This is a genomic window from Nocardia sputorum (assembly GCF_027924405.1).
Classification (GTDB): domain Bacteria; phylum Actinomycetota; class Actinomycetes; order Mycobacteriales; family Mycobacteriaceae; genus Nocardia; species Nocardia sputorum.
Map to the genome: position 1 here is coordinate 2,738,881 of NZ_AP026978.1, position 56,733 is coordinate 2,795,613.

55 protein-coding genes (2 of these 55 cut by a window edge) are annotated in these 56,733 nt (G+C 69.2%); 23 read left to right on the forward strand and 32 right to left on the reverse strand.

Annotated features, from left to right (window positions below):
* A protein-coding gene (locus tag QMG86_RS12580; protein ID WP_281879660.1) for a manganese catalase crosses the window boundary here: on the forward strand, window positions 1–897 show its 3' portion. It extends 15 nt beyond the left edge of the window; the window shows 897 of its 912 coding nt (coding positions 16–912); the start codon falls outside the window, past its left edge; it ends in the stop codon at window positions 895–897.
* Window positions 898–1,039: 142 nt separating this feature from the next.
* Entirely contained in the window at window positions 1,040–1,666 is a 627-nt protein-coding gene (locus QMG86_RS12585; protein ID WP_281879661.1) for a hypothetical protein, read from the forward strand.
* 109 nt (window positions 1,667–1,775) lie between these two features.
* On the opposite strand, the gene QMG86_RS12590 is transcribed toward QMG86_RS12585, so the two are convergent.
* Window positions 1,776–2,606, reverse strand: a complete 831-nt coding sequence (locus tag QMG86_RS12590; RefSeq protein ID WP_281879663.1) for a helix-turn-helix transcriptional regulator — start codon at window positions 2,604–2,606, stop codon at window positions 1,776–1,778.
* Here QMG86_RS12590 and QMG86_RS12595 point away from each other — a divergent pair.
* The 4 genes from QMG86_RS12595 to QMG86_RS12610 all read left to right on the forward strand — a co-directional run bounded on the left by QMG86_RS12595 (window position 2,593) and on the right by QMG86_RS12610 (window position 5,904).
* On the forward strand, window positions 2,593–3,105 hold the full coding sequence (locus tag QMG86_RS12595; RefSeq protein ID WP_281879664.1) for a DUF2231 domain-containing protein: 513 nt from the start codon (window positions 2,593–2,595) through the stop codon (window positions 3,103–3,105). The two genes, QMG86_RS12590 and QMG86_RS12595, sit on opposite strands and share 14 nt — an antisense overlap.
* Before the next feature lie 34 nt (window positions 3,106–3,139).
* Window positions 3,140–3,556: a hypothetical protein gene (locus QMG86_RS12600; RefSeq protein WP_281879666.1), complete on the forward strand. Its 417-nt coding sequence runs from the start codon at window positions 3,140–3,142 to the stop codon at window positions 3,554–3,556.
* 2 nt (window positions 3,557–3,558) lie between these two features.
* Window positions 3,559–4,155 (forward strand): GTP cyclohydrolase I FolE, encoded by a 597-nt coding sequence (folE, locus tag QMG86_RS12605; protein WP_281879667.1) that lies wholly within the window; start codon window positions 3,559–3,561, stop codon window positions 4,153–4,155.
* 108 nt (window positions 4,156–4,263) lie between these two features.
* On the forward strand, window positions 4,264–5,904 hold the full coding sequence (locus QMG86_RS12610; protein WP_281879669.1) for a RecQ family ATP-dependent DNA helicase: 1,641 nt from the start codon (window positions 4,264–4,266) through the stop codon (window positions 5,902–5,904).
* Between the two features lie 178 nt (window positions 5,905–6,082).
* Here QMG86_RS12610 and QMG86_RS12615 read toward each other — a convergent pair whose 3' ends face one another.
* Both QMG86_RS12615 and QMG86_RS12620 read right to left on the reverse strand, forming a co-directional pair.
* Window positions 6,083–6,511, reverse strand: coding sequence for an RICIN domain-containing protein (locus QMG86_RS12615; protein WP_281879670.1), 429 nt, complete (start codon window positions 6,509–6,511; stop codon window positions 6,083–6,085).
* Between the two features lie 311 nt (window positions 6,512–6,822).
* Window positions 6,823–7,800: an NAD-dependent epimerase/dehydratase family protein gene (locus QMG86_RS12620; protein ID WP_281879671.1), complete on the reverse strand. Its 978-nt coding sequence runs from the start codon at window positions 7,798–7,800 to the stop codon at window positions 6,823–6,825.
* Between the two features lie 479 nt (window positions 7,801–8,279).
* On the opposite strand from QMG86_RS12620, the gene QMG86_RS12625 reads away from it, so the two are divergent.
* Both QMG86_RS12625 and QMG86_RS12630 read left to right on the forward strand, forming a co-directional pair.
* Window positions 8,280–9,758, forward strand: coding sequence for a purine-cytosine permease family protein (locus tag QMG86_RS12625; protein WP_281879672.1), 1,479 nt, complete (start codon window positions 8,280–8,282; stop codon window positions 9,756–9,758).
* A gap of 314 nt (window positions 9,759–10,072) precedes the next feature.
* The gene (locus QMG86_RS12630; protein WP_281879673.1) at window positions 10,073–10,735 is read left to right on the forward strand and encodes a hypothetical protein; all 663 of its coding nucleotides are present in this window, start codon (window positions 10,073–10,075) and stop codon (window positions 10,733–10,735) included.
* 52 nt (window positions 10,736–10,787) lie between these two features.
* Here the strand turns inward: QMG86_RS12630 and QMG86_RS12635 are convergent, their stop codons facing one another.
* The 12 genes from QMG86_RS12635 to QMG86_RS12690 form a co-directional block, all read right to left on the reverse strand.
* Window positions 10,788–11,375, reverse strand: a complete 588-nt coding sequence (locus QMG86_RS12635; protein ID WP_281879674.1) for a hypothetical protein — start codon at window positions 11,373–11,375, stop codon at window positions 10,788–10,790.
* A gap of 205 nt (window positions 11,376–11,580) precedes the next feature.
* Entirely contained in the window at window positions 11,581–12,903 is a 1,323-nt protein-coding gene (locus QMG86_RS12640; protein ID WP_281879675.1) for a UDP-glucose dehydrogenase family protein, read from the reverse strand.
* A complete protein-coding gene (locus QMG86_RS12645; RefSeq protein WP_434085576.1) occupies window positions 12,896–13,846 on the reverse strand; it encodes a glycosyltransferase family 9 protein in 951 nt (316 codons plus the stop codon). The genes QMG86_RS12640 and QMG86_RS12645 overlap by 8 nt, the downstream gene beginning before the upstream one ends.
* Complete coding sequence (locus QMG86_RS12650; RefSeq protein WP_281879677.1) at window positions 13,837–14,526, reverse strand: SDR family oxidoreductase; 690 nt, start codon at window positions 14,524–14,526, stop codon at window positions 13,837–13,839. The genes QMG86_RS12645 and QMG86_RS12650 overlap by 10 nt, the downstream gene beginning before the upstream one ends.
* 21 nt (window positions 14,527–14,547) lie before the next feature.
* Window positions 14,548–15,930 (reverse strand): D-glycero-beta-D-manno-heptose 1-phosphate adenylyltransferase, encoded by a 1,383-nt coding sequence (gene rfaE2 / locus QMG86_RS12655; RefSeq protein ID WP_281879678.1) that lies wholly within the window; start codon window positions 15,928–15,930, stop codon window positions 14,548–14,550.
* Window positions 15,927–16,490 (reverse strand): D-sedoheptulose-7-phosphate isomerase, encoded by a 564-nt coding sequence (locus QMG86_RS12660; RefSeq protein WP_281879679.1) that lies wholly within the window; start codon window positions 16,488–16,490, stop codon window positions 15,927–15,929. The genes rfaE2 and QMG86_RS12660 overlap by 4 nt, the downstream gene beginning before the upstream one ends.
* Window positions 16,487–17,530 (reverse strand): glycosyltransferase family 9 protein, encoded by a 1,044-nt coding sequence (locus QMG86_RS12665; protein WP_281879680.1) that lies wholly within the window; start codon window positions 17,528–17,530, stop codon window positions 16,487–16,489. Before QMG86_RS12665 ends, QMG86_RS12660 begins: the two co-directional genes overlap by 4 nt.
* Complete coding sequence (locus tag QMG86_RS12670) at window positions 17,527–19,026, reverse strand: HAD-IIIA family hydrolase (protein WP_281879681.1); 1,500 nt, start codon at window positions 19,024–19,026, stop codon at window positions 17,527–17,529. Before QMG86_RS12670 ends, QMG86_RS12665 begins: the two co-directional genes overlap by 4 nt.
* The gene (locus QMG86_RS12675; RefSeq protein WP_281879682.1) at window positions 19,023–20,645 is read right to left on the reverse strand and encodes a carbamoyltransferase family protein; all 1,623 of its coding nucleotides are present in this window, start codon (window positions 20,643–20,645) and stop codon (window positions 19,023–19,025) included. Before QMG86_RS12675 ends, QMG86_RS12670 begins: the two co-directional genes overlap by 4 nt.
* A gap of 119 nt (window positions 20,646–20,764) precedes the next feature.
* Window positions 20,765–21,724, reverse strand: a complete 960-nt coding sequence (locus tag QMG86_RS12680) for a UDP-glucuronic acid decarboxylase family protein (protein WP_281879683.1) — start codon at window positions 21,722–21,724, stop codon at window positions 20,765–20,767.
* Between the two features lie 8 nt (window positions 21,725–21,732).
* Window positions 21,733–23,040 carry a glycosyltransferase gene (locus QMG86_RS12685; RefSeq protein ID WP_281879684.1) on the reverse strand — a complete coding sequence of 436 codons (1,308 nt, stop codon included), beginning with the start codon at window positions 23,038–23,040 and terminating at the stop codon, window positions 21,733–21,735.
* A gap of 31 nt (window positions 23,041–23,071) precedes the next feature.
* The gene (locus QMG86_RS12690) at window positions 23,072–24,049 is read right to left on the reverse strand and encodes a glycosyltransferase (protein ID WP_281879685.1); all 978 of its coding nucleotides are present in this window, start codon (window positions 24,047–24,049) and stop codon (window positions 23,072–23,074) included.
* 161 nt (window positions 24,050–24,210) lie between these two features.
* On the opposite strand from QMG86_RS12690, the gene QMG86_RS12695 reads away from it, so the two are divergent.
* From QMG86_RS12695 to QMG86_RS12705, 3 genes are all read left to right on the forward strand, one after another.
* Window positions 24,211–25,602, forward strand: coding sequence for an aldehyde dehydrogenase family protein (locus QMG86_RS12695; RefSeq protein WP_281879686.1), 1,392 nt, complete (start codon window positions 24,211–24,213; stop codon window positions 25,600–25,602).
* Window positions 25,603–25,906: 304 nt separating this feature from the next.
* Window positions 25,907–26,791, forward strand: coding sequence for a glycosyltransferase family 2 protein (locus QMG86_RS12700; RefSeq protein WP_281879687.1), 885 nt, complete (start codon window positions 25,907–25,909; stop codon window positions 26,789–26,791).
* A 4-nt stretch (window positions 26,792–26,795) separates the two neighbouring features.
* Window positions 26,796–27,692, forward strand: coding sequence for a glycosyltransferase family 2 protein (locus QMG86_RS12705; protein ID WP_281879688.1), 897 nt, complete (start codon window positions 26,796–26,798; stop codon window positions 27,690–27,692).
* Between the two features lie 200 nt (window positions 27,693–27,892).
* Here QMG86_RS12705 and QMG86_RS12710 read toward each other — a convergent pair whose 3' ends face one another.
* Window positions 27,893–28,546: a hypothetical protein gene (locus tag QMG86_RS12710; RefSeq protein WP_281879689.1), complete on the reverse strand. Its 654-nt coding sequence runs from the start codon at window positions 28,544–28,546 to the stop codon at window positions 27,893–27,895.
* Between the two features lie 559 nt (window positions 28,547–29,105).
* Between QMG86_RS12710 and QMG86_RS12715 the strand changes: the two genes are divergently transcribed.
* Both QMG86_RS12715 and QMG86_RS12720 read left to right on the forward strand, forming a co-directional pair.
* Entirely contained in the window at window positions 29,106–29,705 is a 600-nt protein-coding gene (locus QMG86_RS12715; RefSeq protein ID WP_281879690.1) for an SLATT domain-containing protein, read from the forward strand.
* Window positions 29,706–29,844: 139 nt separating this feature from the next.
* Window positions 29,845–31,092: a TIGR03618 family F420-dependent PPOX class oxidoreductase gene (locus QMG86_RS12720; protein WP_281879691.1), complete on the forward strand. Its 1,248-nt coding sequence runs from the start codon at window positions 29,845–29,847 to the stop codon at window positions 31,090–31,092.
* A gap of 136 nt (window positions 31,093–31,228) precedes the next feature.
* Here the strand turns inward: QMG86_RS12720 and QMG86_RS12725 are convergent, their stop codons facing one another.
* Window positions 31,229–32,518 carry an oxygenase MpaB family protein gene (locus tag QMG86_RS12725; RefSeq protein ID WP_281879692.1) on the reverse strand — a complete coding sequence of 430 codons (1,290 nt, stop codon included), beginning with the start codon at window positions 32,516–32,518 and terminating at the stop codon, window positions 31,229–31,231.
* 448 nt (window positions 32,519–32,966) lie between these two features.
* Here QMG86_RS12725 and QMG86_RS12730 point away from each other — a divergent pair, with 448 nt between their 5' ends.
* On the forward strand, window positions 32,967–33,638 hold the full coding sequence (locus tag QMG86_RS12730; RefSeq protein ID WP_281879694.1) for a TetR/AcrR family transcriptional regulator: 672 nt from the start codon (window positions 32,967–32,969) through the stop codon (window positions 33,636–33,638).
* Window positions 33,639–34,039: 401 nt separating this feature from the next.
* Window positions 34,040–34,483 carry a pyridoxamine 5'-phosphate oxidase family protein gene (locus QMG86_RS12735; RefSeq protein WP_281879696.1) on the forward strand — a complete coding sequence of 148 codons (444 nt, stop codon included), beginning with the start codon at window positions 34,040–34,042 and terminating at the stop codon, window positions 34,481–34,483.
* Here QMG86_RS12735 and QMG86_RS33550 read toward each other — a convergent pair.
* Complete coding sequence (locus QMG86_RS33550) at window positions 34,468–34,956, reverse strand: SDR family oxidoreductase (protein WP_350356405.1); 489 nt, start codon at window positions 34,954–34,956, stop codon at window positions 34,468–34,470. The genes QMG86_RS12735 and QMG86_RS33550 overlap by 16 nt on opposite strands.
* A gap of 202 nt (window positions 34,957–35,158) precedes the next feature.
* On the opposite strand from QMG86_RS33550, the gene QMG86_RS12740 reads away from it, so the two are divergent.
* The 3 genes from QMG86_RS12740 to QMG86_RS12750 all read left to right on the forward strand — a co-directional run bounded on the left by QMG86_RS12740 (window position 35,159) and on the right by QMG86_RS12750 (window position 38,147).
* Window positions 35,159–36,937: an acyl-CoA dehydrogenase family protein gene (locus tag QMG86_RS12740; RefSeq protein WP_350356382.1), complete on the forward strand. Its 1,779-nt coding sequence runs from the start codon at window positions 35,159–35,161 to the stop codon at window positions 36,935–36,937.
* 590 nt (window positions 36,938–37,527) lie between these two features.
* Window positions 37,528–37,965, forward strand: a complete 438-nt coding sequence (locus QMG86_RS12745) for an anti-sigma factor antagonist (protein WP_281879697.1) — start codon at window positions 37,528–37,530, stop codon at window positions 37,963–37,965.
* A 20-nt stretch (window positions 37,966–37,985) separates the two neighbouring features.
* Window positions 37,986–38,147: a hypothetical protein gene (locus QMG86_RS12750; protein WP_281879699.1), complete on the forward strand. Its 162-nt coding sequence runs from the start codon at window positions 37,986–37,988 to the stop codon at window positions 38,145–38,147.
* 22 nt (window positions 38,148–38,169) lie between these two features.
* Here QMG86_RS12750 and QMG86_RS12755 read toward each other — a convergent pair whose 3' ends face one another.
* Complete coding sequence (locus QMG86_RS12755) at window positions 38,170–38,691, reverse strand: MarR family winged helix-turn-helix transcriptional regulator (RefSeq protein WP_281879701.1); 522 nt, start codon at window positions 38,689–38,691, stop codon at window positions 38,170–38,172.
* A 58-nt stretch (window positions 38,692–38,749) separates the two neighbouring features.
* Between QMG86_RS12755 and QMG86_RS12760 the strand changes: the two genes are divergently transcribed.
* From QMG86_RS12760 to QMG86_RS12770, 3 genes are all read left to right on the forward strand, one after another.
* Window positions 38,750–39,475, forward strand: coding sequence for an SDR family NAD(P)-dependent oxidoreductase (locus QMG86_RS12760; protein WP_281879703.1), 726 nt, complete (start codon window positions 38,750–38,752; stop codon window positions 39,473–39,475).
* 432 nt (window positions 39,476–39,907) lie between these two features.
* Window positions 39,908–40,735 (forward strand): DUF1684 domain-containing protein, encoded by an 828-nt coding sequence (locus QMG86_RS12765; RefSeq protein ID WP_281879704.1) that lies wholly within the window; start codon window positions 39,908–39,910, stop codon window positions 40,733–40,735.
* The gene (locus QMG86_RS12770) at window positions 40,732–41,811 is read left to right on the forward strand and encodes an LLM class flavin-dependent oxidoreductase (protein WP_281879705.1); all 1,080 of its coding nucleotides are present in this window, start codon (window positions 40,732–40,734) and stop codon (window positions 41,809–41,811) included. Before QMG86_RS12765 ends, QMG86_RS12770 begins: the two co-directional genes overlap by 4 nt.
* 24 nt (window positions 41,812–41,835) lie before the next feature.
* On the opposite strand, the gene QMG86_RS12775 is transcribed toward QMG86_RS12770, so the two are convergent.
* Complete coding sequence (locus QMG86_RS12775) at window positions 41,836–42,903, reverse strand: alpha/beta hydrolase (RefSeq protein ID WP_434086175.1); 1,068 nt, start codon at window positions 42,901–42,903, stop codon at window positions 41,836–41,838.
* A gap of 265 nt (window positions 42,904–43,168) precedes the next feature.
* Between QMG86_RS12775 and QMG86_RS12780 the strand changes: the two genes are divergently transcribed.
* Entirely contained in the window at window positions 43,169–44,200 is a 1,032-nt protein-coding gene (locus QMG86_RS12780; protein ID WP_281879706.1) for an alpha/beta hydrolase, read from the forward strand.
* A gap of 43 nt (window positions 44,201–44,243) precedes the next feature.
* Here the strand turns inward: QMG86_RS12780 and QMG86_RS12785 are convergent, their stop codons facing one another.
* The 3 genes from QMG86_RS12785 to QMG86_RS12795 form a co-directional block, all read right to left on the reverse strand.
* Window positions 44,244–44,729, reverse strand: a complete 486-nt coding sequence (locus QMG86_RS12785) for a DUF2505 domain-containing protein (RefSeq protein ID WP_281879707.1) — start codon at window positions 44,727–44,729, stop codon at window positions 44,244–44,246.
* A 328-nt stretch (window positions 44,730–45,057) separates the two neighbouring features.
* A complete protein-coding gene (locus tag QMG86_RS12790) occupies window positions 45,058–46,593 on the reverse strand; it encodes a hypothetical protein (RefSeq protein ID WP_281879709.1) in 1,536 nt (511 codons plus the stop codon).
* 150 nt (window positions 46,594–46,743) lie between these two features.
* Window positions 46,744–47,730, reverse strand: coding sequence for an oxygenase MpaB family protein (locus QMG86_RS12795; protein ID WP_281879710.1), 987 nt, complete (start codon window positions 47,728–47,730; stop codon window positions 46,744–46,746).
* Between the two features lie 149 nt (window positions 47,731–47,879).
* Between QMG86_RS12795 and QMG86_RS12800 the strand changes: the two genes are divergently transcribed.
* Window positions 47,880–48,638 carry a TetR/AcrR family transcriptional regulator gene (locus QMG86_RS12800; RefSeq protein WP_281879711.1) on the forward strand — a complete coding sequence of 253 codons (759 nt, stop codon included), beginning with the start codon at window positions 47,880–47,882 and terminating at the stop codon, window positions 48,636–48,638.
* Window positions 48,639–48,649: 11 nt separating this feature from the next.
* Here QMG86_RS12800 and QMG86_RS12805 read toward each other — a convergent pair whose 3' ends face one another.
* The 9 genes in view from QMG86_RS12805 to QMG86_RS12845 are tightly spaced (at most 40 nt apart) and all read right to left on the reverse strand, a layout consistent with a single transcriptional unit that may run on beyond the window.
* Window positions 48,650–49,639: an oxygenase MpaB family protein gene (locus QMG86_RS12805; protein ID WP_281879713.1), complete on the reverse strand. Its 990-nt coding sequence runs from the start codon at window positions 49,637–49,639 to the stop codon at window positions 48,650–48,652.
* Window positions 49,640–49,679: 40 nt separating this feature from the next.
* A complete protein-coding gene (locus QMG86_RS12810; protein WP_281879714.1) occupies window positions 49,680–50,360 on the reverse strand; it encodes a hypothetical protein in 681 nt (226 codons plus the stop codon).
* Window positions 50,357–51,337, reverse strand: coding sequence for an MlaD family protein (locus tag QMG86_RS12815; protein ID WP_281879715.1), 981 nt, complete (start codon window positions 51,335–51,337; stop codon window positions 50,357–50,359). The genes QMG86_RS12810 and QMG86_RS12815 overlap by 4 nt, the downstream gene beginning before the upstream one ends.
* Complete coding sequence (locus QMG86_RS12820) at window positions 51,334–52,359, reverse strand: MlaD family protein (RefSeq protein ID WP_281879717.1); 1,026 nt, start codon at window positions 52,357–52,359, stop codon at window positions 51,334–51,336. The genes QMG86_RS12815 and QMG86_RS12820 overlap by 4 nt, the downstream gene beginning before the upstream one ends.
* On the reverse strand, window positions 52,356–53,450 hold the full coding sequence (locus QMG86_RS12825) for an MlaD family protein (protein WP_281879718.1): 1,095 nt from the start codon (window positions 53,448–53,450) through the stop codon (window positions 52,356–52,358). Before QMG86_RS12825 ends, QMG86_RS12820 begins: the two co-directional genes overlap by 4 nt.
* 2 nt (window positions 53,451–53,452) lie before the next feature.
* Window positions 53,453–54,472, reverse strand: coding sequence for an MlaD family protein (locus tag QMG86_RS12830; RefSeq protein WP_281879720.1), 1,020 nt, complete (start codon window positions 54,470–54,472; stop codon window positions 53,453–53,455).
* Entirely contained in the window at window positions 54,469–55,488 is a 1,020-nt protein-coding gene (locus tag QMG86_RS12835) for an MlaD family protein (RefSeq protein ID WP_281879721.1), read from the reverse strand. The genes QMG86_RS12830 and QMG86_RS12835 overlap by 4 nt, the downstream gene beginning before the upstream one ends.
* Window positions 55,485–56,510 (reverse strand): MlaD family protein, encoded by a 1,026-nt coding sequence (locus QMG86_RS12840; RefSeq protein WP_281879722.1) that lies wholly within the window; start codon window positions 56,508–56,510, stop codon window positions 55,485–55,487. The genes QMG86_RS12835 and QMG86_RS12840 overlap by 4 nt, the downstream gene beginning before the upstream one ends.
* Before the next feature lie 7 nt (window positions 56,511–56,517).
* Window positions 56,518–56,733: the 3' end of an ABC transporter permease gene (locus QMG86_RS12845; protein WP_281879723.1), read on the reverse strand. 669 nt of this gene lie beyond the right edge of the window; the window shows 216 of its 885 coding nt (coding positions 670–885); the start codon falls outside the window, past its right edge; it ends in the stop codon at window positions 56,518–56,520.

A 56,733-nucleotide genomic window follows, 5' to 3' on the forward strand; every position in this document is an offset into this window, starting at 1 on the left:
GATCATCTGCAGTTCGATGTCAAGCCCGAGAAGCCCGATCCGGTGTATGCGCGCAAGCTCCAGGAGCTGATCGGTGGCGCGTTCGGGGAGATGACCGTCACCATGCAGTACCTGTTTCAAGGGTGGAATTGCCGGATGCCCGGCAAGTACAAGGACATGATCATGGATGTGGCGACCGAGGAGATCGGACACGTCGAGATGATCGCCACGATGATCGCGCGGCTGCTGGAAGGAGCCCCCGCGACGCGCGCTACCCAGGAAGCCGCGGCTGATCCGGTGGTGGCGGCGGTGCTGGGTGGGATGGATCCGCAGCAGGCGATCGTCTCCGGGGGCGGGGCGTCGCTGTCGGACAGCAACGGGGTGCCGTGGAACGGCCGGTACATCGTGGCCAGCGGCAACCTCCTGGCCGACTTCCGCGCCAACGTGGCCGCCGAGTCCCACGGCCGCATCCAAACCGCGCGCTTGTACAACATGACCGATGACCCCGGGGTCAAGGACATGCTGAAGTTCAACCTCGCGCGGGACACCTACCACCAGAACCTCTGGCTCGCCGCGATCGAGCAGCTGAAGGAGGACGGATTGGAGGGCACGGTCACGCCGAACGCGTTGCTCGACGAGGAGCACGCCGAGCACGCGACCAGCCTCTGGCATCTGTCCGACGGCCCCGATGCGGGCGAGGGCCGGTGGGCGACCGGTGTCGCTGCGGACGGTGTGCACCAGAACGGCTTCCTCGCCGACCCGCAGCCGCTGGGTGACAAGGCCTCGGCGCCGCCGCCGGACCCGCAGCTGTACGCCACCTACGACGGCTCTCGAGGCAAGCCGCGTTCCGCGGCGTTGGGTACCGAGGCGGGACTGGTCGGCAAGGTCAAGGACGCCCTGGACCCCAGCAAGCCCTGACACTCGGGGATCGCCGGGCCGGCGCCACCTGCGTTCTCAGCGAACCAGGCCGGCGCCGGTCCAGCGGATTTCGGAGACCGTCCCCGGCGTGATTGTGTCCGGCTCGCGGGGTATTCGCGGAGTGGGTGAACGGAGGTGGCTCATGCCAGGGAGTGGCGATCGGGAATGGTTCGCGACGGAGCCGGCGCGGGCACGGTTCGCGCAACAGCTGCTGCGATCCGCCGCCCGGCCGGAGCACATTGCGGAGGTCATCGCGGAGATCGTCGGCGACCGTATCGAGGTGGGACCGGTCCAGGCAGGCCCTGGTTCGCTGGTATGCGTCACCGCGACCGGTTGGCCAGGCGATGTTCGGGCCGACGTCTATGACGGCCAGGAGTGGGACATCGCCGTGGAGGTGCCGCTGAGGCTTCGGCTGCGGGTGGACTTCGCCGGTGTCCTCGCACGGTTCGCCGCCGCGGTCCGGGTGCGCATGCGAGTCCAGCTGGTGCCGCAGGACCCGTGCGCGGTGTTCGTCCGCACCGAGGAGGTGACCGAGGAGCACGTGGACGTCCGACTCCGCGCGGTGGATCGTCCGGCACGGCTGATGGGCCGGCTCGGCGATGTGCGCTCCATAGTCGCCGAACACATCGTTGCTTACATCGGGGAGCTGCTGTCGAGCCCGGAAGTGCGCGAGCTGCGGCATATCGATATCGCGCAGGTCATCGAGCGCGCGTGGGAGGCCGGTCTGGTCATCGATCCGGCAGCGCGGCCGATGACCCACAGCGCCTGACCCGCGCAGGCCGGTCGAGCCACTTCGTCCACCTCGCCGATCGAGCAACCCGCCGCCGGCCGCAACCGTGACACCGGGCCGAGCGAGGCGGCCATGCGGGCGCGGCGCATCAAGGGGCCGAGCGGAGTTCCACGCAGCACTCCCCGGCCTTGGGGGACAGCACCGCGTCAAGGGTTTCCGCTTCGAGTCCGGTGAGCAGGCCCGCTAGGTAGGCGTGGTTGAGCCCGCATACGAGTTCGGGTTCGGCGGCGGCGAGCGGATGAAAGGGGCAGTTGCGCAAGCGGAGGCAATCGGGCGCGGGACGAGCCGGTTCGAAGCCCTGTTCGGCGAGCAGCGATTGCAGGACCGTGAGGGCGCGTTCGGCGCCGAGTCGCCCCGGCCGCGCCTGTTCCCGTGCGGCCCGGCCGAGGGCTTCGCCGCGATCGGTCGCGACCCGGTGCGCCGCGTCGCGAGCGGTCTCGCCGGCGCCGTGCGTGAGTACCGCGCCCATCAGAATCTCGGCCAGTACTTCGTGGCGGCGTTCGGGAATGCTCACCCGCACCTCGGTGTCGGCGGGCTGATACACCTTCGGCGCGCGCCCGACCTTCCGGATGCCGCCGACCTGCTGGTAGCTCGCTCGAAGAAGTCCGGCGGCGACGAGCTTGTCCAGATGGAACGCCGCGAGTTTCCGTGAGATCCCGACCTGTTCGGCGGCTTCGTCGCGGGTGACCGGCCGGCCGGCGCGGCGGATGAACCAGTACATCCCCCGCCGCAGCTCGTCATCGAGAGCGGCGACGGCGCCGATCGCCGATTCGCTGGTCACCAGACCAGAGTAACGCCGATCGGGTTGGTCGCAACGAATCAGCCACTCCGGCACGGTGCGGACTTGACCGGCCCGGTGGATAACGCCAATAATCTTTGGTGTAAATAATGCCAGGGAGGTCATCGTGAGCAGTGCCATGCAGCAGGCCAAGACGCCGGTCAGCGCTGCGCTGGCCGGTCCGTATGGTCATCCGTTCCACCCGATCCTGGTCACCGTGCCGATCGGCGCATGGGTGGCGAGTTCGGTGTTCGACATCGGCTCGCACGTGGTCGACGACCCGGTCTTCCTCGCCCGCGGCGCGGTCTGGCTGATCGCGCTGGGCGTGCTGGGTGCGCTGGCCGCGGCGGCGATCGGGTTGCTGGACTTGTTCGCCATTCCCACCGGGACGCCGGCTTTTCGTACCGGGCTGGTGCACATGAGCCTCAACCTGATCGTCACCGTGGCGTACGCCATCAATTTCTGGTGGCGCGGCACCGGCACCGGACCCCACGGTGCCGTCCCGGCCGGGCCGCTGTCGTTGTCGATCGCCGGTCTCATGACGGTGGCCGTGTCCGGTTACCTCGGCGGAAAGCTCGCCTACCACTACGGCGTCCGGGTGGCCGACGAGACCACTCAGGCCACCGGCTACCACCACTGAACACTCATCCGATTCCTTTCCGTCAGGAGACATCATGGGCATCGCGGCCTTGCTGCTCTGGCTGCTCACCGCCGTAGGCGGCTTCGTTCTGCTGGGTACCTGGATCGCCAAAGGCGGCGCGCGGCAACCGAACAGCAGTCACTTGCCCGCACCGGTCGTGTTCGGGCACTTCCTGCTCGCCGTCGTAGGGCTGATCGTGTGGATCGGCTACCTCGTCGTCGACGAAGACGCGTTGGCATGGGTCGCGTTCGTGCTGCTGCTTCCGGTGGCGCTGCTCGGATTCGCCATGGTGGTGCGGTGGCTGCCCGTGTACCGAGCGCGTACGACGGCCGAGACGGCCGAACCGGCGGAACGACATTTTCCGGTCGCGGTCGTCGGTGGCCACGGTGTCTTCGCCGTCGCCACCGTCGTGCTGGTGCTGTTGACCGCCCTCGGCGTGGGCGGGAGCTAGCCGTGCCGCAGCCCGCGCTACGGGTCGTCCACGAGCCCGCCACCGAGGTGGATCTGACCGCCGCCGAGCATGCCGCCCGGCAATTCCTGACCGCGCTCGGCGTCGGCCTGGACGACGAACACCTGCACGCCACCCCGCGGCGCATGGCCCGCGCCTACGCCGAACTGTTCACGCCCCGCCCGTTCGACCTCACCACGTTCCCCAACGACGAGGGCTACGACGAACTCGTCCTGGCTCGCCGCATTCCGCTGCGGTCGGTGTGCGAACACCACCTGCTGCCGTTCGTCGGCGTCGCCCACGTCGGCTATCTGCCGGGTGAGCGCATACTCGGATTGTCCAAACTCGCCCGTATCGTCGAGCATTTCTCCCATCGCCCCCAGGTGCAGGAACGGCTGACGAAACAGATCGCGGACTGGCTGGCCGAGAACCTGCAACCGATCGGAGTCGGCGTCGTCATCGAAGCCGAACACACCTGTATGACCCTGCGTGGTGTCCAAGCCGCAGGCACGACCACCGTCACGTCGACGCTGCTCGGCACGCTGCGTGAAGACGCCCGCTCACGGCAGGAGTTCTTCTCGCTCACCGGAATCGCGTCCTGAGCGATCGAGTGCCATGGATGCGGGTCCAGGAGTTCGACCGCTACCTTTCCCGCCGGCGTGGGGATTCGGCGGCGTTTCCGCCGCGCCGGCGGTGGTATGCCCTGACCGATGACGACCTCGTCCGAATACGACAGTCGCCTGCGGAGTCTGGCCGCCGAGAAATTCGGCTGGCCGCACCTGCGCGACGAGCAGCTGACCGCCATGGAGCACATCATGGCCGGTCGGGACGTGCTGGTCGTGCTGCCGACCGGTGCCGGTAAGTCGGCCATCTACCAGGTGCCCGCGTTGTTGCTGGACGGTCCGGCCGTGGTGGTGTCGCCGCTCCTCGCGTTGCAGCACGATCAGATCGAGAGCATCGGTGACAGCAGGGCCCCGGGCGCGGTCGCGTTGAATTCCACTCAGAGCAGAAGCGAACGCCGAGCGGCGTGGGCTGCCCTGCGTCGCGGCGCTGCCGAATTCGTCTTCCTCTCGCCGGAGCAGCTGGCCAACGATGATCTGGTCGACGAACTCGCCGGTTTGCGGGCTTCCCTGTTCGTGGTGGACGAGGCACATTGTGTTTCGGCGTGGGGGCACGACTTCCGGCCGGACTATTTGCGGCTGGCCCCGGTGATCGAGCGACTCCGGCATCCGAGGGTGATCGCTTTGACGGCGACCGCCGCACCACCGGTCCGCCGCGAGATCGTGAACCGGTTGGGCATGCGCGACCATCGCGAGGTGGTCGCCAGTTTCGATCGGCCCAACCTGCACCTGGCTGTCGACCGATACACCGGCGACTCCGAGAAGCGCGACGCGGTGATCACGCGCATTCGAACCCTGACCGCCGACCCGGCGACCGGCCGCGGACTCGTGTATGTGGCCAGCCGCAAGGACAGCGAGTTCTACGCCGAAGAATCAGCCGCGGCCGGTATCCGGGTCGCGGCCTACCACGCGGGCATGAAGGCCGCGGTCCGCGACCAGGTGCACCAGCGCTTCCTTTCCGGCGAGATCGATGTGGTCGTGGCCACCTCGGCATTCGGGATGGGCATCGACAAGCCCGACGTCCGTTTCGTCGTCCACGCGTCGGCGCCGGATTCGCTGGACTCCTACTACCAGCAGATCGGCCGGGCGGGACGGGACGGCGAGCCCGCCCAGATCCTCTTGTTCTACCGCCCCGAGGATCTGAGCCTGCAGAAGTTCCTCACCGCGCGAGCGGTCCCGGAGGACACCATCGCGGAGGTCGCCCACGCCCTGTACCGGCATGATCGTCCCGTCCGACCGTCCCAGCTCGAGGTCGACGCCGCCCCCGCTCGGCGCACGCGGGCGATCAACCTGCTCGAACAGGTCGGCGCGATCACGAACACGGAAAGCGGTCTCTTGCAGCCAGATCCCGGGGGCACCCCCGGCCGGGCGGTCGAGCAGGCGGCGGACGCGGCGCGGGCGTACGAAGAACTGACTCGCTCGCGCATCGAGATGATGCGCGGCTACGCCGAGACGACCAGCTGCCGACGGCAGCATCTCCTCGGGTACTTCGGTGAACAGCTGCTCGACCCGTGTGGCAACTGCGACACCTGTGCTATGGGAACCGCCGCGCGGCGCGCACCGGGCGCCACCGAGTTCCCTGCGAACACCACTGTGCGGCATCGTGATTGGGGGGCAGGGACGATCATGTCCGCCGAGGCCGATCGCATCACGGTGCTGTTCGAGGAAGTCGGTTACAAGACCCTGTCCCTGCCGGAGGTGCGTGAGCGCCATCTGCTCAGCCGAGCCTGAGGCGCGTCCTTGGGCGCTCTGGATCGTTCGTGACCGGTCGCGGCGGAACCGAGTCTGTCCGGACCGCGGGCCGGCCGAAGTCGCCGACGCGGTACCGGCCGACCTGCGTGCCGGGTTGCGAACGGCGTCGGTGCGGCGAGAGCGGACGCTGGTGAAGGGTGAGCGTGCGCGGACCGCGTCATGGGCGCTGGAAGTGCCATTGCTGGACGTCGCTGGTGGGCACGTAGTGGGTCAAACCGATCTGTTCGGTGCCGATGTCCGGTGCCGATAGGGCGAGGACGAGGTCACTGGCGGGCCAGACGGCGATGCGGTAGCAATCGGGCTGGGTTTCGTCGGTCATGATCTGCCATCCCATCGGAGTCCCGCTGCATTCGACATGCGCCCCTTCGCACACCAGGTCGAGGCCCAGGCGGGTGCCGGTGCGGCCGTTCGCGATGAACCAGATCCCTTCGCCGAATTCCGGCGCGCTCGACAACAGCCAGTGCTGCCAGCCGTCCTCGACACCCGGTTCGCCTACGACTCTGACCTGATCACCGCTGTCGAGCGACAGCACCCGACCCGTGCCGACGTTGACGATGCGATACACACCCTCATCCAACTCAGCCACAATCCGCCGTCCTCACTGTGTGCCCGGATCCGTGCCACCCGCAGGAGCGCCGGCGGAAGATCGGCATCTGGCGGCTGGGCCTGTGGTCCGGGAGAATTCGTGCACTACCGAACTACCCGGCCGGGGATGAGTGAATCACGTCGATCCGGCGAATCAGCCGGAGTCGTGCGGTCGCGCGGCAGGTATCGCGCTCCCCGGGCCTGCGGATGCCGGCGCTGTCCGGATCACCGATGCCCGCCGCCGGTGACTCCTTCGCGGTGTCCGTCGGCGATGTGGTTGCGGAGTAAGAGGCCGCGTCGGGTTCGTGCAGATCAGCGGGCGGCGGCGAGCGCGGCGAGCGTCTCGGCGGAGGTATGGGCCGGCTTCCAGCCGAGATTCCGCTTCGCACGGCTGGTGTCCATGACGACGGGCGTGCGGACGATGTGCAGCCACTCGAGGGTGGCCGGCACGAAGGGGAGGCGGGCGAGGGCCGCGGACGCGGCGGTGGCGGCGACCGCGGGGACGCGCACCGGCCTGCCGCCCAGTGCGGACACCACGTCGGACAGGGTGAGCGTGCCGTCGCCCGCGATGTTGTAGGCGCCGGGCGGCGCATCCGCGGTGGCGGCCAGCGCGATGGCCGCGGCCACGTCGTCGTGGTGGACGAGTTGCAGCGGGTGGCCGGGATCGGGAACCACCGGCTTGAACAAGGAATTCGACCGGGCCAGCGTACGCAGCGGGCCGGGAAGCTTCTCCCACGGCAGGTCGTGCAGGGCCGGCGCCTGAGGACCGGCCACGATGCACGGCCGCAGCACGAACACCTCGAGGCCGGAGCCCGCGGTGATCTCCGTGAGCGCCGCCTCGCACGCGGCCTTCTGCTCGGAGTAGTAGTGCTCGGGCGAGCCGTCGGGCGGCACGTCCTCGGTGATGGGGGAGGGATTGTCCGGGTGGTAGCCGTAGGCGGCGACCGAGGACGTGTAGACGAGGCGGCGGGGCCGCTCGGCGGTCGCTGCCGCCTCGAAGACGTGGCGGGTGCCCGCGAGGTTCACCCGCGCGCTCTCCTCCCGTGAACCCATGATCACGAACGCCAGGTGGATCACCACGTCGGCGTCCGCGACGAGTGCGTCCACGGCGGCGCGATCGAGAATGTCGCCGCGCCGGTACTCGGTCTTCGTCCAGCCGTGCGCGGCGGGGTCGAACGGACGGCGGGCCATTCCGACGATCCTGTCCACAGCGGGGTCCTGTTCGAGCGCGGTGACGGCGGAGATGCCGATCTCGCCGGTCGGCCCGGTGACGGCGACGGTGATACCCATGCGACCGGGATTCCCCGACGCCCGTGAGCGAAACGGTGCCGCGGGCTTCGCGTTGCCGCTGGTGCCACACTCGGTCGGTCGGTTCGTCGGATCGTAGCGTCCCTGGTGCCGGGTGAGAGGGACCCCGGCGGCGGCGAAGACTCAGCGGTTCGATGACGAGCGGGCGCCCGCTCCCGGATCTTGCTGCCGCTACATAGCGAGCCGTTGAATAGTGACTTATAGCTGGTCTATTCGGTGTCATGCCCTGGCATAACGGCTGGCTGCGCCTGCGTGTAGTCGAGCGTCGGACGGTCAACTCCTGTTGCCCGAGGATGTTGCCCGCTGTGCACCCGTCTCTGGCCGTCCTAGTTGTCCTGTCAACTTCAGTTACGAAGAACTCATTCGACCCATACAATGAGCCGATAAACAACGGCTCGATATCTAGGTGCGCGTGGCTGGTCTCGGTCCCGCCGCCGTCGAGGAACGGATGCCCCATGGCTATGAGTTCAGCGAAGCCCTCGGACTGGTCCTTCGAGCGGAAAGGCGCCGAATGGGTCGCCGATGAGGAACGTCGCGGTAAGCCGCGCGCCTTGTTCTGGCCGTGGGCGGGCACCAGTTGCAATGTGGTCTTGGTGTCGTTCGGCCCGTATGTCACCGCGCTCGGCCTCGACTGGCATCTGGCAGCGCTCGCTGCCGCGGTGGGAGCGGTCCTGTCCTTTCTGCTGCTCGCCTTGGTGTCGTTGGCCGGGCAGCAGGGCGGGGCGGCGACCATGGTGGCCGGCCGGGCCGCATTCGGCTTCCACGGCAACAAGATCCCGGCGCTGCTGAGTTATCTCGCGTTGGTCGGGTGGGAGACCTTTTCCGCGGTCTTGGCGACCCTGGCGGCTCGCACCGTGGCACATCGGCTCGACCCGGATATGGATACCGGACCGCTCATGGTCGGCACCCTGCTCACGGTCATCGTGGTGACCACGGTGATCGGCATCTACGGTTGCCACGTGATCCTGCGGATCCAGAAGTGGTTCGCCATGGCGTTCACCGCGCTGTCCGTGGTCTATGTCGTGCTGACGCTGCCCAGGATCTCGTTCGCGACGCATGGCCAGGTGAGCCTGGGCGCGTTCGTGGGCGGCGTGATGCTGGTCGCCAACACGCTCGGTCTGAGCTGGGTCAACTGCGCCGCCGACTACACCCGCTACCTTCCCCGGGACGCCGACAAGCGTGCGCTGGTGGGCTGGATCACCTTCGGCGGCACCGCTCCGGCACTTGTCCTGATGGGATTCGGGACCGTTCTGGCAGTCGGGGATCCGGATGTCGCGGCGCTGGCCGCGACCGATCCGATCAGTGCGCTGTCGGCTCATCTGCCGACCTGGTTTCTGGTGCCCTATCTGATCCTCGCGCTGGTCGGCTTCGTGTCGGGCTCCATCATCGGCCTCTACTCGTCAGGACTCGCTCTGCAAACAGTGGGCGTCCGGGTCCCTCGGCACTACACGGTCCTGATCGACGCCGTTCTGATCGCGGCTGCCGGTGGCTATGTGGCCTTCGCCGCGCCCGGATTCTTCGCTCCGTTTCAGGCCTTCCTGACCACGACCGGTGTCGTGATGGCCGCATGGACCGGAATCTTCGTGGTCGACCTGTGGCAGCGTCGCCGAATCGGATACGACCGGACAGCGCTGTACAGCCCGGTCGGCGGCTACGGAAAGGTGAACCGCGCCGGGGTCGGTTGCCTGATCGTCGCGACCCTCGTCGGGCTCGGTCTGGTCACGTCGCCCGATCCGCATATCGGTCCGCTGCTGGGCTACCTGTTCACACCAGCTGCCCGCGCGGGCGGATTGGGCAGCAGCAACCTCGGTGTTTTCGTCGCCTTGGTCCTCGCGAGCGTCGGGTATGCCGCTCTGCACCGAGTGCGTCCGCCCGCACCGGGGCGCACGACCGAGTCGATCGAGAGTCGGGATTCCGAGCCGGCCCGAGTCCCGGCGTAGTCGGGAGCCTCTACGGCAGTGCGAATTCCGAGGTCCACACCACTCGTCCGCTGGGGTGACACCGCCGGCGTCGAGCGCGGCGGACCCTCCTTCGCGTGCCTGTACCAAGCGTCGGCCGTGCATGCGGCCACCAGCCGATGCGATCGTGGCCTCCCGCCGGCTACCCTTTCTGACATTCGGCGCCGACGAATCCGGTGATCCGCCATCGGGGAGTCGGGCGGGCCCGATCGAGGGATGGGACCGAGTCCTCGGGCGAATCATACTGAGCCGGTGCCTTTTTCGTTCGTGTCGGTACCTGCCGCTAATCTGCTCGCATGGTCGGACCGGACTCGGCGCTGCGCCGACTGACCCGCGATGCGCGGAAGTTGCTGCAACCCTATGGCTTCGACGGCCCGGAGGCCGTATGGGTGCGGGTGGTACCGGGTGGTGTGGCCTGCGTCGGCCGCTCCCGAACCGTGCGTACCTGGACCGATGGGCAGCAAGAGTTGAAGTTCGGATTGACCCTGAGCGCTACGCCCACCGCTTGGTGGGAATTCTGTAATCGGCGCAACGCGCAGCGCGGTCTGCCGCTGGTGCCGCTCGAAGAGGCGACCGGACCGGGGCTGATCGACGACCACCCGCTGCCGGAGGATCTGACGGCGTTGTGGTCCCTGCGGGTGGACCCGGCGCAACCTGGCCGGGCATTGCAGTCGGACGTCGACGTCATCCGCGCCGAGCTGCCCCGGCGGGTGCACGCCTACGCCCGCCGGGCGTTGCGGTTGCTGGAACCGGGCCGGTACCTCGAGGAACTGATGGCGCTGCCGGACCCGGTGATCGGAACGTGGGAGGCGATTGTCGTCCTGCTCGCGGACCGCGGGCCGGGTCCGCAACTGGAGGATGCGTTCGACCGATTCCGGGCGTGCTGCGTGGACGAGGACACCGCGGCCTACGCGGCGGACGTCATCGCGTACGCACGAGGCCGCGCGGCGCGGGTGTGAGCGCGCGGCCGGCGCCGATCATCGGCGTCGGGCCGTGTTCACACGGGTCGCGTCAGCCGGCGAACGCGGGGAGTGCCGCGAATTCCGGCGCGAGCCGGGCGGTCGGGACGGTGTGCGCGATCCAGCGACGGGCACGGCTGAGCGGATGCTCGGGAAACTCTGCGTCCCAGCGGATGTCGTCGGCCGCGTTGTACGGCAGCCGACCCCGCACCTCGGGCGCGTAGGGATGCGGCGGGAACATATGGTCGAAACCGATCTTGGTGGCGAGGAGGGCCTCGCGCACACCTGTGGTGCCGGTCTCGGGGCAGAGGATCTGCAGGACCGCGCTGCTGCGGGCCTTCGGGACGATCACGGACGCGGCGAACACCAAGCCCTGTGGCTGGTTCGGCAGCGGCAACTTCTCCATGCGCAGCAGCGCAGGCTGCGCGTCCAGCCACACCACGAAAGCTTCGATGAGGCAGCCGTTCTGCGCGCTTCTCTCGGCCAGGCGGCGGCGCAAGGTTTCCAGATCATCCAACGGCGCGGGCAGATCCGGGACGAGGTCGAAATACGACACGTTCACCGTGTCACCGGTCCGAGGATCGCGCCAGGTCGCGCTGTCGACCTGCTGCATTTCCCCGATGTCGAACGAAATAGGCACCGGCACAGATTATCCGCAGTCCACGGGTGCGGACGTCCGCGGTGGAGACCCACGAGGACTCCGACCCGCTCCAGCGGAACCGGAGCTGCGAACAAAGCTCATCTGGATACTCGGATATGCGCATTAGAACATGAATCTTCCCATCATCGAGTGCCCTGGTTGGGGGGTCGGGGACTCGGCTCGGTTCTCCGTTCGCCACGGCCGATCAGGCTCGGCTGCTGTCCGAAGCGCCGGTGGTGCCGTTGCCCAACAAGGTGAAACCGGTGCCGGTGAGCAGCTGCTCGTCGAGCAGGTTCCGGGTGTCGACGATCACGGGCCGGTCGACGTCGGTCGCGAGCTTCGCCCAGTCGAGCGAACGGAATTCGGGCCACTCGGTGAGAATCACGAGCGCGCCGGCATCCTTCGCCACCAGGTACGGATCGTCCACCACTCGAATACCGTCGAGATCAGGGGTGCCCGCCGGGACGCAGGGGTCGTACGCGGTGACCGTGGCATCGTGCCGGGAGAGCTGCCTGGCGACCGCGACGGCGGGGGAGTCGCGCAGGTCGCCGGTACCGGCTTTGAAGGCGAGGCCGAGCACGCCGATGCGGGTCCCCGACAGCGAGCCGTCGACCGCGCCGGTCACCGCGCGGCGGATCTTGCGCAACACCATCGCCTGCTGGTGATCGTTGGCGCGCAGGGTGTCTCGGACCAGAGCGAAGTCCACTCCGGATGCCTCCGCGGCCCGCAGCAGCGCGCGCGTGTCCTTGGGCAGGCACGAGCCGCCCCAGCCGGGGCCGGGAGCCAGGAAAGCGGGTCCGATCCGGTCGTCCATGCCCATCGCGCCGGTGACCTTCGTGATGTCGGCGCCGACCCGTTCACACAATTCGGCCAGCGTGTTGACGAACGAGAGTTTCATCGCGAGAAAGGCATTGCTGGCGTATTTGGCGAGTTCCGCGCTGGCCGAATCCGTGCGCAATACCGGCGCGCCGGTTCCGGCGTACAACGCCGCGACCCGCTCGGCCGACTCCTGATCGGGCTCGGCCGCGCCGACGACAACTCGGTCGGGGTGCAGGAAGTCCTCGACCGCGTGTCCCTCCCGGAGGAATTCGGGGTTGCTGACGACCGCGGTGCTCGCGAGACCGGACAGGGCGGCGATCCGCGCCGCCGTCCCCACCGGGACGGTGGACTTGGTGACCAGCACGCAATCCGGCGGTAGCACCGTGGACAACGCCTCGAGCGCGTCCTCGAGCACGCCGAGATCCGCCGTGCCGCCGGTGCCCATGGGGGTGGGCAGGCACAGCAGGACCACTTCGCATTCGTGGAGCGCTTCGGGATCCGACATGAAGACGAGCCGGTTCTCCGCGAGCCCTTCCCGCACCAGCTCCGGTAAGCCGGGCTCGACGATCGCGACCGTACCCGCGCGCAGAGCGGCTACCTTGGCCTCGTCGTTGTCGACACAGACCACATGATGGCCCAAGTGGGCGAGGCAAGCGGCGCTGGTCAGCCCCACATAACCGGCGCCGACCACGCCGACGCGGCTACCCATGGCGCACCTTCGCCCCGAGCAAACCGGTTGCGGCGGTGAGCACATGCTCGGGCCGCAGCCTCAGCAGCCCGGGATCCGGATGGCCGGAATGCGGATCGCCGACGGTCCCGGCCCAGAGTGTCACGTGCTGTTCCGCGTCGGCGGGCGGCCCCCACCGCTGCGGCGGTGTGGGGCCGAACAGCAGGACCGACGGTGTGCCGAAGGCGGTGGCGAGGTGCCCGACGCCGGTGTCGCCGCAGACGACCAGCGCCGCGTCGGCCACCAGCGCGGCGAGTTCGATCAGGCCGGTGCGCCCCGCGTACACCGCGGTGGGTGGTAGGCCGGCCTGCTCGGCGACCGCGTTCGCCAGCCGAATCTCCTCGCGCGTGCCGGTGATCACCACGCGGTGGCCGTCGGCGCCGAGTTCGCGGGCCACGCGAGCGAATCGTTCGGAGGGCCAGCGGCGTGCGGGATGCGCCGCGCCGGGATGGATCACGACCACGTTCGACTCGGCGGCGGGCGCCGGGGGAGCAGGCAGCCGCAGCGCGGTGGGATCGGCATGGATCCGGCTGTACCCCAGCAGCAGACACCAGCGGTCCACTTCGTGCACGTCCTCGCGCCACTCGGGGCCGGGCAGTCCGGGGTAGTCCGAATGGTGATGCGTCAGCAGCGTTTCGGGACGCGCCGCCAGGAGGTCACGGATGCTCTCCGGTCCGCTGCCGTGCAGGTTGACCGCCAGTCTCGGGGGCGCCGCGTGCCATCGCAGCGCACCCAGTCCCGCGGTCGGCAGCAGTTCGTCGACCGCGTCGATGAGATCGACAAGATCGCGCAGCGATTCCGGTGCGGCGAGCACCACACGGTCTTCCGGGTAGGCGTTTCGTAGCCCGCGCAAGGCGGGCACGGCGGTCAGCAGGTCGCCGAGCCCGAGCGCGCGCAACACGAGAATCGTGTCGCTCAAGGCCACGAACCCTCTTCCGACGCGCACACGACCATCTCCCTGACCTCGCAGCCGGGCGGCTGGCGCAGCGCGAACACCACCGCGGCCGCGACGTCCTCGGGCTGGTTGAGTTTCGCGTCGGGCGGTGGCTTGTACTGCTCGTCACGGTCGTCGAAGAACGCGGTGTGCATTCCGCCCGGGATCAGCAGCGTCACCCCGACGCTGCCCGCTGTCTCGGCGGCGAGCGCTCTGGTGAAGCCGACGACGCCGAATTTCGACGCGCAATAGGCGGTGGCATCACCGACCGCCTTGATGCCGAGGGTGGAAGCACAGGTCACCACGGTTCCCTTGCTTTTCCGCAAGAACGGTAGGGCGGCACGGATGACGGCGGCGGTGCCGAACAGGTTGACCTGCACCACGTATTCCCACTTCTTCGCGGGCACCTTGTCCAACGGGCCGCACGCATCGGTTCCGGCGGCGGTGAAGACGCCGTCGATCCGCCCACCCGCCCGCTCGGCGAGCTCGCGCACGGCTTGTTCGGCGGCGACGGTATCGGCGAGGTCGGCCCGCACGAAGTCGACGGGCGTCTCGGGCTCCACCCGATCGATCACGAAGGGACGCCCGCCGTTCTCGCGTACCGCGGCGGTGACCGCCGCGCCGAGTCCGGAAGCGCCGCCGGTGATCAGGACATTGCCGAGGGTTCGCATCGTGCTCCTTACGTTCTCGGGTCAGCCGCACGCCTGCGTCGCGGCGACCAGCTGGGTTGTCGAATAACCGCGAACAGTGGGAATCAGCGCGATCTCGCCGCCGTACCCGCGAACGACCGCGGCCTCCGGGAGGTCGACGCCGGTGTAGTCGCCGCCCTTGACCCAGACATCGGGGCGAAGGCGTTCCAGCAGTGCGCTCGGGGAGGATTCGTCGAACACGACGACGGCATCCACCGACGACAGTGCGATCAGCAGGCGGGCGCGGTCGCGTGCGGTGACGATCGGTCGGCGCGGCCCCTTCAAACGCCGCACCGAGGCATCGGAGTTGAGGCAGACCACCAGCGCGTCGCCCATGGCGCGAGCCTGGCGGAGCAAGCTCACGTGTCCGGGGTGCAATAGATCGAAACAGCCGCCGGTGGCCACGAGCCGGCCGCCGCGCGCCCTGACCCGCGCCGCCACCTCGAACGCCGACCCGCCCGCTTCCGTCGTGTCTTCCTCCCCGGTGGCGGTGCTGTCGCATGCGGACAACGTGGCCGCGCCGCCCGCGGCGACGAATCCGGCCGCCGCGTCCACGGCGTGCGACACCGCGTCGGCCACCGTCGACCCGTCGAAGAGTGCGGCGGTCGCGGCGGAGGCGAATCGGTCGCCCGCGCCGCAGGTATCCGAACCGACGTGCCCCGCGATCCGTATCCCGGCGGGCACCGGCACTACCGTGAGCCGCTTCCCATTGGCCAGCACCGCCCCGTTCGGACCGGTCGTGACCGCGACGGAATCCGCGGCCCACTCGTCGCGGAGGACCTTCGCCAACTCATCCGGTTCGACGTATCCCGGCGCGAACTGGCGTGCCTCCTCGAGATTCGGCGAGACCAGCGCCGCGCCCGGCGTCGGGGCGGGGCCGCGCGGATGCGGATCCCACACCACCGGCACGGACCGCGCCAGTTCGGTCAGCAGGCTGCGGATCTCCGGATGTGCGGCGACGCCCCGGCCGTAGTCCGCCACGAGGACCGCGCCGGCCGCCCGCAGTGCCCTGGTGACCGACGCGCTCACCGAGCCGCCGTCGGCGGTCCCGTCGCCGGTGTCCAGCCGCAACAGCGACTGACCGGCGGCGCGGACGCGGGTCTTGCGTACCGTCTCGCCGCGCAGCGGCATCGGAACCACCTGGACGTACTGGTCCAGCAGGCGGGTGAGGAGTCGGCCGTCGTGGTCGTCGGCGGTCGCCGTGACCAGGGAGACCTCGGCGACCGACCGCGCGGCCAGCACGGCGGCCAGACCGGCGCCGCCCGGGCGCATCCACCGGCGTTCCACGTCCACCACGGGCACGGGCGCCTCGGGCGACAACCGGTTGGCGACGCCCTCGATGTCGACGTCGAGCATGCTGTCGCCGATCACGACCAACGGCTTCATGTCGGTACCCCCAGTGCGTCGTCGAGCGCCGTGCACAGGGCGTGCACCAAGACCAGATGCACTTCCTGCACGGTGGCGGTGCTCGGCGCGTCCACGGCCACCGCGTCGTCGCAGAGGGCCGCGAGCGGATTGGGCGCGGGGCCGGTCATGGCCCAGGTGGTGACGCCGATGTCGTGCGCCGCTTTCGCCGCGGCCACCACGTTCTGGCTGCTGCCGCTGGTGGACAACAGAATGAGGACGTCGTCGGGTCTGCCGTGCGCGCGGACCTGACGCGCGAACAGCTCGGTCTCGCCGTAGTCGTTCACGATGGCGGTGCCCGCCGAGGTGTCGGCGTGCAGGGCGATCGCCGACAGCGGACGGCGATCGTTGCGGAAGCGGCCGACCAGTTCCCCCGTCAGGTGCTGCGCTTCGGCCGCGCTGCCCCCGTTGCCGCACGCGAGCAATCTGCCGCCGTTGTCCAGTACCACCGCCAGTTCTCGCCCCCATCTGCGGATACTCGGTGCGAAGCAACTGGTGCGCTCCAGCGCTGCGTGCAAAGCCGCGAAATGCTCCTCGATCACCGCACACCTCCTGTCCGCAGACGCGCACGCCTGCCCGCACCGAGTTCTTCCGCCACCGTGACGACCTGCTCCGGGGAGATCGAGTCCAGGCACGGGTGCCCCACGACCGGGCATTCCCTGGCCCTGCTGCCGCGGCAGGGCGCGTGCTGGTCGCCGAGCATGGCCACCGGCACGCCGTAAGGCGCCCACCGCGCTGCGGGGACGACCGGTGCGAAGAGGGAGACCACGGGCGTCCCGACGGCCGCGGCCAGGTGCGCCGGCCCGGTGTTCGGCGCCACCACGACGCTCGCGTCGCGCAACACGGCGGCCAGCTCGGGCAGCGTGGTGGCGCCGCCGAGGTCGACGGCGTGCCGGCCGGCGACGGCGCCGGTGAGCGGCCGGTCGGCGGGTGCGCCGGTGACGACCACGCGGTGCCCGGCGCCGGTCAACGCGGCGACGATGGCCGCCGAACGGGACGAGGAGGGCTGTCGCGCCGGTACCGACGCGGCCGGATGCACCACCACGTAGCCCGGTTCGCCGGTGAGCGCGCCGACCTTCGGCAACGGCTGGCGGACGGCGAGTTTCCCGTCGTCCCCGGGGGGTAGGCGGAAACCGGCCGCCTCGGCGAGCGACAGCGCGCGCTCGGCTTCGGGCGGATCGCCTTCGACGCGATGGCGCAGATCCAGCAGCGAACCGGGGTAGTCCTCCGAGATGGCGCCGATCCAGGGGACGCCGGCCATCCGGAGCAACAGCGCCAGCGGCAACGGTGACTGGTGAAAGGACGTGAGGATCAACGCCAGGTCCAGGTCTAGCGCGCGGATCCGGTCGAGGAAGCCCTCGATGCCGGCCGCGGCGACCGCAGGGGGCTCCAGGTCGATCCACGGCGCGCACCAGGTCACGACCTGGTCCACTCCCGGCAACAGGTCGGCGGCGGCCCGGCCGCGCGGCCCGGACAACAGCGTCACCGAATCGACGTGCGCTGCCACCGCCCGCACGCACGGCCCGGCCAGCAGCACATCGCCGAAATTGTCCATGCGTGCGACCAGCGCCCGGCGTGTCATGGCACGCCCACCATCGCCAGCCGTACGGCTTCGGGCAGGTCCTGCGCCACGGTCGCTTCGCGGCGTGCGCGGTGCACCTCCTCGGGAAGGGTTCGCGCCGTCGGCACCAGGATCGCGCGGGCGCCCGCGGCCTGCGCGGCGGCGATGTCGGCGCCGGTATCGCCGATGACCACGCATCTGTCGACGTCGACGCCGAGTTCCGCCGCGGCTCGCCGGATCAGGCCCGGCTCGGGTTTGCGGCACCCGCAGCCGTCGCCTTCGCCGTGCACGCACACCTGCCATGTGGCGAACGGTCCGAGCAACTCCTCGACGCGGGAATTCACCGCGGCGAGCTGTTCGCGGCTGATCAATCCGCGCGCGACGCCGGATTGGTTGCTCACGATGCCGAGCTGGACGCCGGCCGCGCGCACCTTCCGGAGCGCGTCGACGGCCCCCGGCACCGGCTGGACCTTGGTGGGATCGGCGAGGTAGGGGACATCGACGATGAGGGTGTCGTCGCGGTCGAACAGCAACGCCAGCGGCGAGGCGTGGGAGGCGTTCCGGTGGCGCAGCTCGCCGCGCAGGCGATGCCAGCACGCAGCGGGTGGGATCAGCGCGCTGCTCACCGTCATCCGGCCGATCTCGCCGGGCGTGCGCGGACCCGGCGCGATTCTGCGCGCGGCGAATTGGCCGGTCGACGCCAGCCAGACCGCGGCGAACGCCAGGGCGGGGCGCAGGCGGCCCGCGAGGCCGAGCGCCGCGGCCGCCGCGCCTGCCGCCGTGGTGAGCGCGTGCCGGGGCAGCAGCCCCTTGTCCTCGCCGATGCGCTGCCGCCACCGAGCGCCGTACTTCCGCCGCAGCAACGCGTTGTCGGCGTTCCCGCGCTGTGCGCGCACACTCGCCATGGGCCCCGATGCGCGGAGCGGATGGCGAGTGCTGCGTCGTCCGGCCGCGATGACGTACCCCGCGAGGCAGACCCGCAGCGCCAGGTCGGCATCCTCGCGGAACGCCCGCGGGAACCGTTCGTCGAACCCACCGACCGCGACCAGCGCGGACCTGCGGTAGGCCATGTCCGCGGTGATCCACCGCGCCGTGGCCAGCCGTGCGATTCCCCGTTCCGCGTCGGTCGGCTTGCGGTGCTCGGGCAGCGGAACCTCGATCCGGGCCGTGGACGCCGCCGTGTTCTCGTCGAGCTCCCGCAAGTCGTCGGCCAAGCGGGCAGGCCAATCCGGCGGAGTGAGCACGTCGTCGTCCAAGAACGCGATCCACGCGCCCGAGGCGGCCTGCCACCCCGCGTTCCGCGCCGCGGCGGGCCCACGGCCGCCCGAGCGGATGACCCGCACCGGCGGCACGGTCTCGGGCAGCGGCAGGTCGCCGGTGCCGGGCCGGTCGTCGACGACGATGAGCTCGCGTGGCTTCGGACCCGTCGCGGCCGCCAGCGACTCGAGCAGCGTCCGAAGACTTTCTCGGCCGGTGGTCGGGATGACGATGCTGTAGTCCACGGTCTGGCCGTTCATGCGCGGCGGACCATGAACGGACCGAGAGCGAGCAGATCGATCGGCGCGGAACCGAAGCACTCCAGGGCGTCGCGGGGCGAATCCACCATCGGCCTGCCCGCGGTGTTCAAGCTCGTGTTGACCACCACGGGCAAGCCGGTGCGCCGGTCGAACTCCGACAACATCCGCGCCAGGACGGGATTGTCGGCGGGATCGACGGTCTGCACCCGCGCGGTGCCGTCCACATGGGTCACGGCGGGGATCCGCGCGCGCCACTGCGGCGCGACGTCGTGGACGAACAACATGTACGGGCTCGGCAACGGCCCGCGTTCGAAGATCTCGGCTGCCCGGTCGGCCAGCACCATCGGCGCGAGCGGCCGGAACTGCTCGCGCCCTTTCACGTCGTTGAGGCGCTCGAGATTCGCCGACCGGCCCGGATGGGCGAGCAGCGAGCGATGTCCGAGCGCGCGCGGGCCGAATTCGGCCCGGCCCTGGAACCAGGCCACCACCTGGTCTTCCGCGAGCGCTTGGGCCACGTCGGCCGCGATGTCCGCGGATTTCGTGTAGCGGACCTTGGCCGTGCGCAGCACGGTCTCCAGCTCCGCGTCGGTCCATTCGCGGCCGAGATCGGCTCCGCGCATCGGGGTGACCCGCTCGCCGAATTCGGCCGCCAATTGCAGCGCGGCGCCGAGCGCGGTGCCCGCGTCGCCCGAGGCCGGTTGGACCCAGACCCGGTCGTAGGGGCCTTCGGCGTGCAGCCGGGTGTTGGCCACGCAGTTCAGCGCGATGCCACCGGCCAGCGTGAGGTTCTGCTGACCGGTCTGGCGATGCAGCCACGAGGTCAATTCGAGCAACACGTCCTCGAGCCGGCGCTGGACGCTCGCGGCGAGGTCGGCATGGTCCGGGCCGGGCGCACCCGCGGTCACCGCGGGTGCGAACTCCGACCAGTCCACGGGTTCGGTGCGGAAACCGCCATCCCTGGTGGTGTACACGAGTTCGCGGAACCGATCGAGGAACCGCGGGGTGCCGTAGGAGGCGAGAGCCATCACCTTGTATTCGTCGCTCGACCGGGTGAATCCGAGATGTTCGGTGAGGTCCTCGTACATCAGCCCGAGCGAGTGCGGCAGCTGCTGGGCGGCCAGTTCCACGAACTTGCCGTCCCGGTATTCCCCGGCCAGATAGGACTGACTCTCGCCGCGGCCGTCGGCCACCAGCACCGCCGAATCGCCCGACGGGGCCGCGAGCGCGGCGGACGCGGCATGCGCCAGATGATGCCGCACGAAACGCACGATCGATGGATCGAGGCCGGGCAGTGCGGCCGTGAGAAACGCGGGTGCGCGGAAAGCGTAATCGGTTCTGGTATTTTCGCTTTTCTGATCGAGACCGCCGAGCGAATGGTCGACCAGGCGCGGGTCATAGGAATAGCCCACCGCGTCGAGCTGCTCGGGACGCAATCCCGCTCGTTCCAGGCACCACGCGGCCGCTTGCTCGGGGAGCTCCCACGCGGAGAACGGCACCGGCCGCTTGCCGTGCTTACGCCGAGTGAACCGCTCTTCCTCGGCGGCCGCGACGATTTCGCCGTCCACGATCAGGGCCGCAGCAGGATCATGAAATATCGCGTTTATTCCGAGAATGCGCACGGGCCGCCTTTCTGTTCGAGACGCGGGACCTGCCGGTCTACCCGCTGACATATGTCTGGCGCTACCCGCTGAAGTCACGACTAAACCGATGCGCCGCCCGGCGCCCATCAGCGCGGCGACTACCGAGCCGGTTCCGCCGCGCGTCCGGCGAACCAGTCGATCGTGCGGCGCAACCCCTCCACCCGGGTGATCACCGGCCACCAGCCCAATTCCCGTCGAGCCAGCGAGATGTCCGGGCACCGTCGTTTCGGGTCGTCGACCGCCCCGTCGACGTACGTCACGACGGACCGGCTGCCGGTCAGCGACAGGATTTCCGCCGCGAGGCAGCGCACGGAGAGTTCGTGCGGATTGCCGATATTCACCGGTCCCGGATAATCCGTGGCCGCCAGCGCGAGCAGCCCGCGCACCGTGTCGTCGACATAACACAGTGAGCGCGTCTGCTCACCGGTTCCGGCGATGGTCAGCGGCGCGTCCGACAAGGCCTGTGCGATAAAGGTGGGCACCATACGACCGTCGTCGGTGCGCATGCACGGACCGTAGGTGTTGAAAATTCGGGCAATTCCGGTATTCACGCCTCTTTCCCGGCGAAATGCCATGGTCAAAGCTTCGGCATACCGCTTCGCTTCGTCGTAGACGCTGCGCGGACCGACGGGATTGACATGACCCCAGTAATTCTCGGTCTGCGGATGGACGGCCGGGTCACCGTAGACCTCGCTGGTCGACGCGAGCACGAAACGGGCGCCATGGCGCTCCGCCAGATCGAGGGCGTTCGCGGTCCCGAGCGAACCGGCTCGCAGCGTCTCGATCGGCAGCCGGAGGTAATCGGGAGGCGACGCGGCCGACGCGAGATGGAAGACCACGTCGAAGGCGCCCACCACGGGCAGCGGTTCGGTGACGTCGTGCCGCCGCAGATCGAAGCCGGGCCGGTCGAGCAGCCGGGCGACGTTGTCCGGAGTCGACGTGGCGAAATTGTCGAGCGCGACCACGGCGGTGCCCGCGTCGAGCAGTTGTTCACACAGGTGCGAGCCGACGAAACCGCAACCGCCGGTGACCAACGCGCGTTCACAGGGTTCGGACACGGCGCCGCCTACCCGTGGCCGTTCGCGCGAGCACCGTGACCCATCGCCGGTGACCCGGTGGGAAGCCCGTCGTTCCCGGTGGGGTCGAGCGCACGGCCGTCCGTGGGCCCGCTTCCGTTCCCCGCGCGCACGGCCGGGGCGGTCACCCTGCGATACGCGTGCAGGGTCTCCGCGGCGATACGGTCCCAGGAGTAGCGCGCCTCGACCCGCTCACGTCCGGCCTGACCGTACTTCCGCCTGATCTCCGGCGCGGCCAGCAGATCCCGGACGGCGTCGGCCAGTTGCGCGGGCTCGTGCGGGGGGACCAGCCTGCCGGTCACACCGTCGACGACGGTGTCGATGAGGCCCCCGACCGCGGCGGCCACCACGGGAACGGCGCAGGCCATCGCTTCCAGCGGTGTGATGCCGAACGGTTCGTACCACGGCGTGCACACGGCGACGTCGGCCGACCTGAGCAGCGGCGCCATTCGTGTCCTCGGGACCTGGCCCAGCATGTGGAGCCGGTTTCGCACGCCGAGTTCGTCGGCCAGCTCCAGCAGCCTCCTGCCTTCCGGGTCGTCGGCGACGTCGCCGTCGTCCGGGCCGCCGACCAACACCAGCTCGGTGTCCGGCAGAGCGGCCAGTGCGGTGATCGCGGTGTCGAAACCCTTGCGGGGCACCAACCGGCCCACGCTGACCATCCGGTGCTCGGCCGACCTCGGTGCGCTCGCCCCGTGGGGGGTGAACTGCTCGAGGTCGACGCCGCAGGGAATCACCGATGTCCTGGACTGCGGCACGCCTATTCTGGCCAGTTCGAAAACCTCGTCGGTGCAGGTGGCGATGATGCGATCGGCGCGTTCGGCGATCGATTGCTCGAGGCGTACGCGGTCGGCCGGGCTGGTGTCGTCGGCTCCTTGGTGGCGGCGTTTCACCACCCCCAGCGCGTGGAAGGTCTGGACGACCGGGATGCCTGTGGGCCCAGCGGCCTGGAGGGCGGCCAAGCCGGACATCCAGAAGTGCGCGTGCACCACATCGGGGCGGCAGTCTCGCCACTGCTGTTGCAGGAAAGCGCCGAATTCGCTTATATGGGGCAGCAATTCGTCCTTCGGCAGCGGGTGGGCAGGCCCGGCCGGGACATGGATCACGCGATAGCCCTGTGCGGCGGTGACAGCATGCGGAGCCTGCGCGTCGTCGCGCCGCGTGTAGACGGTGACTTCGTGCCCCTGGCGGCACAGAGCCGCGGACAGCTCCGCGACATGGACGTTCTGCCCCCCGGCATCGACGCCGCCCAGCACGGCTAGCGGACTGGCGTGTTCGGACACCATCGCGATCTTCATGATTCCGCCTTCTCTCTCCGGGACCCTGCCTTCATTCGGTGACCTCGGCGAGCAGGGAATCCCACCGGCGCAGGAAGACCTCGAGGCCGTAGTGCTCCAGCGCGAACTGCCGTCCCGATTTGCCCGCGAGCACCGCCAGGTCGGGTTCGTGGAGGAATTCCCGGAATTTCGCGGTGAGCACCGCGATGTCGGTGGAGATGGCGCCTGCTTCCGGCGGCACGGCCGAGACGGCCTCGGTGGTGGCCAGGGCTACCACCGGCATGGCCAGGTGCATGGCTTCCAGGAGAGATAATCCCAGTGAGGTCCAGCGCGCGGTGTGCAGATACACCCGCCTGCGGGCCATTTCCGGATGCAATGCCGATTGCGGGAAGTCGCCGATTCCGCGAATGGGGTGTGCGGTGGGCCGGTGCGCTGTGAATTCGTCGGCTCCGATGCCGTACAGATCGATCGGCCCCGCCATCGCGAAGTCCGGCAACAGATCACTTCCCGTGATCCTCCCGCGCCGCGCCGGCTCGTTGATCAGTGCCACGCCGTGCGGCAGTTCGCCGGTGTAGCGCGCGCCGGGGTCGACGATGCCGTGCGGCACGACCCGGGTGGGCGCGCGTCCGCTGTCCCACATCAAATCGTTGAAATGGGTGACGTGCACGATCGGGATGTCGGCGCGATCCGCCAGCGGATGCGTGGTGGTGGCCGCGCTGGGACGCGGAGTGTTGTGCTCGACGTAGATCGCCGGGATGTCGGCGCCGGGACGCCGACCGAGCCATCGTTCGGCGAGGTCGATCTCCTCCGGACGCTGGAGCACGACGACGTCCGGCTCCGCTTCGCGCAACGCGTCCGCGGGCACCTCCCGCACGGACGGCCAGTCGCGGCCGCACCGGCCGCGCCCCCACGGCCCGCCGCCGTCCACCACGGGTACGAGGTAACGGTGCGGCCCTTGCACGAACGACGTCGTCCACGAGCCGTGCACGTGCCACAACAGCACCGTGAGCCCCTCGGTCATTGCGGCCATATCGGTAGCTCTTGCCTATTATTTTCGGATCAAACCTGGTCACGTGCCCGGCAGCGACCCAGCCCGGGGGGCGTCGAACGTCCCGGCGCAGCTGGGCGGCGGCACCGATCCGGCTGCGGCCCGGCGGGTTTGAACCGGAAATGCGCGGCAATGGCCGCGGTATGAGCGCACCGAACGCTGTCCCGTCCGCCACCGGGCTCCGGGCTTCCGAAACGATCGAGATCTTCGATCCCGCCACCGGTGCCGCCGTCGGCACGGTTCCCATGGCCGATGCCGCGGAAATAGATCAGAAGATGGAGTCCGCCAACCGCGTTCAGCGGGGGTGGGCGCGGACACCGGCGGCCGAGCGGGCCGCCGCGCTCCGCGCCGGTGCCGCGCTGCTACGCGAGCGGGCCGATGAACTCGCCGAACTGAACCGCGCCGAAACCGGACGTCCGCACTCCGAGAGCAGGGAAGGAGTGCTGGCCGGCGCCGCGACCTTGGAGCAATACGCCGAAATCGGCCCGCTGCATCGGGGACGAAGCTTGCAGGGTGGTTTCGACGCCACCGACCTCATGGTGTGGGAGCCTCGCGGCGTCGTCGTAGCGCTGACGCCGTGGAACGATCCCGTGGCCGTATCCTGCGGTCTGCTCGGCGCGGGGCTGGTCACCGGAAACACGGTCGTGTACAAGCCGAGCGAACGCGCACCGCATACCGGCGCTCTGCTCGGTGATCTGCTCGCCCGTGGACTCCCGGAGGGGGTGCTGCAGACGATACAAGGCGATGGCAGGGTCGGCGCGCTGCTCGCCGCACGGTCCGATGTGGACGTCATCGCGCATGTCGGCAGCACGGCCACCGGGCGGTCGATCGCGCGCAGCGCCGCGGTCACGGGCACCAAGGCGCTGCTGGAGAACGGCGGCAACGACGCGCTGATCGTCGACGCGGGGCTGGATCCCGTCTGGGCCGCCGGTCAAGCCGCGCTCGGCGCGTTCGCGAACGCCGGTCAGATCTGCGTGTCCGTCGAACGGATCTTCGCGCATCGGGAAGTCGCCGAGCCCTTCCTGGCGGCGCTGCTGGCCGAAGCCGAGTCCAGGAAGGTGGCGCCGCTGGTCGACCGGCGCCACCGCGAGCAGGTCCACGCCCACGTGCGCGATGCCGTGGACGACGGCGCCGAACTGCTGACGGGCGGAGTGGTGCCGGAAGGCGCCGGTGCGCACTACCCGGCCACCGTGCTGGCACAGTGCGATCCGGCCATGCGGATCATGCGGGAAGAGACCTTCGGCCCGGTCGCGCCGGTACGGGTGGTGGATTCGTTCGACCGAGGCCTCGCGGAGGCCGCGACCGACGACTACGGGCTCGCGGCGACCGTGCTCACACCGTCGATGGCCCACGCCCAGCGCGCCTGGCGGGAACTGCCCGTCGGCACGGTGAAGATCAACGCGGTGTTCGGCGGCGCGCCCGGCGGAGCGGCGCACCCGCGCCGGGCCAGCGGATCCGGCTTCGGTTATGGGCCCGAGTTGCTGGACGAGATGACCCAGACGAAGGTCGTGCACCTGCGCCCGGCCCCCAGTTAGCGTCGAGCGCGCGCTCGACCCGGGAACCGCGAGCGCGCACTCACCGACCCCGCTGATTGACCTGAGTCGCGCCCGGGTATGCGCCCGCACATGCGGGTACTTGTCACCGGGTGGCCCAGCTTCGCGCACGGGGAAGCGGCGGCCGCAGACGTGTCGAGGATGAGCCGAGCGCGGCTCTGGCATCCGCTGGGCAACACGTGACCCGGCGTGAAGTCCGTTCGGTCGTTGCGCGCTCGCGGGCCGCACGGCGTGAATTCCCTGCGGCCACCGTCGAGAGCCGGGAGTTGCTCGTGGGACGGTCGGCGTGAGCGGGCAGAACGGGGCGAAGACGACAGTCGTCATCGCCACCCGCAACCGCGCTGCCGAATTGGTCCGCACCCTGACCGAGTTGCACACACTGCGCCCGCGCCCGGAGATCGTGGTGCTGGACAACGCTTCCGCCGACGACACCGTGGCGCGGGCGCGAGCATTCCCCGGCGTGCGGGTCGTCCCGCTGTCCCGCAACCTCGGCGCGGCCGCGCGCAACCTCGGCGTCGCGCTCGCCCGCACGCCGTACATCGCCTTCAGCGACGACGACTCGTGGTGGGCCCGCGACGCGCTTCCCGAAGCCGAGCGGCTGCTGGACGCCTGCCCCCGGCTCGGCCTCCTGGCGGGACGCACGCTCGTCGGCGCGGAGCACCGTGACGATCCCGTCAACGAACTGATGGCCACCAGCCCGCTCGGCCACCCACCCGGCCTGCCGGGGCCTTTGGTCCTCGGCTTCCTGGCTTGCGCGGCGATCGTGCGGAAGGAGGCGTACCTGCAGGCCGCCGGGTTCAGTCCGCTGCTGCACTTCGGCGCCGAAGAACGCTTGCTGTCCCTCGACATGGCGGCGTGTGGCTGGGACCTCTGCTATGTGGCGGCGGTGCGGGCCCACCACCATCCCTCCACGCGCCGACCGCCTCGGGCGTGGCGCAAGCGGGCCGAACAGCGCAACAACGCGCTGATCGTCTGGATGCGACGGCCGCTGCGGCGGTGCGCGGCCGAGTCCGCCGGCCTGGTCGGCCGCACGGTGCGCGACCCCGGGACGTTACTGGCGGTCGCGGGACTGCTGCGCCGCCTGCCCCAGGCGTTGGCGCAGCGGCGCAGGCTGCCGCCGGAGATCGAGCGCCGGGCCAGGATCCTGGAACTCGCCCATGAAAGGAAGTGACCGGATGGGTACCGATCGCATGACGGTCGTCATCATCACCCGCGACCGTCGCGAACAACTGCTGGAAACCTTGGCGCACATGACCGCGCTCGCCGACGCGGCGCCGATCATCCTCGTCGACAACGGATCCACCGACGGCACCGCCGACGCGGTCGCCGCGGCTTTCCCCGCCGTCGAGCTCATCCGCTCGGCGGACAATCTGGGCGCGGTGGCCCGCAACATCGCGGTGGAGCGGACGGTCACGCCGTATGTGGCGTTCTGCGACGACGACACGCGGTGGCAGCCGGGTGCGCTGACCCGCGCCGCCGACCTGCTCGACCGGTATCCCGGCCTCGGCTCGGTGACCGGACGATGCCTGGTCGCACCCGATCTGCGCGAGGATCCGATCACGCCGGAACTGCGGTATTCACCGGTTTCCGGGCCCGACTGGCTGCCCGGCCCCGCCCTGCTCGGCGTGATGGCGGCCCTGTCCGCCTTCCGGGTCAGCGCGTTCCGGGAAGTCGGCGGCTTCTCCCGGCGCTTGTGGTTCGGCGGCGAGGAGGAATTGCTCGCGCTCGATCTCGCGGCACACGGCTGGTGGATGTGCTGGATCGAGGACATGCTGATCCATCACGAGCCGTCGACCTCGCGCGACGCGACCCATCGTCGCAGGCTCGGTATCCGGAACACGTTGTGGACGCTGTGGTTGCGCCGCCCGGCCCGCAGCGCCGCCCGGCGGACCGCCGCCGTGCTCCGGTCGGCACCGGCGGATCGGACGACGGCGGCGGCCGTCCTCGAGACGCTGCGCGGCATGCCCTGGGTCCTGCGGGAACGCAAAGTCCTACCGCCGCAGGTGGAAGCGGGTCTCGTGCTGTTGGAAGACTCGCAGCGTCGTTCGACCGCGCGTCGTTATGTGGGCTGACGAGGCGTTTCGCCGGCGTGCTTTCCGGGCGAGAGCGCGGTCGCGTTGTTCCTCTGACCGCGGAATGCGCACGCGTTCCAGGTCGTCGAGAATGCGGAGAGCCGTTCGGGCGGTGTTCGCGCGGAGCTTCGATCGCCGTCGGCCGGTCATCCGAAGAGACGGGTGGATTCAGCGGGGCACTGGGGGATGTGCCGCTTTGTTCACTCGACTCGGCGGACCGGTTCTTTCCCTCCGGCTCCGGTGCCGCGCCACGGCAGGCGGCGAGATGACGACGGGCGGTTATACGTCCATTGGGCGACGGCGGCAACAGCCGAACCCAGCGAAACGACACCCGCGAGGAGCGCCCAGTGGGTGAGGCCGGCGGTGTTGTAGGAGACCTGCCGGACTCCCGGTGCGATGAGGCTGCCGTTGCCGAAGGCCCAGCTGGTCACCATGCCGATTTGACCACCCAGATCTGAGGACCGTCCGAGCATGCCGCGCAGCTCGGGGGCTTTGCTGTTGACGTAGAGCACGGTGAGGACCACCAGCGCCGCGGTGACCACCGTGGACACCGTCGCGGCACGCGACAGCACCTCGGTGCGGTAGCGGAGATTCGCCGCCACCACGCAGACGGTGACGACGATCGCGCCTGCGGTGAGTATCGCCAGGGCGCCGCTGATTCGCACGGTGGGCGGCGGCGATGACGACCAGGCGTTCAGGAAAGAAGTGGTCGCGGTGATCCGTCCGAAGGCATCGGCGCGGGCTCTGCCGTCGGCGCCCACGGCGTTCAACCACGGCTGGAACAGCAGCAACAGCGTGACGATGCTGCCCGCCAGCGCGCCCAGGTAACCCCAGTGGCCGTCGAGCGCCGACAAGGAGCCGCGGACACCAGCGCGCGGCTGCGCCGCACCCGGAACCTGGACGGGCCGAGTGTCCTTCGCTGACCACGGGGTTGGCTGCACGTCGCTCCGAATCAGAGGTAGGTCCGGTGTCGTGGACCGAGACGGACATGGCGGTCTCCGCACTGCGGTCGTCCTGGGGACGGCGCGGCAGGAGGGTTGAGCCGGACACTAGAAGCCGGAGAGCCGCCGCAGAACTATTGCGATCAGCGCGATCTTGAATCCGGCGTCGCCACGCCGCGCCCGGTACGGAGCCCGGCGGGATGGCCCTGCGGGCGCTGCGAGAACTGGCCGGGCCCGGCAGTCCCGGGACGCCGGCAGCCGCGCCTGCCGGATCGAGTGGGGTGACCGACTCGTCGGAGGGGAGAGCCGGTCACCCACAGCGGTTCCGAATCTCGTTGCGGCACATGGCAGCGCTCGTCTCGCGCCGTTCTGTGGCCGAAGTGACCGGCTTGCGAAGTCCGCAGTGCTGCTTGCTCACCCGCGCAACGGCCGAAAGATGATTCCGGAGACGTTGGGGAGATACAGTACGGCCGTGACAGAGCACCGATCGCCCTTCGGCGGGGATCGCTCGCAGGACCTCGGAGTGCCGCCTTCGCTGGACCTCCGCACCGCCGACTGGTCGAGTTCCGATGAGACCCTTGCCCGGCTGTTCCAACGCGTCGAGGCGTATGCCATCGACGCGCGCGAATGGTATTCGCGCGACGGCCTAACGAAGCGGCGAATCAGCCTAGCCCTCACCGGGGCTACGCTCGTTCTCGGCTTACTCGGAATACTGGTGCCGCTACTGACGACCGCCGGCATCGACGCCATCGATCCCAGCTGGGGATTCGTGCTGCTGGCCTGCGCCGCCGGCACTGCCGCGTTCGACCGGTTCTTCGGCGTCTCCACGGCATGGATTCGTGATCTCCGCAGCGCGCAGTCGATCAACGCGATGCTGTGCGATTTCCAGCTGGAGTGGGCGTCGGTGTCTCGTGGTCCCGCCAATTCGAACGGGGAGATCGACCGTCGGATGGGGTTGCTGCGAGACTTCTCCTATCGGGTCAACGAGGTGATCGCACACGAAACCGATAGCTGGGCAGGCCAAGTGCAGCCCTCGGTCACCGCGCGGATGAGCAGGTTCGATCGGAGGTAGCGGCGGGAAGCCTCCCGCCCGGATGGTCAAGAGGCAAGCATCGACAACGCGGTGTGGGCGCGGGCGATCGGAGCCTGCGCTCGCACGGTAACTGAACCAATCAGGTGACAAGATTGAACTGGTTGGTTAAATTCGTGGCATGAAGCATGTTGTGGTCGCGGGTGGAACCGACGGAATCGGCCGGGCGGTCGCGCTGGAGCGCCTGGCCGAGGGCGACTCCGTCGTGGTGATCGGTCGAGACGCGAGGAAGGGCGAAGGCTTTCTCGCCGCCGCGGAGGCGCTCGGCGCGGTCGACCGGGCGCACTTCGTGCCCGCGGATCTCAGTTCGATCGAGGCGACTCGCCGGGCGATCGACGCCGTCCGGGCCCGGTTCGCCACGGTGGATGCCCTGGTGCTGTGCGCCCGGCACTACCGGTCCGATCGGCTGGCGACCGACGAAGGCTTCGAGTACACCTTCGCGCTGTTCTACCTGAGCCGATTCGTGCTCAGCTACGAGTTGGTCGACTTGTTGAACGCCGCCGAGCGCCCGATCGTCGTGAATGTCGCGGGCCCGGGCAGCGGCACCGGCGAAATCCGCTGGGACGACCTGCAACACGAGCGCGAGTACCACGGAATGCACGCCCTCGCCCAGGGCGGCCAGCTCAACGATCTGCTGGGCATCGAGTTCGCGCGCAGGCCGGTGTCGGCGCGAGTACGATACGTCCTGGTGCACCCGGGGGTGGTCGACACCGCCCTGTCCGGTGACTACGACGCCGAGACGACGGCCCGGATCGAAGCACTGCGGCGTACCGCGCGACCGATCGACGAAGCCATCCGCCCGATCCTCGACGTCCTGGACGATCCACCGGCCGATCCGCTGACCGCCCTCGCGCAGGGCCGGCCACTGGACGTGCACGGACCCGCGTTCGACGCCGCGGCGGCCGCACGGCTCTACAGCGAGACGACGAAACTGCTCGGCCGGCTGCAGTCAGCGGCCTCGGGCGTTTCCCCGGCCAGGTTGCGTCAGGTCCTCGACGCGCCCGTCTTCGGTGTGGTGGGCACGATTCAGCCCGACGGCAGTCCGCACCAATCGGTGGTGTGGATCCTGCGAGACGGTGACGACGTGCTCTTCGCGGTGGGGGCGGGCAGTCGCAAGGAGCGCAACCTGCGTCGTGACGCCCGAGTGAGCGTGCTGGTCAACCCGCCCGAACAGCCTTACACCTACGCCGCGATCCACGGCACCGCCACCCTCTCCGCCGAAGGCGGCCTCGAGCTGCGGGATCGCCTGGCGCGCAAGTACACCGGCATGACCTACCTCGAGCACAACCCGGAAGCGGCGGCCACGTATGGAGATACCCCGATGCTCGTCGTCCGGGTGACCCCCGACCGAGTAGTCGGCCGACTCTGAGCCGCACTCGGCTCTCTGCACCGACTGAAGCGCGTGACTTCCCCGGCTCGTCATGGCATGCCGGGGAGTTGGCCGGCGACGCCCGGTGACGGCGAACACGGTCGGGATCGGCGCGAAAGGCGTCCGCGAGCGGAGGTCATCGGCGTAGCGCCCCGCCGGCCTCGAAAGCCGCTTCGCGACCCTGCATCTGAGCGCGGTACCAGTTCTCGCGATGCCAGAGCATGAGCTTCTCGTGCGCCCGCGCGAAGGGCGGGAACGTCCTGCGCAGGATCTCCATCATCGTGATCAAGGGAAAGCGCAGCAGCGGGATGACGATCCAGGGAAACGCCGGCGGCATGATGTAGCGGCGCCGGGTCAAGGGAACCATGTACATCGCGGAGTACACCGAGTTGATGCGAAAGTTGTACGCCTCGCGCAGCCGCGTGAAGCCGCGGTGGCCGTCGCGGGGCGCGAACGCCATCGGATAGGACTCGATCAACTCCGCACCGTGCCGCCCCGCGTCGTAGGAGCGGGAGGCGATGGTCATGGCCAGCACACGCAACGAGTCGAGGACCGTCTCCGGGTACCAGCGCAGCCGGACGCCGAGCAGGTAGCCCATGTACTTCTGGAAATGCAGCAACGCGCGGATTTCCGAGGGGGTCGTCTGGTAACCGAGCGCCCAGAGCCCGAGCCCCGGGGTGACGCTGCCGGCCAGCAAGGTCAGCATCTGGTAGGTCTGGCTGATCGGCAGGCCCCACCGGTCCATGTCCCACTCCGGATGCTCCGCGACCTTCGCGCGGACCGAGACGTGCATGATGCGCACCTTCAGCGCGGTGGCACGTCCCGCCGATCCCGGCGTCAGCAACGCGCCGGGCTGTGAGACATCGATCCAGAAGCGGGTCGTCTCCAGGAAGCGGCGTAGCGCGCTGTCCCCGGCGTACCCACCGGCCAGTGACAACGGCGTCGCGACCGCGGCCTCGGTGTACATCTCGAGAGTTTCCGCGCCGGCGAAGCTGAACAGCATGGTGCCCCACCGCCGCCAGATCGCGGCGCCTTGTTCGACCAATTCGGGTATCACCCACGCGGGGACCGTCTCGAATTCCTCGAACAGCGCGCGCATCGACTCCGGTGCGTCCGGTACGGCGTCTATGCCTGCCGCGAGGGCGATCTCGAGCATCTCGCGGCCGGCTTGCCGACCGATCTCACCGTGCATGACCTCAGCGACGAACCGCTCCGCGACCGGATCACCGGTGAAGAGGTCCTCGCACAGCGCGACGGCTTGCGCATCGGTCGGAAACAGCTGCTTCCCGGTGACTTTCGCGAAAAGACGCTCGATGCGCCGAACTCCGGGGCTGCGACGCGCTTCCCAGTAACGGAACGCTGTCGGGCACTTCACCGATGGTTCCGCGACGGCATCCGCGCCCGCGGGCGGGACTTCCACTGGCATGGGTGAACTTCTCCTACTCTCCGATAGCGATCCGGCTCGGCCGGCGGGCCTGCTCAGGCCACCAGCTCGCGCCGGATCAGCCACGACCGCAAGTGGTCCTGCGCGAGGCTTTCGGGCTGGTCGACCAACGAGTGGGTGAGGCGGGGCGTTTTGCAGCACCCAGGGGATTCGCAAAATTTCCGGCGTCCGATCCGCGACTCATGTTCGAACCCTTCTCGGGCGGCCCCGTCGGGCGCCCACTGCGGCGAACATACCATTGGGTATAGTCATCGGTACCATTTTGAATGGAAGTGCAGGTCCGTTGCGGATCTTGCCGAAGGAAATCGGTGCGTGGCGGATTCGGCGCCGGCGCTGCACAGGCGCGGCGGACGGTCGTCGCGTCGAAGCAGCCGCGTGTTCGGGTCGCCTACGATCGTGTGGTGATTTCCACCGACACGGGGCCGCACCGATGACAGCGGACCGGCCGTCGGCAGCCGACGGCATCCGGCCCTCCGACGTGGGCGCAACGAACGCCGCGCCGCGGCGTTCCCGGAAAGCCGCGGCCCAGCAACGCGGCCGCACCCCGCGGCTGTCCTATGAGGCATGGGTCGACGGGGCTTTGACGCTGCTCGCCCGAGAAGGTGTCTCCGCCATCAGGATTCCCCGGCTGTGCCAGGAACTCGGCGTCACCAAAGGCAGTTTCTACTGGCATTTCGACGACATCGAACAGCTCATGGCGGCGATGGCCGACCGGTGGACCGCCCGCCAGAGCGAGATCATCCGCGCGCTCGGCGCGATAGCGTCCGTTCCGGTCGAGCAGCGCATCGCCGATATGGCCGCCAATCTCATCGACCAAGGCACCTGGGCCACCGAAGCCACCGTGCGTGAATGGGCGCGCAGCGACGAGAAGGTGGCCGAAACGGTGCGCGCCTTGGATCGGCAGATCTTCGAAACGGTGCGAAAAGCGATGTTGGAGCTGGGCTTCACGCCCGACGGAGCGCGTCTGCGGGCCGGTGCGATGGTGTATCTGGGCATCGGCTTCATCCACGGTCGTGACAGCCTGCCCGCGCCGACCGCGGAAGACGCCAGAGCGATTCTCGAGCTGTTGACCATTCCTGCTCCGAAGCGAACCCGTTCGTAGACCTATGGTCAGCGGGGCTGGGCGGACCACGCTCGCTACCGGCGGGGAAGCGCCGCGCCAACGGGTGTAGCCGGTGATGTCGCGGATCCAGCTGATGAAGTCCGCAGCGTCCGCGTCGCTGCCGTGGCCCGCGTCCCAATACATCGCGGCGTTCACGTCCGCGCTGCGGTTCTCAGCGGCATTGCCGGCGAGGGGAAGGGGGCGTCAGTGGTCCGGCGGGCGGTCGGCGTCCTGATCGGTCGCTTCCGGTGCGGTGGGATCGCGCTGCCACGCAAGTGCTCGTGCACCGCCGACCAGAAGTCATCGTCGGCGCTCGACGGCGCGGGCTTCGATCGGCGGGGTTCGCCACCGGGGCTGTGGTTCGCGGCCGTCCGGCCGACGTGCATACGTAGACTTTCGGCGTGACCGATCTCGCGGACTTCGCCCAGCTGATCGCCGGCGATCACGGACTCTGCGTCGTCTCCACCCTTCGAGCCGACCACACCATTCACTCGTCACTGGTCAACGCGGGCGTGTTGCGGCACCCCGAGACCGGTGCCGATGTGGTCGGCATGGTGGTGCGCGGCGGTGCGCGAAAATTGGACAACATGCGTGCCCGGCCGCGTGCGACGATCGTTGCTCGCGTCGGCTGGCAATGGTGCGCCGCCGAGGGGCCGGTATGGATCGCCGGTCCGGACGACCCGGCGGCGGGCGTCGGCGCCGAGCGGTTGCGACTGCTGCTGCGTGAGGTGTTCACCGCGGCCGGTGGTGTGCACGAGGACTGGGACGAGTACGACAGGGTGATGGCCGCCGAGCGCAGAGCGGCGGTGTTGATCCTGCCGGAGCGTGTCTACGGCAACAGCTGAGAACGTCGTCCTGCGCGGCGGACTTGTCGGCCGCCCGCCCGTAGCTCGCTCGCCATAGGGCGAGCGGACTCCGACACGGGTGCACGCGGAACTCTCCCGTCCGCGAGCGCCACCGACGTGGTGGAGATGAAATGCACCGGCACGCCCTGCCCTTGTAGCGCCAGACGCAGCACCGTGCGTGTGCCTGCGACGTTCGCGCCACGCAGCCGCGCATACGGTTCGACGTGGTTGACGCGCGCACCGTTGTGCAGGACCGCATCCGACCGGGACAGAACTCGAAAAAGTCTCTCGCTCAGACCGAATCGGTCCTGCTCGAGATCGCCGACCACTGGAACGATCCGGGAAGCCATGCCTGGTCGCCACAGCCGGTAGTGCCGCAGCCCGGCCTCGATCCGGGCGAGTGCGTCACCTCCGTCGCCGGCCCGGACCAGGCAGAAGATATCGGCCTCGGTGCGGGCGGTCAGTTCACTCAGCCCCCAACGTCCCCTCGAGCGTCACCGTGTCGGTCACGCCAGTATCGATCGCTCGTCCAGGGTGCGGCGAGCCCGATCATCAAGGGGCACCAGCCTCGGGCGGCTCCTCGTAGTCTCCGTTTTCGGTCTGCCTCTGTGGCGCGAGTCCGACCTTCGAGCCGAACACCGTGGCGGCGCTGCTGACGAGGCGCGCGTCAGACAATTGACGGCAGGTGCCATCAGACTTAATGTGAGGGCACTTGCCATCACTTCGAAAGGCGGCATCGCCATGGCCCTGTTCAACCCGAAGACCGACACGTTCGAGGAGTTCGACCCCGCCACGCGGGCGCGGCTACGGTCGGTGGTCGACTTCTTCGAGAAAAAGGGCAAGCAGGCGCTCACCGGCGACGCGCACCGGGCGGAGTGGTACGAGGACTGGATGGAATTCCTGGCCGAGAGCCGGATCATCGCCCACATGGCGACGCCGCGAGCGCATGCGGGCGGAGATCCGGGCAAACGCTGGGACACCGCGGTCATTTCCCGGTTCAACGAGATCACCGGTTTCTACGGATCGCAGTACTGGTACGCGTGGGGTGTTTCGACGCTCGGGCTCGCCACCATCTGGCAGAGCGCCAACGAAAAGGCCCACCTCCGAGCCGCCGAGGAGCTCGACCGTGGCGGGATCATCGGGTTCGGATTGTCGGAGAAGGATCACGGCGCCGACATCTACGCCACCGACATGCTGCTCACCCCCGATGGCGCGGGCGGTTTCACCGCGACCGGCAGCAAGTACTACATCGGCAACGGCAACGTGGCCAGGATCGTGCCCACCATCGGGCGGCGGACGGACTTGGACGGCCCCGACGCATACGTCTGGTTCATCGCCGACAGTCAGCACCCCAATTACCGGCTGGTCAAGAACGTCATCCACGGTCAGAATTTCGTCTCGGCCTACGATCTGGCGGACTATCCCGTCGCGGCGGACGACGTGCTGCACGTCGGCCGCAAAGCGTTCGATTCCGCACTCGCCGCGGTCAACTGCGGCAAGTTCAATATCGGCATGGTCGCGCTGGGCATCGTAGAGCACTGTTTCTACGAGACGATCAACCACGCCAGTGCAAAGATCCTGTTCGGGCATCCGGTCACCGACTTCGCGCAGGTCCGGCAGATCCTCGACGACAGCTACGTACGCATGAACGCCATGCGGCTCTACCACGAACGGGCGATCGACTACATGCGCTGCTCCACTCCGGAGGACCGCCGCTTCGTGATGTTCAATTCCATCGGCAAGATGAAAGTGACCCGCGAGGCCGAGCGGGTATTCCGGGAACTGTCCGATGTCATCTCCGCCAGGGGTTTCGAGAAGGACTCCTACTTCTCCACCGCGCGCGGCACCATCGATTCCATGCCACGACTGGAGGGTACCGCGCACGTCAACATGGCGCTCACGCTGAAATTCATGCCGAACTTCCTGTTCAATCCGGCCGAGCTGCCTCCGGTGCCGGTGCGGCGGGATCCCGGTGACGACGAGGCGCTGTTCCGGCAGCCGAGCGCTGCCGGATTGAGCAAGGTGCGATTCGCGGATTGGCGGCCGGCCTACGCGCCCTACCGTCATCTGCCCAATGTGGCCCTGTTCCTCGAGCAGGCGGAGCGATTCACCCAGTTCCCGGTCGAGGCTCCGCCGACGTCGATTCAGCTGGAAGATCTGGACTATCAGCTGGCGGTGGGGGAATTGTTCACGCTGCTGCCCTACGGCCAGCTCATTCTGGAGCAGGCCGCACTCGTCGGGACTTCGGAAGATTTGGTGGACGCCATTTTCGAGGTCTTCGTGCGCGATTTCTCCGCGTACGCACTCAACCTGTTCTCGAAGGCGTCCTCGACACCGGCGCAGCAGGACTGGGCGATGAATGTCCTGCGCAAACCCGCTGTCGACGAGCAACGAATCGCACGTCTGCACGACGAGGTGATGAGCTACGCGGGCGCATTCCAGATGAATCCGTAGCCACACCACCGGATCGAAAGCCGCACCGGCCACAGCAGGACGATGCGTCGGGCCGTCGGCCGCGAGCAGGTGTGTCCGGAAACACGACGGTCCGTGCCCTTGTACCGGGCACGGACCGCTGGTCCCGAACAGGTCGGATCAGGCGTAGGTTTCTCCCGCCGCGGGGCGGGCTGTCGCACCATGGCGTTGATGCGGTTGAAGGCGTTCATCGCGGCGATCAGCGAGACCAGCGCGGCTAGCTGCGCTTCGTCGAAATGGGCGCTCGCGCGCTCCCAGACCGTGTAAAAACGCCTGGAACATCGGGTTACGTCGGTAGTCGAGCGGGGGACGCATCGGGAACTCCTGATAGAACGATATAATTATTCTATTATCGTATCGAGTAGGTGGAGTGCGTCGCAGGTTCCGCGCGGGGGCGACCAGCTTTCGGGCAGGTGGAACGTTCACCATCGCGTGCGGCGCCGGACACGGCGAGCGCCGGTTCGCTGTACAGGCAGACCTGTCTCTGTTAGTAAGGAAGAACAGGTCTGTCTTGAAGCTGCAGGATGGGCCCGACTGAGCGCCTTCAGGCGCGAAACGAATCGAGTGCCCATATGAGCACAACATCGCACGATCTCAGCGGCCTTCTTCAGCCCACGGAAGACGTTCCCTTCGGATTGCGCGCGACGGTCGAACGTCGCGGCGCGGCGGCCATCGTCCACGCTCACGGCGAAGTCGACGCCTACACCCTGCCGACCTGGCGCAAAGTCCTGCGGGATGCCGCCACGGCCACCGCGGCGCCGGGGCTGGTGGTGATCGACACCAGCGGCCTGGACTTCATGGCCTGTCGTTCCATACTGGCCTTGGCCGAGGAATCCGAGGCGTGCCGGCGCCGGGGCGTCCGGCTGTGCGTGGTCGGCCGCCGGTCGACCGTGACCCGCGTCGTCGACCTCCTGAATCTCGACGCCCTTCTGCCCATCTACTCGTCCGTCGACGACGCGCTGGCCGACGCGGTCCCGAGCGGGCTTTCCCGGCAAAGCGAGGCGGTATAGCGTCGCGCGGTCAAGTCGATGTGACATCTCTGATGCGCAGGGGCGGGCTCGGTGACTTGCATGCGACCATCTGCCGGGCCCTGCGTCTCGAGTACGACGACCGGCCGGAACCGGTGGCGGAAGTGCAACTGCCCGAAGGGGTGCAAGCGCGGGACCTCTCCGCCGATCTGTCCGGCGCCTGAGCGCGGAGTCGGGCACGGCGGCCTACGCCGGCCCGGCGGACCGGAGCGCGGCCGCGAGTGTGGTGAGGGCCGCGGTCAGTACGGCGCGTTCGCTCGCGGGCAGCCGGTCGGTGAGCGCGGTCTCGTGCTCGAGCAGCGCGGGCACGACTCGTTCGGTGAGGCGGTGGCCTTCCGGCGTGAGGGTGACCAGCACGCCGCGTCGGCTGGCCGCGGTGGGTTCGCGGGTGATCAGGCCTGCCGACTCGGCACGGGTCAGGCGCTGGGAGATGGCGCCCGCGGTGACGAGGCTGCGCGCGGCGATCTGGCGGGTGGTCAGCTGGTAAGGCGGCCCCGACCGGCGCAGGGTGCTGAGCAGATCGAGAGTGGATTCGTCGATGCCCAAGCGCTGCAGGGTGCGCTGCCGTTCGTCGGTGAGGAGTTTGGCGACTCGCCACAACGGGGTGAGGATCTCGATCGACTCGGTCCGCGCGCCGGGTAGTTCGCGGCGCCACGCCGCGGCGATCTGGGCGGGCGACGGTATCTCGTCCTGTGTTTCGTGCGTCATTGCCGCAAGTGTCTCCCGTCGGTATATTTAGCGCTAAATATAAACGAAGGGAGATGAAATGCGTGGGACGGTCGTCGTCACCGGCGCCAGCGGGGGAATCGGCCGCCGAGTGGCACAGCGATTCGCCGAAGGCGGTGCCGAGGTGGTGATCACCGGGCGCTCGCCGGAGCGGGTCGAACAGGCGGCGCGGGAGCTGGGAGTGCGCGGAATCGTATGTGACGCCGGTGATCCGACGGCGGTGGAGCGCTTCGCCGAGTCGGTGGGGCCCGAAGTGGATGTGCTGGTGAACATGGCCGGCGGCAACACCGATCTCGCCGCGGGCGGCGGCGGGACGCCTTCGTTGGCGGATCTGGCCGCGCAGTGGCAGGCCAACCTGTCGACGAATCTGCTGAGCGCGGTGCTCACCACCTCGGCGCTACGGGAACGTCTGCGGCCCGGCGGAGCGGTGATCAATGTCGGCTCGATCGGCGCCGAATACGCCGCGGGCTCCTACGGCGCCGCGAAGGCCGCGCTGGCGGCATGGTCGGCAGGATTGTCGGCGCAGCTCGCGCCGAAGGGAGTCACGGTGAACACCGTCGCGCCCGGTTACATCGAGAACACCGACTTCTTCCAGGGGCAGCTGAGCGACCAGCGGCGTACCTGGTTGATCGACTCCACACATGACAAGCGTCCGGGCGACCCGGATGACGTCGCCGGATTGATCGAGTTCCTGGCCTCCCCGCACGCCCGTCACATCACGGGGCAGACGATCCACGTCAACGGCGGCGCGCACACGACCAGATGATCTCCGCGCGGCGGGGTTCGTGCGTGCACTCAGGATGCGGCTGACCCGGTCGCCCGTCGGGTTCGACGAGGACGCCGAAGTCGCTCCCGGTGCTCCATCGGCTACATGGCAAGTGATGCAGGTCGGACGAGATACGGGATCGGCCGGAAAGGGTCGACCGGCCTCGGCGAACGCGCATTCACGTCGCGCGCACCGCCGCAGTCCGTCGGGTAGGGCCGGTGCGCAGTACTTGTATTCGCGCTGATCACAATCCTGTCCGTGGGCTGGTGCGTGCGGTTGAATCCGGTATCACCTGCGTTCGTCTCCCGGAGAGCAGTCGCCGACGCCTCGGAACGTGCCGACCTCGGACTCGCGAGGGCGTCGCGGCCGAGGGGCCGGTGCCGGGACAGCGCCGAACCCGGGCAGGGCACAGCTTCAGACGAGGAGCACCACATGACAGTGCAGGCCGAGGCAACTCCGACCGACGCCTTCGTCGCCGACTGGGCGGACTGGCACCACACGCAAGAGTCGCGACTGGCCGACCCGCACGGATTCCTGGCCATCACCAACCTGCACTGGCTCACCAGCGCGCCGCAGCGATTCCCGGACGCACCGGGCTCCTGGTCCACCGGCGCCGAGGGCGTCACAGTGGTTCTCGACGACGGTGACGAGCTGGTGATCGACGGGACACCGGTACACGGCAGGCACGGCTTCGGCGTCATCCCCGAACGCGGTGGGGTGAACGCCGTCTGGGGTGACGCTGTGATCGAAGTCGCCAAGCGCGGGGGGTACGACATCGTTCGCCCGCGGCATCCCGACAACCCACTGCGCACCGCGTTCCAGGGCACGCCCGCCTATGCACCGCACCCGAAATGGGTTGTCGCCGGGCGGTATGTACCCTTTCCGGAGCCGCAGCCGACCACTGTCGGCGCCGCTGTCGAAGGACTCGAACACGTCTACGACGCGCCCGGGCGGATCGAGTTCGAGCTGGACGGCAGGCCGCTGGGTCTGACCGCGTTCCCGGGTAAGGAACCCGGTAGCCTGACGGTGCTGTTCACCGACGAGACCTCCGGTGTCACGACTTACGCCGCCAATCGTGTTCTCCACCTGTCACCGCCCGGCGCCGACGGATCGGTGGAGCTGGACTTCAACCGGGCCGCGAACTTACCCTGCGCCTACACCGACCTGGCGACCTGCCCGCTGCCGCCGGCGGAGAACCGGCTGCCGGTCGCGATCGAAGCCGGTGAGCAGCTCCCGTACGAGCGTCGCCGAACCCGATGAGCGACACGACACCTCGGATCGGGACGTTGTCGTTCCTGACTCCGGGCAACTACCCCGACGACGACCCCTATTCGGGACTCGAGGACACGCTGCGGCTGTTCGAATACGGCGAGCGCCTGGGTTTCGACGGCGCGTGGATCCGGCAGCGTCATCTCGAGCACGGCGTCGGGTCGGCCGCGGTGTTCCTGGCCGCCGCCGGGCAGCGCACCAGCCGAATCGAGTTGGGCACGGCCGTGATTCCGATCGGCTACGAGAGCCCGTTCCGGCTGGCCGAGGATCTGTCGCTGGCCGATGTGCTGTCGCGGGGCCGGTTGCAGGCGGGTTTCAGCGCGGGCACTCCGCCGCATGCCGACTTGATCGGCGACTTGGTCTTCGATGGGGACTGGCGCACCTACGACCTGTCCTACGGACGGATCTCCCGGCTGATCGAGAATCTGCGGGGCGGCTACCTCGGTGACGCGGACACGGTGATCCACTCCCCGGGCAATACCCAGCGGCCTCGATTGCAGCCACATAATCCCGGCTTGATCGACCGGCTGTGGTACGGCGGCGGCAGCATCCGCTCGGTCCGCTGGGCAGGAGAGAACGGACTGAACCTGCTCACCGGCAACATCGTCTTCGGTGAGCGCAGCGACGATTTCACCACGACCCAACTGAGTCTGATCGACGACTATCGCCGGCTGGTCGACCCGGCCCGGCCCGCCCGTGTCGCGGTGGGGCGGGTGATCGTCCCGTTCGACAGCGCCGACCGCACGACTCGCGAGCGGTACCGGCAGTACGCGGCGAGCAGGCACGAGCGCACCACGGCGCCGCAGGGGGAGCGGCGCGTCCTGTTCGCCCCGGACCTCGTCGGTCCCGCCGCGGAAATCGTCGACCGGCTGCGAGCAGACCCGGTGCTCGCGCAGACCGCGGAGCTGCGACTGGAGTTGCCCTACGAATTCCACCGTGCCGATTACGAGCAGATCCTGCACGACACCGTGGAACTGATCGCGCCCGCGCTGGGTCGTCGCCCGGTGACCGGTCGGCCCGGCATCGAGCACGACACCGGCGAGGTGGCCGCGACCACTCGAGCCTGACGCGAAAGGGGACGTGTTTTCGCGTCAGGTGCCCAGCGCCGCGGCGAACACGGGCCACGACTTGTGCAGATCTTCCTGCCAGTAGGGCCAGGAGTGGGTGCCGTTGCCGCGCAGGTCGACGGTGGCGGGAATCGCCAGCTGGTCCAACCTTTCGCGGAGTTGACGGGTGCAGCGGTCGGCGAATGCCTCCAGCGCGCCGCCGATGAGGAGCTGGTCGATCAGTTTGCCGGAGTTGTGCTCTATACCGGAGCCGTGGAGGGTGTCGTGTGGTCCGGGTGCGCCGGTGCCGGTGGAGACGTAGATGGCGGTACCGCGCAGTTTGTCGGCGTGTAGGTAGGGGTCGTTGGCCGCCCACGCCGGGTCCGTCGGCGGACCCCACATGTTCACCACGTTGCCCCGGCGCCCGCCCACCACCGCGCTCACGATCACCTGCCCTTGCGGATCACTGGTGCGCACACACCCGGAATACGAGCCGATCGCCCGATACAACCCCGGCGCGGCCAACGCCAACTGGAACACCGATGTACCCGCCATCGAGATCCCCGCGATCGCGTTCGCCCCGTTGCCGCCGAACCGCGCGTCCACCAACGGAGGCAACTCCCGAGTCAGGAACGTCGCCCACCGCTGCCGCCCCAACACCGGATCATCGGCCCGCCAATCGGTGAAATACGAACTGGCGCCCCCGAACGGGATCACCACATTCACCTGCTTGTCCCCGAAGAACTCCACCACATCCGTGCGGCTGAGCCAGTTGCCGTCGGCTCCGCCATCGATGCCGTTGAGCAGGTACAGCGTCGGGGCCGGAGCCGATCTGTCGGCGGCCGGAAGGACGCGGACGGTCACGTCGTTCGCCATCGCGGCGGAGTGGACCGTCAGTTCCACCATCCGCCCCGGTCCCGGTGTGGCCGCGGCGATATGCGAACGATCCGGGGTCGCGGCGATCGACAAGGGAAGTTCCGGTGGGATCGGCTCGGCGCTCGTCGGTCCGGCCGCACCGGTCGCGAATCCGAAGGCGGCGACGCCCAGCGCCGCGACCAGCCGCGCGGCCCGCGCCGCGCCACGGTGATATGGCGGCGGGGCAAAGGCATCCACACGCGGCCTTCCTGCGCAGGCGGGACAGAACTCGGCCAACGTTAGGCCGCGACCGTCTCGGCGTGCAAGGCGTCGTCGCGCCCATTGGGGTCGATGGGCAGTTCACCCGCCTTCCCGCTGGGAACGGCCACAAGGTTGCGAGTTTCCGTGCGCGGCAGCGCAGGTGATGCGGTTGACTCGAGGTCGGCTCTCGTAGTCGTTGCCTGTTCCCCGCCCGCGGAGCCGAGAGTATCGGCCGGGGTGCGGCCTCGAGATCGGAGGTGCGATGTCGCTCACCCGTTCGCGGACACGAATCCTGCTGACCGTCCTCGCGATTGCGGCCATGACCGCCGGATCCACCGGTGCGGCGACGGGCGAGCCTGCTCCGGATCTCGCCGCTGTGTCGGCTCCGGACGGATCCCGGATCCACGACATCCGCGCGGAGTCCGAGCGGGTGCTCGACGTCGGCGTGTACTCGACGGCGATGAACAGCGTGACCCGGGTGCTCGTCCTGCGCGCGGCCGAGCCGGAGCGGCCCGCGCCGACGTTCTATCTCCTCAACGGCGCCAACGGCGGCATCAGCGACGGAAGCTGGGCCGACCGGACTGATGTGGTGGAGTTCTTCGGGGACAAGCAGGTGAATGTGGTGATCCCGTTCGGGGGCGCCAGTTCGTATTTCACCGATTGGCGGGCCGATGATCCGGTGTTGGGGCGGCAGCGGTGGGCGACGTTCCTGACTCGGGAGTTGCCTCCGTTGGTGGACGCGCGGTTCGGCGGCAACGGGGCGAACGCGATCGCGGGGATCTCGATGGCGGGTACATCGGTGTTCCAGTTGGCGTTGGCCGCGCCGGGGTTGTATCGGGCGATCGGCTCGTATTCCGGGTGTGTGCGCACCAGTGATCCGCAAGGGCAGGTGATCGTGAGCGCGGTGGTGGGCGGGCGCCGGGGCAACGTGGTGAACATGTGGGGTCCGCCGACGGACCCGGCGTGGGCGGCCAACGACCCCTACCTACACGCCGACAAACTGCGCGGTACCGCCATCTACGTCTCCACCGGCACCGGCGCACCCGGACCACACGACACCCTCGACGGCGCGCACGGGTCCGGGATACAGCTGGCCTACCAGTTGATCATCGGCGCTCCGATGGAAGCCGTCACCAATCTGTGCACGCGCCAACTCCGGGATCGGCTGCGCGATCTGGGTGTACCGGCCACGTTCGAGCTGCGTCCGAGCGGAACTCACTCCTGGGGTTACTGGCAGGACGACCTGCACAAGTCATGGGACACGATCGGTAGCGCGCTCGCCGATCGTCCGTAGACGCCATCGTCCTCGACGGACACCACGGAGTTCTTCGCCGGGTTCAGTGGTCGGCGATCCAGGCGTCGGTGTATTCCGCTTCCGCGGCGAGCATCTCGACGAGCCTGGCCACGACGGCGGCCTCGATCTTCCTGCCGAACAGGGGGATGCCGACCTCGGCCGCGGCCTCGACGACCGCTACCGCCGCGTTGTCGCTCTCGGTGAGCCGGACGGTGCCGGTCACCTTGGCGGGCACGCCCTCCACACGGGCGTCGAAACTGCCGCCCTCGTGGGTGTAGGTCTCGGTGCGGGTGATGACCAGACCTTCGGGTCGCACCGCGGTGACGGCGCCGGGCAACTCCGCCGCCGGTACGGTCTGCACCATCCGCACGTGCAGCCGCTCCTCGGCCGCGTCGAACTCGACGAGCCGCGCGTCGGCCCCACCGACCTCCTCGACGCGGTCTTTCCAGTACTGCGCGTCGGCCAGCGCCGCGCGAAGCGCGTCGGCCGAATGGGAGTAGGTGGCCGTGTACGCCAACGGGGTCGCCATACCGGCACACGCTACCTGCTGCGCCGCCTCCGGAATCGGTGCATCGCCGCCGGGGCCCGCTGATCTCGCTGCGAGCGCGCGTATCGACAGTACGTCTCCGATGGTGACAGCCAAAAGCTGTATTGCATTGTCACCCTGGGCAAATGATTGCTTCGACTGCGGCGGCATCGGCCCGACACGGTGACAGGCTCAGTCGATCTGCGGGCGGTGGGGAAGTTCTGCGCCGAAGGGGCGTTCGCCGGCCCGGGTCGCCCGGATTCGACGCGGATCATCGCTTGCAGGAGCCGAGCGCGGTGGGCGACTCCGGTCGCCCACCGCGGCGGACGGTTCATGTCTCCAGGAACGCCAGCATGTCCCGGCGGAGTTCCGGGTCGATCTCCCGCTCGGCGGCCGCCGCGACCCACTCGCGGGCTCGAGCCGGGCGAGTTTCCGGTGGCCAGGCGCCGAGCACGACGAGGGCGCCCCGGCGGCACCGGACGACCCGATTGCCGAGCGCGACCGGCAGTAGCGTGCGCCCGGCGCCTGGATGCTCGCGCAGATTCCAGACGATGACCTCGAACGCCCGGTCGGCCTCATAGCCGGGGCCCAGGCCCAGCGCTTCGGTCGGGCCGGTCGCCAGATCGTCGAGCGGAAGCAGCTCTTCGGCCAGAGCAACGACCTGCTCGACCGCGGTCCGGCCGGCATGGTGCATTGCCCACTGCCAGACATAGGCGTTGTGGGGATCGCTCCGCAAGCGCGCGAACGCGTCCGGCAGCGCGCTCATCCCCAGTCGTCCCGCGCAGGAGAGCGCGACCTCGAACGCGTGGGACCGGCGCTCGCCGGGAGTCTCGGAACCGGCCGGGACGGCGTGGGTCGCGAGTTCGCGCGTCACCAGATCGCGCCACCGCTGCTGCGCGGTGAGGGAGGCGTACCTGGCGCGCAGCCGGTCCGGCTCGCCGTCGGGCCACTCGAAGGCGGTGTCGGACGTCAGGCGTGCGAGAGTCAGCGCCGCGTCGAGCCGCCCGAGGGTGGGCTCGGCGCGGGCGAGCAGCTCGGCGAAGCGGTGCAGGGCGGGCACCGCGTCGTCGTAGTCGGACATGTCTTCGGCGGGGCCGCCGAGCGCGAGGGCCCGCAGGATGTCCGCCGCGCCGTCGAGCAGGGCGTCGTCGATGTCGTCGTCGAGCAGAGCCTCGTAGAGACCGCCGGTCGTGGCGGCGATCCACGCGAGATACTCGTTCATCACGCCGTTGCGGAAGCCGCCCCGCAGCAACCACGCTTTGATGTCGGGATCGACGCAGCCCTTCAGCCGTTCCACGGCGTGGATGCGCCCCCAGCCGTCGAGGCGCTGGGCCAGTTCGAAGACCGCGCGGTGCCGATCGGGCTGGGTTTTCATGAGCGCGACGACGGCGAAGAGGGCGAATTCCTCCAGCGATCCGAGCAACTGGAGCAGCTCGCGGTCGCGCTCGTCGCCACACGTGCCCAGCAGCACGATGCCGAGCTTGGCGACCTCGCGCCGGGTGGCGTTCTCGGTCACGAATCGTGCTGCGCGATGGAGCTTTTCGAGTGGATACGAGCGTGAGCTGAGTTCCGTCACCAGGTCGTCCGCGACGTGCACCGCCCGCAGGCCGGCGAAGTGCTCGAGCAGGCGGGCCGGATCGTCGAGGTCGGCGAGGATGCGATCGGTGAGTTCGGCGACGGGGTGCGTGTCCGACCCGAAGTGATGTGTGCTGACGCCGTCGTAGACGACGCTGGGAAGGGCGATTTCGCCCGCTTCGTGGGGCCGCTCGTCCGGTAGGGGGTACCCATCACGTGGCCAAGGGCCGGGACCGTGCAGGGCGGAGAGAGATAGGGCGTGGGCCACGAACGTGGCCGCGTGGGGGCTCATCGAGCCGGGCGCAGGACGCCCTTTCCGTGGGAGATCATGGACATGAGGATGGCAGCTCGCCGGGCGGGACGCAACCGCGCCTCGCCCGCGCATTCTCTGATAGTAAATCCTCGAATTACTATCATCGCCATGCCGGAGCGGCGAGGTCGTTCAGATCGGGCAGCCGCCTGCCGCGCCGGAGGGGGGTGCGAAGGAGTCCAGTGCGTACTTGCGGTGGAAGCGGACCAACTTCTCGTATTGCAGGCGGTTGTAAGCCAGCGGAAGCAGCAACAGCCGATCCGGCAGCAGGCGCCACGCCGCTTGCAACACACACACGTACACGGCGAACTCGAGGTGGTGGTGCCGCTTCATTTCGAAGCCGACCATGGCGCGGACGCCGGGGTGCATGACTTCGGCCGAGCACACCTGGATCACATGCCCGGCGAAGGGCCGCAGCAGCAGCCACAACGGCATGAGCGCCGTGCGAACCAGCGGCGGCAGCCCGAGGGTGGGCAGCGGAAGCCTGGTCAGTCCGGCGAACTGCTCGACGAGGAACGGGTTGGCGGCCAGTTCGTGCTCGACCATCGCGTCGTAGTACTCGGTCGCCGACGCCAGATCCGGGGGCAGTTTGCCCGACCGGGCGGCCAGCTCCAGCCCGGAGAACCCTTCGCGCAGCATCTGATACGCGGCTTCCTTCTCCTCCGGGCGCAGCACCGTGCCGGTGCAGTAGGTGAAGGTGTTGAGCGCGACGAACATCCCGCTGACACCCACCCAGATCCATGTCTGCGGGTTCAGGGCGCTGTAGCGGACGTCGTGGTAGTCGCCGCGCCCCCGGCCGTGCACGTCACGATGGCGTTGTTTGAGCCATTCGGCTTCGGCCAGCCGGTCCGCGGGGTCGCCCCACATCGCCAGCAAGGCCGAGAAACCCGAACGGACCCCGCGATCGGCGAAGTTCGCGGCGAAGCGGCCGGTGCGGTCCACGGCGGCGGCGACGGGGACGAGCGCCACCTGATCGAAGGCGGAGCCGGCGAAGACGCCCGACAGCACGCTGCCGGTGTGCTTGCGGAATTCGGCGAGGACCTCGGGGCGCACCCGGGCCGATGGCGCGGCGCCGGCGGTGGGCTCGGAAACAACGGGCAGCTCTGCGTTCGTTGCCATGGGTCACCTCTGGACTACTGGTGATAGTGATATAGGTCTTAGACTATCATTCCTGCGGAGTAACCGGCGAGACCCGCTGCGCCCGGTCCGCGGAAACGGCTGGCGGTGGTGGCGAGGTGGCGCGACGGACGGGCGGTAGGCTCACGCCGATGAGGGCGCACCGGAACGATTCGAGCAAGCCCGAGGCGGGCACGCGGCGGAACAGGGCCACGGGCCCGGTCGAACCGCACGCCTCCGCGCGCTCGCAGGGGCGGGTGGGCGACAACCCGACCGTCGCGGAGTTCTCGGCGGCGGTGGGTGACGCGTGGGCCGACCTCACCGCACTGGACGCCAGATCGCGCCGCATCGTCGACGCCGCCCGCGACTGCTTCGCCGAGGTGGGATTCGAGGAGACGACGATGGTCCGCATCGCCGAGGGGGCCGGCGTCGGCGTCGCCACGGTCTATCGCCGGTTCGGCACCAAGTCCGCCCTGGTGCGGTACGCCCTCATGGCCGAATCACAGCGGGTCGGCATCATCGTGGCGGAGGCGGTGCAGCGCTCGGCGGGTCCGGTGAGCGCGCTGGCGGAAATGTTCTCGGCGTTCGTGAGCGAGGCGAAGGCCCCGCGTCTGCTGACGCACAGCCTGCGCGTCTCGTCGGCGGCCGGTGAACTCACGCGGTTCCTCACCGGTGACGAATTCATCGAGCAGGGCCGGACCTTGGTCGCGCGCTTCATCGTGCACTGGCAGAAGCGGGGCGAACTGGGCGTCTTCGACGCCGAGGTGGTCGCCGAGCTGTTCGTCCGCCTGACGATGTCGTTCATCTCCAATCCGCGGGGCGCGCTGCCGCTCGCCGATGCCGCGGCGGCGAAGGAGTTCGCCCGGCGATTCCTGGCGCCACTGTTGTTCCCGCACCCGGGCGCAGGTTAGTCACCCGGCGGCTACTGCTTGGGGCGCACGCGATAAGCCGCTGACTTCAGTTCCCGCTCCTGCATGCGCTGTATGCACCGATGGTGCTTCCTGGCGTGGTAGGCGATGGGGAAGTAGGTGAGCCGCTCCGGAAGCACCCGATAGGCGAAGCGGATGACGGTGTAGACGCGTTCGAGCTGCCGCTGTTCCCGTTCGCTCCACTCGACCCCGACCATGGCGCGCAGGCGCGGATCGAGCAGTCCGACGATGGACAGGTAGTTGAAACGCAGCATGGGGCGGGCCAGCCCGCGGACGAGGGCGCGAAGGGGCCCGGGCAATGCCCGCAGTTGCTCGGTATCGCCGTCGCGCAGATCGGCGAACTGCCGGCGCACGTCGTCGGTCGCGCAGAGCACGTCGGTGACCATGTGCTCGTAGTAGGCGTCGAATTCCGCCCTATTCGAGGGGTAGCCCTTCATCGGTACGCGCAGGATCCGGGCGATGCGGATGTTGTCCGCGAGCAGATCATCGAGCTCGGCCGCGGTGAACTCGCGACCGATCAGCAGGGGCCCCGCCTTGGCGGTGGTCACGTAGGCGGTGGCGATCACCCATTGATACGCCCCGGGATCGAGCGCGCTGATGTGCTTGCCCTCGGCGTTGCGCATGGTCAGCGGTTCGTGCAGGGACCGAAGCCGCTTGCCCTCCTCGATGGCCTCCAGACCGCCGTAGGTCCAGCGCAGCACCGAGTCGACGGAGCGGATCGCGCGGCCCAGCGGATCGGTGCGGGCGACCGAATACCGGTCGACGACATCCCGGATCACCGGGTGCAGTCCCTGCATCGCGAACGCGGCGCCCTCGACCACGAGATAGGTCCAGTGACCGACCATCTCGGCGGTCATCGAATCCGGGGACACCAGCTCGATCCGCTCACCGTCGACCGACACCTCTCGGGTGGCAGCCGCCTTCGTGGTCGCTTCGGGAGTCGCCGTCTGGATTGTGACGGCATTACGCGCGGCTCTGGTCATCATCTTCTCCTGTTCGGGCACCATGGAAGCCGGTGCCTGCTCATCGCGGTGCGGGCGCGGGCAGATCCGGGGTGACGCCGCCGACGTCGGTGATGGTCCAGTCGGCGGCGCGGTTGAGCGTGACGGTGTAGGCGGCGGTCGCGGTGACGCCCTCGGGCGTCTGCCTGCTCCGCGAATTCATGTCGACGAAAACCTGCACGACGTACAGATCACCGTCGCGCCGGGAGACTTTCGCGGCGAGCAGCTTCGCCGTCGCGGTGTATTCCATCTGGCTCAACCACGGCCCGACGACGTCGACCGCCGCCGACAGCTTGGGTGCGAGCTGCTGGCTCACGCCGGTCTGCAGGGCTTTCCGCCATCCCTCGATATCGCCCGCCCGTACCTGCGACACAGTGAGCGCGTATGTCGAGGCGGCCTGTTCGGCGGCCGCGTCGACCGCGAGCTGCGCACGCAGCGACGCCAGTTCGTCGTCGGAACTGTCGCCGAGCCGGCCGACAGCGAACGATACGGCGGCCACGACGGCGAGCGCGGTCACCACCAGCGCGGCGGCGGTGGAACGGGTTGGTCGTCGGGGAACGCGCAGGCGTCGTGGGCTTCCGGCCCTGCCGGGCGTGTCTACCGGTTCGCCTTGGTCATCGACGACGGCACGGTCGGGTTCGGCTCCGGGTTCACTTGCGGTGCGGCTCGCGGCCTTCCGGACGGTCTTGTCGGTGGTGCTCATCGTTCTCCTTCCCCGACCGGCGGTGTCCGGAGGGTGATCCGCAAGCGGTCGCCGGGTAATGCGGTGAGGGCCCGGTCGAGCAGGGTCGCCATGTCGACCACCCCGAGCGAGGCCCCGGACGCCGACGAGACCGGCCGCAGCGCCACGCCGAGCGCGCCGAGTTCGGGAGCGAGCTGTCGCAGGAAGTCGACGAAACGCTGCTCCTCTTCCCGCCAGGAACCGAGCACTTCGCGACCGCGCAACAGCGCCGACCCCTCGAACAGATACAGGTAGGACACGCCGAGCGTCTCCCCGAACCGGTCGAGTTGCGGCGGCGCGGCGGTCAGCGCGGGCCGCACCCAGTCGACGTCGGGCATGAGGCGCAGCAGATTACGCAGCACCGCTTCGAGCGAAGGCTGATGCCGGGCCAGCGTGAGCGCGAGCAGTCCGGCGGCTCGTGCGATGGACGGCGCCATCTGCCCGGCATGCTCGACCGCCGCGGCGAACGTGTCCACCAGCCGGCCGATCGCGGCCGCGTCGGTCTGGTCGAGCAGACGTGACGACGCGGCCAGCAGTTCCGGCACGGTGGCGGGCGTGTCGATCGTGCCGATCAGCTCGTCACCGTCGTGCAGGTAAGCCGTGCGGCCGGGGTCGTCGATCGGACCGGGCAGGAACGCGAAGACGGGCTCGCCGAGCGCGGACAGGTTCTCGATCTTCATCGCGGTGTTCGCCGGGATCCGGTGGACGCGGTCGTAGGACAGCCGGACCCGGACGGCTCCGGGCACGCTGCGCACCTCGTCGACGGTTCCGATGTCGACGCCCCGGTAGACGACGGCCGAGCCGGGGCGCAGACCTGCGGCGTGGTCCATGCGCACCGTGACGCGGTCGCGCGCGGCCATCGGCTCGACATCGAGGACGCCGAGCATCAGGTAGCCGCTGCCGAGCGCGGTGACCACCGCCAGCGCCAGGCCGGACAACCACGCGGGAATCCGGGTCATGGCAGCACTCCGATCAGGCGGAGCAGGATGAGCGCGTCCACGTCCCGGTCGGAGCTGCCCGCGAGCCCGACGCGCCGCAGATCCAGTGCGGGGTCGCCGAGGAACGAAACGACTTTGCCGGACAGCACTTCCGCGAGCAGCGCGCCGTTGCCCACCCAGACCGTCGCGTCGGGCGAGGGCTCACGCAACAGGATCGCCGTTCGCTCCATCGCGTCGTTGAGCGGGGGCAGCCGGGGGATGAGCCAGTCCAACCCGGTGGTGAGGGTGTTGACGTCGATCACGACGTTGAGCACCGCGGTCATGAATTCCGGGACGCGCCCGAGCCGCCGTGCCGCGGTCTCCGAGAAGACGAATCCGACGTCCTCGCGCATCTGATGCAGTCGCTGCGTCAGTTGCGCGGTGGCAGCGACGATCCGGTCGATGTCGTCGATCCCGTCGGCCGCGTCACCGAGATCGGCGGCGATGCGCCCCGCCAGCTCCCTGGTCTCGGCGGGGTCCTCGGGCAGGGCGCTGCTCATCCGCTCGATGGCGTCCTGCATCCTGGCGGCGCTGCCCCCGTTGACGAACGCGGCCATCCGCTCGAGGATCTGCTCGATCTGCGGGCCGGTGCCGGTGTCGCGCAACGGAATCGTGTCCCCGTCGTGGAGCAGACCGGCGCGATCGTCGGGCGGTGGCGACAGCGCGAGGTAGATATCGCCGAGGACGGTGGTCTGCCGCAGCTCGGCGCGTGTTCCGACCGGGAGGCGCACGCCCGCGCGCACGTCGATGTGCGCCACCGCGGCGTGCGGCACGAGGTCGATCGAACGCAGCTGCCCGACGTCCGCGCCGTTGCTGCGGACCCGGGCGCCTGCGGGCAGGCTCAGCACGGTTTCGAATTCGATGGCGAGACGGTAGGTGGGCCCGTCGACTCCGGTTCCGGGTAGCGCGTGGTCGCTCGGGTCGAAACCGCAACCGGCGAGCAGGATGACGGTGATGCCCGCGTGCAGCAGCCGCCGTGCGGCCGGGCGCAGTCTCCGGTTCATCGCGTGCCTCCGACGGTTGCGAGGAGGGCCGCAGGCAGCGGCATCGCGGCGGACTTCGCCGAAAGCACCGCGCACGTCCGCGGATCCGGTACCGACGCGCACAGCGCCTGCGCGTCGGCCGCGCCGAGCACGAGTGTGGGTGGGCGGTAGTCGAACGTGACGCCGGACCCGTCCTGGATCATGTTCCGCAACATGGTCATGACCCCCGGCACGCCCGCGAGCAGATCACGGGATTCCTCGGCCCTGGTTCGCGCCAACGTCACGATCGGGACCGAGGATTCGAGGATCTCCATCAGGTAGGGGAAGTGGTGGTTGAACAACCGGTCGAGCGGGCCGATCGCCGCCGCGAGCTTGCCGACCAGGATCTTGACGATCACCAGGGTGCGTTCGAGCAGTTCCAGCCCGGGCCCGAAGGTGATCAGCGAGGTCTTGATGTCGGTCCATTCGGCGGCAGCGAACCGGCTCAATTCGGCGGAGTTGTCCAGCAGTTCGCCGAGCTGGGTCGCGAACGTGTCCGGCGCGGCCAGCAGATCCGACAACTGCCGCAGCTGCCGATCGACGGCCGGGCCGAGTCCGTGCACTTCGCGGTCCGCGCCGTCGAGCAGCGCTCGCAACGGTGTGGTGCCGTCCGGTCCGGGGCGGGTGATGTCGTCGAGCAGCCCGGTGAACGAGCCCAGCGCGTCGGATACGCTCACCGGTGTCGCCGTATGGTCGGGCTGGACGCACTGATCCGCGGGCAGCGCCGGTCCGCCCCGCGGCGAAGCATCCACGAGTTCCACGCGACGGTCGGTCAGGATCGAGGAATTCACCACTACCGCACGCACGCGGTCGGAGAGGGCGCGCTCGTCGAGAGCCATCTCCACCCGGACGTGTTCGCGGTCGGGAACGAGCGCGCGCACCTTCCCCACGGCTACACCGCGGATCGTCACGGGCGCATCGGGATAGAGCCCGAAAGTGTCGTCGAACAAGGCGCAGACCGCGCGGGCAGGGCGCTCGGCCCCGTGCATCGCGGCACCGGCCACCGTGGTGATCGCCACCGCCGTCGCGATCAGTAGCGCCGGTACTCGGCGTCGCCTCGCTGATACCAGCATGATCAGCACCCCGCTCCGGGCACGGGCAGGCATACCTCGGGACGGTGCACGGTCAGCCCGCTCTGATCGATGAGCGCACGGCCCTCCGGCCCGGCCGATCCGGCGAGTCCTTCCAGCGTGCGAGTCATCGCCGTGATCACGGCGTCCGTCGAACTCAACAGGTCGCGGCTCAGATCGCGGCTCTGCTCGACCGGGAAGAATATCGGTTCGAGCTTCTCGGCGTAGGGACCGGCGAGGAAATCGAACAGCAGCCCGACGACCGCGGTCACCTTGTCGGCGAAGATCTCGACCTTGGCCCGCGCCGCCACGATCTGCGGTCCCAGAATGGCGTAGGCGCGGATCACCTCGGTGGCCAGCATTTCGTTGTCCCGTGCGGTGACCAAGTACTCGTTGGACAGTTCGAGCAGTCCTTGCACCTGATTCCGCTGTTCGGCCAGCGCGCCGACCACCGCGCCGAGCGAGGACACCGCTTGCCGGACCGTGCCGGGGGCGTCGGTGAGCGCGTGCGCGGCGGCGTCGAGCGTCGTGCGCAGCGACTCGGTGTCGATCTGCTCGGTGACCCGGACGGTTTCCGGGATCAGCTCCTGCACCAGGAACGGCAGGCGTGCGCGCTCCGCCGGAATGGGCGCGCGCAGCGGCTGACCGCCCGTGGGCAGCAGCGCCAGGTAGAGCCCGCCGACCGGGGTCAGCATGCGCACGTCCACGGCGGTACGGTCACCGAGACGTCTGCCGGATCGCACGATGAATTCCACGTCGACGTGTTCCTCGCCCAGGCGGATCGACGTCACCCGGCCCACCTTCACTCCGGCGATGCGTACGCTGTCGCCGGTCGTCAAGCCGCCCGTTTCCGGCAACTGCAGCCGATAGGTCACGTAATCCGGCGGGCGGAGATACAGCACGCCCACCGTGGCGAAGGCCAGCGTCACGGCGATCACGCTGACCAGAGCCCACACCATCTGGGCACGCGCAGAGGGGGTTTCGGCGCCCAGCGAGAACACCGGGCGCGGCAGGGCGGATCTCATCGCCGGCTCCCTTCGCAGACCGTCAAGGGGCGTCCGTGCAGCAGCACCGCCGCGGTGATCGGCACCGCGAAGGTGCCGTTCGCGCACTGCCGGGACGGCTCCGACCGGGGGATCAGCGCGTTGAGCCCTTCCAGCAGCCCGGGCAGCGCCGACAACGCGCGCACGGCCGCGGTGGTGTCCGGGATGGCCTGCCGGATGCGCTCGGTGAGCGCGTCCGAGCTGTCGCGGGCGCCGAGCAGCAGGCGCGCGAGGGCCTCCGCGCTGCGCACGATCTCGGACATCTCGACCGAGCCCTTGTCCATCAGGCTCAGGAATTCCTCCATACGGCTGGCGACCGGCATGAAGATGGAGTGGAAGACGCGCAGGACGTTCTCCAGATTCGCCGAACGTCCGCGCAACCGCAGCGCCACCGCGTCGAGGTTCGCGACGATGGTCGCGATGACGGCCGTGCGGTCCTCGGCGTAGGCGGTGAGCGCGGCGAAATCGCGCAACAGCGGGGCGACGTCGCCGCCGCTGCCTTCGATCATGGCGACCAGGTCGGCGGCGAACCGGTTGTACACCTGTGGGTCGGCTTCGCGCAGCAGCGGGCGCAATCCGTTGAAGACCGTGGTGATGTCGAACGAGTCGACGGTGTTGCGCACCGGCTCGGCCGGGTCGAGGAACGGTCCCGGTTCTTCCGTCGCGGTGACCGCGAGATATCGCTGGCCGGTGAGATTCTGGAAGCGGACGGCGATGCGGTCGGTGCTGCGCAGCCGATACCGCGACAGCAGCGTGAATCGTACGGTGGCGCGGTGCTCGGGCGTCAGCGAGATGGCGGTCACCTTGCCGACCTGGACGCCGCGCAGCCGCACGTCCGCGTTTTGTTGCAGTCCGAAGACGTCGCCGAATTCCGCGTGATAGCTGATGGTCTCGCCCCCGACAGGCCGGCGAATCGTCTGCACGACCGCGGTGACCACGGCGATCACTACCAGCAGCAACAGCAGCAGGCGTAGTGCGGCGGCCCGTGGTGTCCTCATCGTGCCGCACCGCCCGCGGCCTGGACCGGGAGACGGAACGCGGGCACCGCCGCGATCAGCAGTTCCACGTCGAGCACCACCCGGTCCGCGCGGCGGTGCAACGCCCCGTCGATTCCGGTGGCCAGGTCGTGCACCTGCCGCGGTGTGACCCCGCGCATCGCGCGATCGAGCGGTATCACCATGTCCAGCAGCATGTCCACCGCCTGCGCGGTGGGCCCGAGCGCGCCGACCAGTTCACCGGCGAAGGCGAAGACGAGGTTGGAGACCTCGGAGATGGTGTCGGAAGCCTGGCGGGTTCGCAGGTCGTCGTCCAGTTCCGTCACCGACGCGAGGGCCGTCAGAATGCTCAACGCCGAAGGCGTGAACGCGCCGACTCCTTCGGTGACGTCCGCCGACTTACGTAGCAGCTCGGCCAGCGGGCCGGGCTGCGCGCGCTGCCAGGTGCGGGCGAGCAGGAGGGCCGAGGTCAGCATCGGGGCCGCCGCCGCGGTCAGGCTCGCCGCGTTCTCCAGCGACGCCGACATCCGGGAGGTCAGCACGTCGGCGACGGCGTGACCGGAGTCGCGCAGGATCCGGGTTACGGTGAAGTTGTCCACTCGATCGCCCAGGTCGAGCACCGCGCCCGCGGTGAGCGGGTCGCCGCCCGGCATCGGAACCAGTTCCAGGGCGGTCGATCCGAAGACGTTGGCGGAGACGAACCGGGTCTGCATGCTCGTCGACAACTCGGCCAGCCGCGGCGCCGCGACACCGACTCGCACCCGCTGCCGGTCGGCGCCGATCGGATCGATTCCTTCGATCGAGCCGATCGTCATGCCGCGCAGGCGGACCGCGGTGTGCGTGCCGACGCCGTCGCCGAGGCCGGTCATGACCAGATCGAAGCCGGCCAGGCCCGCGCGGTTCGGCTCCACCGTGCGCCACACGGCCGCTGCGAGCACGGCCAGCGCCGCGAGCAGGACCAACCCGCGCAACCGCAGACCCGTTCGGCCGGGTCCGCGGACCGAGAACTGCGTCGCACGACTCATGGATTCCTCACCCCGCGAAGCTGATATCGGTATCGAAACCCCACATGGCGATCGTCATCACCATGTCCGCCGAGGCGATCAGCACCAGGCTCGCGCGGATCGCCCGGCCCGAGGCGATGCCGACCCCTTCCGGCCCGCCGGTCGCGTAGAAACCCTGGTAGGCGTGCACCGCGGTGATCAGGAGCACGAAAACCACGACTTTGATCAGCGAATACACCAGGTC

Coding starts and splice junctions, on each gene's coding strand:
- QMG86_RS12585 (WP_281879661.1), top strand. CDS start 1,040: ATGCCAGGGAGTGGCGATCGGGAATGGTTCGCGACGGAGCCGGCGCGG.
- QMG86_RS12590 (WP_281879663.1), bottom strand. CDS start 2,606: ATGGCACTGCTCACGATGACCTCCCTGGCATTATTTACACCAAAGATT.
- QMG86_RS12600 (WP_281879666.1), top strand. CDS start 3,140: ATGGGCATCGCGGCCTTGCTGCTCTGGCTGCTCACCGCCGTAGGCGGC.
- QMG86_RS12610 (WP_281879669.1), top strand. CDS start 4,264: ATGACGACCTCGTCCGAATACGACAGTCGCCTGCGGAGTCTGGCCGCC.
- QMG86_RS12620 (WP_281879671.1), bottom strand. CDS start 7,800: ATGGGTATCACCGTCGCCGTCACCGGGCCGACCGGCGAGATCGGCATC.
- QMG86_RS12625 (WP_281879672.1), top strand. CDS start 8,280: ATGAGTTCAGCGAAGCCCTCGGACTGGTCCTTCGAGCGGAAAGGCGCC.
- QMG86_RS12630 (WP_281879673.1), top strand. CDS start 10,073: ATGGTCGGACCGGACTCGGCGCTGCGCCGACTGACCCGCGATGCGCGG.
- QMG86_RS12640 (WP_281879675.1), bottom strand. CDS start 12,903: ATGGGTAGCCGCGTCGGCGTGGTCGGCGCCGGTTATGTGGGGCTGACC.
- QMG86_RS12650 (WP_281879677.1), bottom strand. CDS start 14,526: ATGCGAACCCTCGGCAATGTCCTGATCACCGGCGGCGCTTCCGGACTC.
- rfaE2 (WP_281879678.1), bottom strand. CDS start 15,930: ATGAAGCCGTTGGTCGTGATCGGCGACAGCATGCTCGACGTCGACATC.
- QMG86_RS12665 (WP_281879680.1), bottom strand. CDS start 17,530: ATGACACGCCGGGCGCTGGTCGCACGCATGGACAATTTCGGCGATGTG.
- QMG86_RS12670 (WP_281879681.1), bottom strand. CDS start 19,026: ATGAACGGCCAGACCGTGGACTACAGCATCGTCATCCCGACCACCGGC.
- QMG86_RS12685 (WP_281879684.1), bottom strand. CDS start 23,040: ATGAAGATCGCGATGGTGTCCGAACACGCCAGTCCGCTAGCCGTGCTG.
- QMG86_RS12690 (WP_281879685.1), bottom strand. CDS start 24,049: ATGGCCGCAATGACCGAGGGGCTCACGGTGCTGTTGTGGCACGTGCAC.
- QMG86_RS12695 (WP_281879686.1), top strand. CDS start 24,211: ATGAGCGCACCGAACGCTGTCCCGTCCGCCACCGGGCTCCGGGCTTCC.
- QMG86_RS12705 (WP_281879688.1), top strand. CDS start 26,796: ATGGGTACCGATCGCATGACGGTCGTCATCATCACCCGCGACCGTCGC.
- QMG86_RS12720 (WP_281879691.1), top strand. CDS start 29,845: ATGAAGCATGTTGTGGTCGCGGGTGGAACCGACGGAATCGGCCGGGCG.
- QMG86_RS12725 (WP_281879692.1), bottom strand. CDS start 32,518: ATGCCAGTGGAAGTCCCGCCCGCGGGCGCGGATGCCGTCGCGGAACCA.
- QMG86_RS12730 (WP_281879694.1), top strand. CDS start 32,967: ATGACAGCGGACCGGCCGTCGGCAGCCGACGGCATCCGGCCCTCCGAC.
- QMG86_RS12745 (WP_281879697.1), top strand. CDS start 37,528: ATGAGCACAACATCGCACGATCTCAGCGGCCTTCTTCAGCCCACGGAA.
- QMG86_RS12755 (WP_281879701.1), bottom strand. CDS start 38,691: ATGACGCACGAAACACAGGACGAGATACCGTCGCCCGCCCAGATCGCC.
- QMG86_RS12760 (WP_281879703.1), top strand. CDS start 38,750: ATGCGTGGGACGGTCGTCGTCACCGGCGCCAGCGGGGGAATCGGCCGC.
- QMG86_RS12765 (WP_281879704.1), top strand. CDS start 39,908: ATGACAGTGCAGGCCGAGGCAACTCCGACCGACGCCTTCGTCGCCGAC.
- QMG86_RS12770 (WP_281879705.1), top strand. CDS start 40,732: ATGAGCGACACGACACCTCGGATCGGGACGTTGTCGTTCCTGACTCCG.
- QMG86_RS12780 (WP_281879706.1), top strand. CDS start 43,169: ATGTCGCTCACCCGTTCGCGGACACGAATCCTGCTGACCGTCCTCGCG.
- QMG86_RS12785 (WP_281879707.1), bottom strand. CDS start 44,729: ATGGCGACCCCGTTGGCGTACACGGCCACCTACTCCCATTCGGCCGAC.
- QMG86_RS12790 (WP_281879709.1), bottom strand. CDS start 46,593: ATGAGCCCCCACGCGGCCACGTTCGTGGCCCACGCCCTATCTCTCTCC.
- QMG86_RS12795 (WP_281879710.1), bottom strand. CDS start 47,730: ATGGCAACGAACGCAGAGCTGCCCGTTGTTTCCGAGCCCACCGCCGGC.
- QMG86_RS12800 (WP_281879711.1), top strand. CDS start 47,880: ATGAGGGCGCACCGGAACGATTCGAGCAAGCCCGAGGCGGGCACGCGG.
- QMG86_RS12805 (WP_281879713.1), bottom strand. CDS start 49,639: ATGACCAGAGCCGCGCGTAATGCCGTCACAATCCAGACGGCGACTCCC.
- QMG86_RS12810 (WP_281879714.1), bottom strand. CDS start 50,360: ATGAGCACCACCGACAAGACCGTCCGGAAGGCCGCGAGCCGCACCGCA.
- QMG86_RS12815 (WP_281879715.1), bottom strand. CDS start 51,337: ATGACCCGGATTCCCGCGTGGTTGTCCGGCCTGGCGCTGGCGGTGGTC.
- QMG86_RS12820 (WP_281879717.1), bottom strand. CDS start 52,359: ATGAACCGGAGACTGCGCCCGGCCGCACGGCGGCTGCTGCACGCGGGC.
- QMG86_RS12825 (WP_281879718.1), bottom strand. CDS start 53,450: ATGCTGGTATCAGCGAGGCGACGCCGAGTACCGGCGCTACTGATCGCG.
- QMG86_RS12830 (WP_281879720.1), bottom strand. CDS start 54,472: ATGAGATCCGCCCTGCCGCGCCCGGTGTTCTCGCTGGGCGCCGAAACC.
- QMG86_RS12835 (WP_281879721.1), bottom strand. CDS start 55,488: ATGAGGACACCACGGGCCGCCGCACTACGCCTGCTGCTGTTGCTGCTG.
- QMG86_RS12840 (WP_281879722.1), bottom strand. CDS start 56,510: ATGAGTCGTGCGACGCAGTTCTCGGTCCGCGGACCCGGCCGAACGGGT.